General features: G+C 62.0%; 49 protein-coding genes (2 of these 49 cut by a window edge). 30 read left to right on the plus strand and 19 right to left on the minus strand.

Annotated features, from left to right (window positions below):
• Window positions 1-323: the 5' portion of an ATP-dependent Clp protease adapter ClpS gene (gene clpS, locus BLV20_RS21620; RefSeq protein ID WP_009044582.1), read on the minus strand. It extends 40 nt beyond the left edge of the window; the window shows 323 of its 363 coding nt (coding positions 1-323); the start codon lies at window positions 321-323; the stop codon falls past the left edge of the window.
• A gap of 226 nt (window positions 324-549) precedes the next feature.
• Here clpS and cspD point away from each other — a divergent pair, with 226 nt between their 5' ends.
• On the plus strand, window positions 550-807 hold the full coding sequence (cspD, locus tag BLV20_RS21625; protein WP_092304627.1) for a cold shock domain-containing protein CspD: 258 nt from the start codon (window positions 550-552) through the stop codon (window positions 805-807).
• Between the two features lie 89 nt (window positions 808-896).
• Here the strand turns inward: cspD and icd are convergent, their stop codons facing one another.
• Entirely contained in the window at window positions 897-2,153 is a 1,257-nt protein-coding gene (gene icd, locus BLV20_RS21630) for an NADP-dependent isocitrate dehydrogenase (RefSeq protein ID WP_092304502.1), read from the minus strand.
• A gap of 504 nt (window positions 2,154-2,657) precedes the next feature.
• Here icd and BLV20_RS21640 point away from each other — a divergent pair.
• The 24 genes from BLV20_RS21640 to BLV20_RS21755 all read left to right on the plus strand — a co-directional run bounded on the left by BLV20_RS21640 (window position 2,658) and on the right by BLV20_RS21755 (window position 29,714).
• Window positions 2,658-4,883 (plus strand): NADP-dependent isocitrate dehydrogenase, encoded by a 2,226-nt coding sequence (locus BLV20_RS21640; protein WP_092304503.1) that lies wholly within the window; start codon window positions 2,658-2,660, stop codon window positions 4,881-4,883.
• A 207-nt stretch (window positions 4,884-5,090) separates the two neighbouring features.
• Entirely contained in the window at window positions 5,091-5,537 is a 447-nt protein-coding gene (locus BLV20_RS21645; protein ID WP_092304504.1) for an NUDIX hydrolase, read from the plus strand.
• 71 nt (window positions 5,538-5,608) lie between these two features.
• Window positions 5,609-6,733, plus strand: a complete 1,125-nt coding sequence (gene mnmA, locus BLV20_RS21650; protein WP_092304505.1) for a tRNA 2-thiouridine(34) synthase MnmA — start codon at window positions 5,609-5,611, stop codon at window positions 6,731-6,733.
• Window positions 6,730-7,353 (plus strand): high frequency lysogenization protein HflD, encoded by a 624-nt coding sequence (hflD, locus tag BLV20_RS21655; protein ID WP_092304506.1) that lies wholly within the window; start codon window positions 6,730-6,732, stop codon window positions 7,351-7,353. The genes mnmA and hflD overlap by 4 nt, the downstream gene beginning before the upstream one ends.
• Window positions 7,354-7,479: 126 nt before the next feature.
• A complete protein-coding gene (purB, locus tag BLV20_RS21660; protein ID WP_092304507.1) occupies window positions 7,480-8,850 on the plus strand; it encodes an adenylosuccinate lyase in 1,371 nt (456 codons plus the stop codon).
• 82 nt (window positions 8,851-8,932) lie between these two features.
• Window positions 8,933-10,099 carry a ribosomal protein uL16 3-hydroxylase gene (locus BLV20_RS21665; protein ID WP_092304508.1) on the plus strand — a complete coding sequence of 389 codons (1,167 nt, stop codon included), beginning with the start codon at window positions 8,933-8,935 and terminating at the stop codon, window positions 10,097-10,099.
• Window positions 10,092-10,517, plus strand: coding sequence for a GNAT family N-acetyltransferase (locus tag BLV20_RS21670; protein WP_092304509.1), 426 nt, complete (start codon window positions 10,092-10,094; stop codon window positions 10,515-10,517). Before BLV20_RS21665 ends, BLV20_RS21670 begins: the two co-directional genes overlap by 8 nt.
• Before the next feature lie 192 nt (window positions 10,518-10,709).
• Complete coding sequence (locus BLV20_RS21675; RefSeq protein WP_092304510.1) at window positions 10,710-11,465, plus strand: secretin N-terminal domain-containing protein; 756 nt, start codon at window positions 10,710-10,712, stop codon at window positions 11,463-11,465.
• 500 nt (window positions 11,466-11,965) lie between these two features.
• Window positions 11,966-13,291: an isocitrate lyase gene (gene aceA, locus BLV20_RS21680; RefSeq protein ID WP_025804703.1), complete on the plus strand. Its 1,326-nt coding sequence runs from the start codon at window positions 11,966-11,968 to the stop codon at window positions 13,289-13,291.
• A gap of 594 nt (window positions 13,292-13,885) precedes the next feature.
• Complete coding sequence (locus BLV20_RS21685) at window positions 13,886-14,299, plus strand: NADH-quinone oxidoreductase subunit A (RefSeq protein ID WP_007929187.1); 414 nt, start codon at window positions 13,886-13,888, stop codon at window positions 14,297-14,299.
• 10 nt (window positions 14,300-14,309) lie between these two features.
• Window positions 14,310-14,984 carry a NuoB/complex I 20 kDa subunit family protein gene (locus BLV20_RS21690; RefSeq protein ID WP_053279907.1) on the plus strand — a complete coding sequence of 225 codons (675 nt, stop codon included), beginning with the start codon at window positions 14,310-14,312 and terminating at the stop codon, window positions 14,982-14,984.
• A gap of 73 nt (window positions 14,985-15,057) precedes the next feature.
• Window positions 15,058-16,839 carry an NADH-quinone oxidoreductase subunit C/D gene (nuoC, locus tag BLV20_RS21695; protein ID WP_092304511.1) on the plus strand — a complete coding sequence of 594 codons (1,782 nt, stop codon included), beginning with the start codon at window positions 15,058-15,060 and terminating at the stop codon, window positions 16,837-16,839.
• 2 nt (window positions 16,840-16,841) lie between these two features.
• Window positions 16,842-17,339, plus strand: coding sequence for an NADH-quinone oxidoreductase subunit NuoE (gene nuoE, locus BLV20_RS21700; protein WP_007929184.1), 498 nt, complete (start codon window positions 16,842-16,844; stop codon window positions 17,337-17,339).
• Window positions 17,336-18,694 (plus strand): NADH-quinone oxidoreductase subunit NuoF, encoded by a 1,359-nt coding sequence (nuoF, locus tag BLV20_RS21705; RefSeq protein WP_092304512.1) that lies wholly within the window; start codon window positions 17,336-17,338, stop codon window positions 18,692-18,694. Before nuoE ends, nuoF begins: the two co-directional genes overlap by 4 nt.
• A gap of 125 nt (window positions 18,695-18,819) precedes the next feature.
• Window positions 18,820-21,534, plus strand: a complete 2,715-nt coding sequence (nuoG, locus tag BLV20_RS21710) for an NADH-quinone oxidoreductase subunit NuoG (RefSeq protein ID WP_092304513.1) — start codon at window positions 18,820-18,822, stop codon at window positions 21,532-21,534.
• Window positions 21,531-22,538, plus strand: coding sequence for an NADH-quinone oxidoreductase subunit NuoH (nuoH, locus tag BLV20_RS21715; protein WP_007929607.1), 1,008 nt, complete (start codon window positions 21,531-21,533; stop codon window positions 22,536-22,538). The genes nuoG and nuoH overlap by 4 nt, the downstream gene beginning before the upstream one ends.
• An 11-nt stretch (window positions 22,539-22,549) precedes the next feature.
• Window positions 22,550-23,098 carry an NADH-quinone oxidoreductase subunit NuoI gene (gene nuoI, locus BLV20_RS21720; protein ID WP_003223795.1) on the plus strand — a complete coding sequence of 183 codons (549 nt, stop codon included), beginning with the start codon at window positions 22,550-22,552 and terminating at the stop codon, window positions 23,096-23,098.
• Between the two features lie 9 nt (window positions 23,099-23,107).
• Entirely contained in the window at window positions 23,108-23,608 is a 501-nt protein-coding gene (gene nuoJ, locus BLV20_RS21725; RefSeq protein WP_092304514.1) for an NADH-quinone oxidoreductase subunit J, read from the plus strand.
• Between the two features lie 13 nt (window positions 23,609-23,621).
• Window positions 23,622-23,930: an NADH-quinone oxidoreductase subunit NuoK gene (nuoK, locus tag BLV20_RS21730; protein ID WP_092304628.1), complete on the plus strand. Its 309-nt coding sequence runs from the start codon at window positions 23,622-23,624 to the stop codon at window positions 23,928-23,930.
• Window positions 23,927-25,780 carry an NADH-quinone oxidoreductase subunit L gene (gene nuoL, locus BLV20_RS21735; RefSeq protein WP_092304515.1) on the plus strand — a complete coding sequence of 618 codons (1,854 nt, stop codon included), beginning with the start codon at window positions 23,927-23,929 and terminating at the stop codon, window positions 25,778-25,780. Before nuoK ends, nuoL begins: the two co-directional genes overlap by 4 nt.
• A 39-nt stretch (window positions 25,781-25,819) precedes the next feature.
• Window positions 25,820-27,352 carry an NADH-quinone oxidoreductase subunit M gene (gene nuoM / locus BLV20_RS21740; RefSeq protein ID WP_092304516.1) on the plus strand — a complete coding sequence of 511 codons (1,533 nt, stop codon included), beginning with the start codon at window positions 25,820-25,822 and terminating at the stop codon, window positions 27,350-27,352.
• Window positions 27,353-27,359: 7 nt separating this feature from the next.
• Window positions 27,360-28,823 carry an NADH-quinone oxidoreductase subunit NuoN gene (gene nuoN, locus BLV20_RS21745; protein WP_092304517.1) on the plus strand — a complete coding sequence of 488 codons (1,464 nt, stop codon included), beginning with the start codon at window positions 27,360-27,362 and terminating at the stop codon, window positions 28,821-28,823.
• A 236-nt stretch (window positions 28,824-29,059) separates the two neighbouring features.
• Complete coding sequence (locus tag BLV20_RS21750) at window positions 29,060-29,410, plus strand: type II toxin-antitoxin system RelE/ParE family toxin (RefSeq protein WP_092304518.1); 351 nt, start codon at window positions 29,060-29,062, stop codon at window positions 29,408-29,410.
• Complete coding sequence (locus BLV20_RS21755) at window positions 29,400-29,714, plus strand: helix-turn-helix domain-containing protein (protein WP_092304519.1); 315 nt, start codon at window positions 29,400-29,402, stop codon at window positions 29,712-29,714. Before BLV20_RS21750 ends, BLV20_RS21755 begins: the two co-directional genes overlap by 11 nt.
• Window positions 29,715-29,894: 180 nt before the next feature.
• Here the strand turns inward: BLV20_RS21755 and BLV20_RS21760 are convergent, their stop codons facing one another.
• From BLV20_RS21760 to BLV20_RS21785, 6 genes are read right to left on the minus strand one after another with little or no spacing between them, the layout of a single operon-like run.
• Window positions 29,895-31,637, minus strand: coding sequence for an ABC transporter substrate-binding protein (locus tag BLV20_RS21760; RefSeq protein ID WP_092304520.1), 1,743 nt, complete (start codon window positions 31,635-31,637; stop codon window positions 29,895-29,897).
• A 50-nt stretch (window positions 31,638-31,687) separates the two neighbouring features.
• Window positions 31,688-31,960 (minus strand): DUF2160 domain-containing protein, encoded by a 273-nt coding sequence (locus BLV20_RS21765; protein WP_092304521.1) that lies wholly within the window; start codon window positions 31,958-31,960, stop codon window positions 31,688-31,690.
• Between the two features lie 10 nt (window positions 31,961-31,970).
• On the minus strand, window positions 31,971-32,771 hold the full coding sequence (locus BLV20_RS21770; RefSeq protein ID WP_092304522.1) for a carbohydrate ABC transporter permease: 801 nt from the start codon (window positions 32,769-32,771) through the stop codon (window positions 31,971-31,973).
• 11 nt (window positions 32,772-32,782) lie between these two features.
• The gene (locus tag BLV20_RS21775) at window positions 32,783-33,649 is read right to left on the minus strand and encodes a carbohydrate ABC transporter permease (RefSeq protein WP_038577816.1); all 867 of its coding nucleotides are present in this window, start codon (window positions 33,647-33,649) and stop codon (window positions 32,783-32,785) included.
• Window positions 33,646-34,761: an ABC transporter ATP-binding protein gene (locus BLV20_RS21780; RefSeq protein ID WP_092304523.1), complete on the minus strand. Its 1,116-nt coding sequence runs from the start codon at window positions 34,759-34,761 to the stop codon at window positions 33,646-33,648. Before BLV20_RS21780 ends, BLV20_RS21775 begins: the two co-directional genes overlap by 4 nt.
• Window positions 34,761-35,855 carry an ABC transporter ATP-binding protein gene (locus tag BLV20_RS21785; protein WP_092304524.1) on the minus strand — a complete coding sequence of 365 codons (1,095 nt, stop codon included), beginning with the start codon at window positions 35,853-35,855 and terminating at the stop codon, window positions 34,761-34,763. Before BLV20_RS21785 ends, BLV20_RS21780 begins: the two co-directional genes overlap by 1 nt.
• 437 nt (window positions 35,856-36,292) lie before the next feature.
• On the opposite strand from BLV20_RS21785, the gene BLV20_RS21790 reads away from it, so the two are divergent.
• Window positions 36,293-38,143 carry a sigma-54-dependent Fis family transcriptional regulator gene (locus BLV20_RS21790; protein WP_092304525.1) on the plus strand — a complete coding sequence of 617 codons (1,851 nt, stop codon included), beginning with the start codon at window positions 36,293-36,295 and terminating at the stop codon, window positions 38,141-38,143.
• Between the two features lie 98 nt (window positions 38,144-38,241).
• Here the strand turns inward: BLV20_RS21790 and cysS are convergent, their stop codons facing one another.
• The gene (gene cysS, locus BLV20_RS21795; RefSeq protein WP_092304526.1) at window positions 38,242-39,624 is read right to left on the minus strand and encodes a cysteine--tRNA ligase; all 1,383 of its coding nucleotides are present in this window, start codon (window positions 39,622-39,624) and stop codon (window positions 38,242-38,244) included.
• An 18-nt stretch (window positions 39,625-39,642) separates the two neighbouring features.
• Window positions 39,643-41,340: a glutamine--tRNA ligase/YqeY domain fusion protein gene (locus tag BLV20_RS21800; protein WP_092304527.1), complete on the minus strand. Its 1,698-nt coding sequence runs from the start codon at window positions 41,338-41,340 to the stop codon at window positions 39,643-39,645.
• A 276-nt stretch (window positions 41,341-41,616) separates the two neighbouring features.
• Between BLV20_RS21800 and BLV20_RS21805 the strand changes: the two genes are divergently transcribed.
• Entirely contained in the window at window positions 41,617-42,120 is a 504-nt protein-coding gene (locus BLV20_RS21805) for a peptidylprolyl isomerase (protein ID WP_092304528.1), read from the plus strand.
• Complete coding sequence (lpxH, locus tag BLV20_RS21810) at window positions 42,117-42,863, plus strand: UDP-2,3-diacylglucosamine diphosphatase (RefSeq protein WP_092304529.1); 747 nt, start codon at window positions 42,117-42,119, stop codon at window positions 42,861-42,863. The genes BLV20_RS21805 and lpxH overlap by 4 nt, the downstream gene beginning before the upstream one ends.
• Before the next feature lie 161 nt (window positions 42,864-43,024).
• On the opposite strand, the gene BLV20_RS21815 is transcribed toward lpxH, so the two are convergent.
• The 7 genes from BLV20_RS21815 to BLV20_RS21845 form a co-directional block, all read right to left on the minus strand.
• Entirely contained in the window at window positions 43,025-44,554 is a 1,530-nt protein-coding gene (locus tag BLV20_RS21815; protein WP_092304530.1) for a DHA2 family efflux MFS transporter permease subunit, read from the minus strand.
• A 65-nt stretch (window positions 44,555-44,619) separates the two neighbouring features.
• Window positions 44,620-45,822 carry an HlyD/EmrA/EmrK family protein gene (locus tag BLV20_RS21820; protein WP_092304531.1) on the minus strand — a complete coding sequence of 401 codons (1,203 nt, stop codon included), beginning with the start codon at window positions 45,820-45,822 and terminating at the stop codon, window positions 44,620-44,622.
• Window positions 45,823-45,837: 15 nt separating this feature from the next.
• Window positions 45,838-47,307: an efflux transporter outer membrane subunit gene (locus tag BLV20_RS21825; protein ID WP_092304532.1), complete on the minus strand. Its 1,470-nt coding sequence runs from the start codon at window positions 47,305-47,307 to the stop codon at window positions 45,838-45,840.
• Window positions 47,308-47,781, minus strand: coding sequence for a MarR family winged helix-turn-helix transcriptional regulator (locus BLV20_RS21830; RefSeq protein WP_092304533.1), 474 nt, complete (start codon window positions 47,779-47,781; stop codon window positions 47,308-47,310). It lies immediately after the preceding gene.
• Between the two features lie 213 nt (window positions 47,782-47,994).
• Complete coding sequence (locus BLV20_RS21835; RefSeq protein WP_092304534.1) at window positions 47,995-51,669, minus strand: translocation/assembly module TamB domain-containing protein; 3,675 nt, start codon at window positions 51,667-51,669, stop codon at window positions 47,995-47,997.
• The gene (locus tag BLV20_RS21840; RefSeq protein WP_092304535.1) at window positions 51,666-53,393 is read right to left on the minus strand and encodes an autotransporter assembly complex protein TamA; all 1,728 of its coding nucleotides are present in this window, start codon (window positions 53,391-53,393) and stop codon (window positions 51,666-51,668) included. Before BLV20_RS21840 ends, BLV20_RS21835 begins: the two co-directional genes overlap by 4 nt.
• Before the next feature lie 63 nt (window positions 53,394-53,456).
• Window positions 53,457-54,107: a GNAT family N-acetyltransferase gene (locus BLV20_RS21845; RefSeq protein WP_092304536.1), complete on the minus strand. Its 651-nt coding sequence runs from the start codon at window positions 54,105-54,107 to the stop codon at window positions 53,457-53,459.
• A 202-nt stretch (window positions 54,108-54,309) separates the two neighbouring features.
• Between BLV20_RS21845 and xthA the strand changes: the two genes are divergently transcribed.
• Window positions 54,310-55,122 carry an exodeoxyribonuclease III gene (gene xthA, locus BLV20_RS21850; RefSeq protein WP_092304537.1) on the plus strand — a complete coding sequence of 271 codons (813 nt, stop codon included), beginning with the start codon at window positions 54,310-54,312 and terminating at the stop codon, window positions 55,120-55,122.
• Between the two features lie 56 nt (window positions 55,123-55,178).
• Here xthA and BLV20_RS21855 read toward each other — a convergent pair whose 3' ends face one another.
• Window positions 55,179-55,505, minus strand: coding sequence for a YegP family protein (locus BLV20_RS21855; RefSeq protein ID WP_092304538.1), 327 nt, complete (start codon window positions 55,503-55,505; stop codon window positions 55,179-55,181).
• Between the two features lie 250 nt (window positions 55,506-55,755).
• Between BLV20_RS21855 and BLV20_RS21860 the strand changes: the two genes are divergently transcribed.
• Entirely contained in the window at window positions 55,756-57,138 is a 1,383-nt protein-coding gene (locus tag BLV20_RS21860) for a substrate-binding domain-containing protein (protein WP_092304539.1), read from the plus strand.
• Window positions 57,139-57,206: 68 nt separating this feature from the next.
• Here BLV20_RS21860 and BLV20_RS21865 read toward each other — a convergent pair whose 3' ends face one another.
• Window positions 57,207-57,671, minus strand: the 3' end of a protein-coding gene (locus BLV20_RS21865) for an acyl-CoA dehydrogenase (RefSeq protein ID WP_092304540.1). The gene runs 765 nt beyond the window's last position; 465 of the gene's 1,230 nt are visible here — the last part of the coding sequence; its start codon lies beyond the right edge, outside the window; the stop codon is at window positions 57,207-57,209.

Genomic DNA, 57,671 nt, shown 5'->3' on the forward strand with positions numbered 1-57,671 from the left:
CTTTCCCTGGCGTACTGGTTGACCTGCATGGCCTTGGTCTCGGCGATGTCGCGGGTAAACAATCCACATACTGCCCGTCCTTCTGTGTGAACGGCCAGCATTACCTTGGTCGCCAGCTCGCGATTCAGGTTAAAAAACACCTCGAGCACTTCGACGACGAAATCCATCGGTGTGTAGTCATCATTGAACAAAACCACCTTGTACATCGGCGGAGCCTGCAACGTCGGCTTAGCTTCCTGTACAGCCAAGCCAGCGGAATCGTCGTCTTGGAAATCCGGGCGATCCTGATTGAATGTTAGTCGAATCTGGCTGATTGCATGCATGGAAAGAAAGGTTCGTTAGTTGAGCAAATACAGTGGTGGGGGCGCTCCGGGAGGAATTCAACTCCGACCGCCGGGTCACCTTGACTATCGGCAAAACGGTGTTACAACCAATAGAGCCCACATTGGGTAATAAAGGTCCGTACAGTCAATCCTATATTTTCGGATTCCGGTACGGATGAACTGGATGATACTCCAGTGATGGAGTCAGTTGCAGAGGGATATGAGCATGGCAAGCGGCAAGGTCAAGTGGTTCAACAACGCCAAGGGTTATGGCTTCATTAATGAGGAAGGCAAAAGCGACGACCTGTTTGCCCACTACTCGGCCATCGAGATGGAAGGCTACAAAACCTTGAAAGCAGGTCAGGCCGTGAGCTTCGAGATCATTCAAGGCCCCAAGGGCCTGCATGCCGTAAAGATCAACTCCATCAAGACTCAGAACGCCCCAGTTGCAGAATCCTCCTACCAGGAAACGGCCCTGAACTGAAAGTCTTCAGCATCCAGTCATAAAGAACAGTCATAAAAAACGGCCGGCTCAATCACTTGAGCCGGCCGTTTCATTGGATGCGTATCAGTTTACATATGAGAGATCAGCGCATCGCCGAACGCCGAAGACGACAACAGCGTGGCACCTTCCATCAGGCGCTCGAAGTCGTAGGTCACGGTCTTGGCACCAATGGCGCCGTTGGTGCCCTTGATGATCAGGTCGGCCGCTTCGGTCCAGCCCATGTGACGCAGCATCATTTCCGCGGAGAGGATCAGCGAGCCCGGGTTCACCTGGTCCTTGCCTGCGTACTTCGGCGCGGTACCGTGGGTAGCCTCGAACATGGCAACGGTGTCGGACAGGTTGGCGCCCGGCGCGATACCAATGCCGCCTACTTCGGCAGCCAGGGCGTCGGACAGGTAGTCACCGTTCAGGTTGAGGGTCGCGATGACGTCATATTCTGCAGGACGTAGCAGGATCTGCTGGAGCATCGCATCGGCGATGGCGTCCTTGACGATCACGTTCTTGCCGGTTTTCGGGTTCTTGAACTGCATCCATGGGCCGCCATCAAGCAGCGTCGCGCCAAATTCTTCCGCCGCCACTTCATAGGCCCATTCCTTGAAGGCACCTTCGGTGAACTTCATGATGTTGCCTTTATGCACGATGGTCAGCGAATCGCGATCGTTGTCGACCACATATTGCAGCGCCTTGCGCGCCAGACGCTTGGTGCCCTGCAGGGAAACCGGCTTGACACCGATACCGCAGTTTTCATCGAAACGGATCTTGGTGACGCCCATTTCTTCTTTGAGGAACTTGATGACCTTGGTGGCTTCGGCGGTTCCGGCCTTCCATTCGATACCGGCGTAAATGTCTTCCGAGTTTTCACGGAAAATGGTCATGTCGACATCGCCAGGCTTTTTCACCGGGCTCGGCACGCCTTCGAACCAGCGCACCGGGCGCAGGCACACATAGAGGTCAAGCTGCTGACGCAGCGCCACGTTCAGGGAACGGATACCGCCACCTACCGGAGTGGTCAGCGGGCCCTTGATGGAAACCACGTAATCCTTGACTGCGTCCAGAGTCTCCTGAGGGAGCCAGGTGTCCTGGTCGTACACTTGAGTTGCTTTCTCGCCGGCATAGACTTCCATCCAGGAGATTTTGCGCTCGCCGCCGTAGGCCTTCTTAACAGCAGCATCGACAACCTTGATCATGACCGGGCTGATATCAACGCCAATACCATCGCCTTCGATGAAAGGGATGATCGGGTTGTTAGGAACATTGAGAGAATGGTCTGCGTTGACGGTGATTTTGTCGCCGACTGCTGGAACCTGAATCTTCTTGTATCCCATGCTGAACTCCGTTGTGTGGATTGAACATCTGGCTGCGTTCGAGCGTACCCCAGTTGAATCTGGACGGGAACCTCATGTTCCACTCATATGCCGTGAAGGCTGCGCAGTTCGCGGCCTACAAGCCTGAAAGCAAAGGGAAAAGCGCCAAACTCGAGCACTTTGAGCGACTCTACGCCGCGGCCTCGCCTGCGACCTTTAGACCAATGGACGAGATCGGTTGCATATGAACCGTCGGCGTTTTGCCAGCTACCTATGTATAATGCCGCCGCTGACCACAGAGTCACGACGGCCAAGCGCTCTGCTACTGGAAAAAAGAAGCCGAGACTTTCCGCCCAAAGCCGGGTTGTTACCGCAGCCCACCCGCTTGACGCTCGACTGATGCACCCAACATCACCGCGAAGAAACCTCGACATTCGGTTCACGGATGGCTTTGAACGAACGCGCTTACCCGGCGCTCCTCGAGTTTCTGCGCACGCTTTAGCAAAGAAGAGAGTTAATCCGAATATGCCCACCCGCTCGAAGATCATCTATACCTTCACCGACGAAGCCCCCGCCCTCGCCACCTACTCGCTGCTACCTATCGTCGAAGCCTTCACCGCTTCCGCTGATATTGCCGTGGAAACCCGCGACATCTCTCTCGCAGGGCGTATTCTTGCCAGCTTCCCGGAGCTGCTGGGCGACAAAGCCGTACCGGACCACCTGGCCGAGCTGGGCGACCTGGCCGTAACCCCTGAAGCCAACATCATCAAACTGCCGAACATCAGTGCTTCGGCGCCACAGCTTCAGGCCGCGATCAAAGAGCTGCAAGCCAAGGGCTACGCCCTGCCGGACTATCCGGAAACCGTGACCAGCGACGCCGACAAAGACGCCAAGGCGCGCTACGACAAGGTCAAGGGCAGCGCCGTGAACCCGGTCCTGCGTGAAGGCAACTCCGACCGCCGCGCTCCGCTGTCGGTCAAGAACTACGCGCGCAAGCACCCGCACAAAATGGGCGCCTGGGCCAAAGACTCCAAGTCCCACGTTGCTCACATGAGCCAGGGCGATTTCTACGGCAGCGAAAAAGCCGCCCTGATCGACGCCCAGGACAGCGTGAAAATCGAGCTGATCGCTCAAGACGGTAGCGCTACCGTCCTGAAGGAAAAAACCGCCGTACAAGCCGGCGAGATCCTCGATTGCGCAGTCATGAGCAAGAAGGCGCTGCGTGCCTTTGTCGCCGCCCAGATCGAAGACGCCAAGAAGCAAGGCGTACTGCTGTCGGTGCACCTGAAAGCCACCATGATGAAGGTTTCCGACCCGATCATGTTCGGCCAGATCGTTGCCGAGTTCTATCAGGACGCCCTGAGCAAGCACGCCGACGTGCTGAGCCAGATCGGCTTCAACCTGAACAACGGCATCGGCGACCTGTACGCCCGCATCAAGGCCCTGCCGGCCGAGCAGCAAGCGCAGATCGAAGCCGACATCCAGGCCGTCTACGCCGTGCGCCCTGCACTGGCCATGGTCAACTCCGACAAAGGCATCACCAACCTGCACGTGCCGAGCGACGTGATCGTCGACGCCTCGATGCCAGCCATGATCCGTGACTCCGGCAAGATGTGGGGCACCGACGGCCAGCTGCACGACACCAAGGCACTGATCCCGGACCGCTGCTACGCCACCATCTACCAGGCAGTGATCGAAGACTGCAAGGCCAACGGCGCCTTCGACCCAACCACCATGGGCAGCGTGCCGAACGTTGGCCTGATGGCGAAGAAAGCCGAAGAGTACGGCTCCCACGACAAGACCTTCCAGATCAAGGCTGACGGCGTCGTACGCGTCACCGACAGCAAGGGCAACCTGCTGCTGGAGCAGGCCGTCGAAGCCGGCGACATCTTCCGCATGTGCCAGACCAAGGACGCGCCAATCCAGGACTGGGTCAAGCTGGCCGTCAACCGCGCTCGCGCCAGCAGCACGCCAGCGATTTTCTGGCTGGACCCAATGCGCGCCCACGACGGCGTGATGATCGAGAAGGTCCAGGCATACCTGAAGGATCACGACACCGCCGGCCTGGACATCCGCGTGATGTCGCCAGTCGATGCCATGAAGTTCACCCTAGCCCGCACCCGCGAAGGCAAGGACACCATCTCCGTCACCGGCAACGTGCTGCGCGATTACCTGACCGACCTGTTCCCGATCATGGAGCTGGGCACCAGCGCCAAGATGCTGTCGATCGTACCGCTGATGAACGGCGGCGGCCTGTTCGAAACCGGCGCCGGCGGTTCGGCTCCGAAGCACGTACAGCAACTGCTGGAAGAGAACTTCCTGCGCTGGGACTCCCTGGGCGAGTTCCTGGCCCTGGCCGCTTCCCTGGAGCACCTGGGCAATACCTACAACAACCCGAAAGCGCTGGTATTGGCCAAGACCCTCGACCAGGCAACCGGTCAGTTCCTGGACAACAACAAGTCGCCGTCGCGCAAAGTCGGCAACATCGACAACCGCGGCAGCCACTTCTACCTGGCGCTGTACTGGGCCCAGGCCCTGGCCGCCCAGACTGAAGATGCCGCCCTGCAAGCGCAGTTCAGCACCCTGGCCAAGACCCTGACCGAGAACGAGGCGACCATCGTTGCCGAACTCAACGGCGTGCAGGGCAAGCCAGTGGATATCGGCGGCTACTACAGCGCCAACCCTGAGCTGGTGAGCAAGGCCATGCGCCCAAGCGCCACGCTCAACGCGGCTATCGCTGCGCTGGTTTAAGCAACACAGCTGTTACACAAACCCCGGCCTGGTGCCGGGGTTTGTGCTTTTGGACAACACCTTCCCTGCAGGAGCGAAGCTTGCTCGCGATGAAAGCAGCGCGTTTCGCCTGACGCACCGCAGCGCCCCTATCGCGAGCAAGCTTCGCTCCTGCAGGACAGCGTTCGCCTTATGATGACCACCCACTCAAGACGGAGCTTTATATATATGGAATGGCAACCCCACATCACCGTCGCCACCATCGTTGAGGATCAGGGACGCTTTCTGTTCGTCGAGGAACTCCAGGGCGACCAGGCAGTGTTCAACCAGCCAGCCGGGCACCTGGACCCGCACGAAAGCCTGCTCCAGGCCGCCGTTCGCGAAACCCTGGAAGAAACCGGCTGGGACATCGAGCTGACTGGCGTGGTCGGCATCTACCTGTACACCGCCCCCAGCAATGGCGTGACCTACCAGCGCGTCTGCTTTGCCGGCAAGCCGCTCAGGCATCACCCCGACTATCAACTGGACGATGGCATCATCGGCCCGCGCTGGCTGAGCCGCGACGAGCTGCTGGCCTTGCGCCCGCAATGGCGCAGCGAGCTGATTATCCGCTGCGTCGACGACTATCTGGCGGGACAACTGCACAGCCTCGAGCTGATCCGTCCGTCGCTTTAACCGCAGTTTTAGCCTTGCAGGCCTCAGCCTGTTAGAATCGCGTCCTTTTTCAAGACACCCGTTGAATTCCTATGCGTGATCCAGCCCCTTCTGACACCCAAAAGAAGCGCGTCATCGTCGGCATGTCCGGCGGCGTGGACTCTTCCGTTTCCGCCCTCCTGCTGATGGAGCAGGGTTACCAGGTGGAAGGCCTGTTCATGAAGAACTGGGAGGAAGACGACGGAACCGAGTACTGCACCGCCATGGACGACCTCGCGGACGCCCAGGCCGTATGCGACAAGATCGGCATCAAGCTGCACACCGCCAACTTCGCCGCCGAGTACTGGGACAACGTGTTCGAGCATTTCCTGGCCGAGTACAAGGCCGGCCGCACGCCGAACCCGGACATCCTGTGCAACCGTGAAATCAAGTTCAAGGCGTTCCTCGACTACGCCATGATGCTCGGCGCCGACCTGATCGCCACCGGCCATTACGTGCGTCGCCGCGACATCGACGGCCGCACCGAGCTGCTCAAGGGCCTGGACCCGAACAAGGACCAGAGCTACTTCCTGCACGCCGTCGGCGGCGAGCAGATCGCCAAGACCCTGTTCCCGGTCGGCGAACTGGAAAAGCCCGAAGTTCGCGCGATTGCCGAGAAGCACGACCTGGCTACCGCCAAGAAGAAGGATTCCACCGGTATCTGCTTTATTGGCGAACGGCGTTTCAGCGACTTCCTCAAGCAATACCTGCCGGCCCAGCCCGGCGAGATCAAGACCACCGAAGGTGAAGTGATCGGCCGCCATCACGGCCTGATGTACCACACCATCGGCCAGCGCCAGGGCCTGGGCATCGGCGGCCTCAAGGACGCCGGCGATGAGCCGTGGTACGTGTTGATCAAGGACCTGGAGCACAACGAGCTGATCGTTGGCCAGGGCAACGATCACCCATGGCTGTTCTCCCGCGCCCTGCTCGCCTCCGACATCTATTGGGTCAACCCGATCGACCTGAGCCAGCCGCGTCGCCTCACCGCGAAAGTGCGCTATCGCCAGAGCGACCAGCCTTGCACCCTGGAAAAGACCGCCAGCGGCTACCGCGCCATCTTCGATGACCCGCAACGCGCGGTCACCCCCGGCCAATCCGTAGTCTTCTATGACGGCGAAATCTGTCTGGGCGGCGGCGTGATCGAAGTCGCAGAGCCCTGGAGCAGCAAGGCATGAGCCCGACCCAGGAACAACTCACGGCATTGGGCGGCGTGTTTCTTGCCGCGGTCCTGGTGGACAGGATCGCCAAGACCGGCCAGGTCACCGAAGCGGCCTTGAGCTGCATGCTCGGCAGCCTGCTGATCCGCGACCCGAAAGACACCCTGGAAGTCTACGGCGGCGACGACATCAACCTGCGCGAAGGTTATCGCGCCCTGATCGGCGCCCTGGAACGCGACCCCAGCACCCTGCAACGCGAGCCGCTGCGCTATGCCCTGTCGATGCTCGGGCTCGAGCGCCAGCTGGCCAAGCGCGACGACTTGCTGGAGATCATCGGCAAGCGCTTGCCGCAGATTCAGTCCCAGGTCGAACATTTCGGGCCGGCCCACGAAAACGTGATTGCCGCCTGTGGCTCGCTGTACCAGGACACCTTGAGCACCCTGCGCCAGCGGATCCAGGTGCATGGCGACATGCGCAACCTGCAGCAACCGAGCAACGCCTCGAAGATCCGCGCCCTGCTGCTGGCCGGCATTCGCTCGGCGCGACTGTGGCGCCAGCTGGGCGGCCATCGCTGGCAGCTGGTGATCAGCCGCCGTAAATTGCTCAAAGAACTTTACCCGCTGATGCGCAGCAGCTGAACTGCGCCCGCAAGACCTTTTTTAGTCAGTAACGCGTAAGACGCTGGTCAGTTGGCAACGGACCGGCGGATATTTTCATGTATGATACGCGCCCCATTTCGTTGCCCGACTGTCCGAGAACACCCCATGCAGCTCTCTTCGCTCACTGCGGTTTCCCCTGTTGACGGCCGCTACGCCGGCAAAACCCAGGCCCTGCGCCCCATTTTCAGCGAATACGGCCTGATCCGTGCTCGCGTCCTGGTCGAAGTGCGCTGGCTCCAGCGCCTGGCCGCCCATTCCGCCATCAGCGAAGTGCCGGCGTTCTCCGCCGAAGCCAACGCTGTGCTGAACACCCTGGCGGAAAACTTCTCTCTGGAGCACGCCGAGCGTGTCAAAGAGATCGAACGCACCACCAACCACGACGTCAAGGCCATCGAGTACCTGCTCAAGGAACAAGCCGCCAAGCTGCCTGAGCTGGCCAACGTCAGCGAATTCATCCACTTCGCCTGCACCAGCGAGGACATCAACAACCTATCCCACGCCCTGATGCTGCGCGAAGGTCGCGATGAAGTGATGCTGCCGCTGATGCGCCAGACCGCCGGAGCCATCCGCGAACTCGCCCTGCGCTTCGCCGACGTGCCCATGCTGTCGCGCACCCACGGCCAGCCGGCGTCGCCGACCACCCTGGGCAAGGAACTGGCGAACGTGGTGTACCGCCTGGAGCGCCAGATCGCTCAGGTCGCCGCCGTGCCACTGCTGGGCAAGATCAACGGCGCCGTGGGCAACTACAACGCCCACCTGTCCGCCTACCCGGAAATCGACTGGGAAGCCAACGCCCGCGCTTTCATCGAAGACGAGCTGGGCCTGAGCTTCAACCCGTACACCACGCAGATCGAACCGCACGACTACATCGCTGAGCTGTTCGACGCCATCGCGCGCTTCAACACCATCCTGATCGACTTCGATCGCGATATCTGGGGCTACATCTCCCTGGGCTACTTCAAGCAGCGCACCATTGCCGGCGAAATCGGTTCCTCGACCATGCCGCACAAGGTCAACCCGATCGACTTCGAAAACTCCGAAGGCAACCTGGGCATCGCCAACGCACTGTTCCAGCACCTGGCGAGCAAACTGCCGATCTCCCGCTGGCAGCGCGACCTGACCGACTCCACCGTGCTGCGTAACCTGGGCGTCGGTTTTGCCCACAGCGTGATCGCGTACGAAGCCAGCCTCAAAGGCATCAGCAAGCTGGAGCTCAACGCCCAGAAGATCGCCGAAGACCTGGACGCCTGCTGGGAAGTCCTGGCCGAGCCGATCCAGACCGTGATGCGCCGCTACAACATCGAGAACCCGTACGAAAAACTCAAGGAACTGACCCGCGGCAAGGGCATCAGCCCTGAAGCGCTGCAGACCTTCATCGACGCGCTGGAAATGCCAGAAGCCGCCAAGGCCGAGCTGAAAAAGCTCACCCCGGCCAGCTACATCGGCAATGCCGTGGCCCAAGCCAAACGCATCTGATCGATGGCAAGACCTTTGACGCCCGGCAGCGCCGGGCGTTTTTATTCCCGTATGAAAAGTTCATTTTTTCAATAGGTTACACATGAATCCTGATATTCCTCTTCAACTTCTGGGCGGCATCAGCGCACGGGAATTCCTGCGTGACTACTGGCAGAAAAAGCCCCTGCTGATCCGTCAGGCCCTGCCCGACTTCGAAAGCCCGATCGATGCCGACGAACTGGCCGGCCTGGCGTTGGAAGAAGAAGTCGAATCGCGCCTGGTCATCGAGCACGGCGAGCGTCCCTGGGAACTGCGCCGCGGCCCGTTCGCCGAAGACGAATTCAGCAAGCTGCCGGAACGCGACTGGACCTTGCTGGTCCAGGCCGTCGACCAGTTCGTGCCGGAAGTCGCCGAACTGCTGGAGCATTTCCGCTTCCTGCCGAGCTGGCGCATCGATGATGTGATGATCAGCTTTGCCGCTCCTGGCGGTAACGTCGGCCCGCACTTCGATAACTATGACGTGTTCCTGCTGCAAGGCCACGGCAAGCGCAACTGGAAGATCGGCCAGATGTGCGACGCCGAAAGCCCGCTGCTGCAGCACGCGGACCTGCGCATCCTCGCCGAGTTCGAAGAAACCGAAAGCTGGGTCCTGGAGCCCGGCGACATGCTTTACCTGCCACCGCGCCTGGCCCACTACGGCGTCGCGGTGAACGACTGCATGACCTACTCCGTGGGCTTCCGCGCCCCGAGCGCCGCCGAAGTACTGACCCACTTCACCGACTTCCTCAGCCAGTACCTGCCGGATGAAGAGCGCTATACCGACGCCGACGTGCAACCTGTCAGCGATCCGCACCAGATCCAGCACGACGCCCTCGATCGCCTCAAGGGTCTGCTGGCCGAGCACATGAGCGACGAGCGCATGCTGCTGACCTGGTTCGGCCAGTTCATGACCGAGCCGCGCTACCCGGAACTGGTGGTCGGCCCCGAGCTGGAAGAAGAAGACTTGCTCAGCAGCCTCGAACAGGGCGCCATATTGATCCGCAACCCGAGCGCACGCCTGGCCTGGTCCGAAGTCGACGACGACCTGCTGCTGTTCGCCAGCGGTCAGAGCCGCTACTTGCCGGGCAAGCTGCGTGAACTGTTGAAGATGATCTGCGCCGCCGACGCGCTGCACATCGACAACCTCGGTGCATGGCTGACAGACGAAGATGGACGTGGCCTGCTGTGCGAACTGGTCAAGCAAGGAAGCCTGGGATTTGCCGATGAATAAGATTCACGTACGTGTCGCAGACTGGCAAAGGGATAACGCCGAGATCCGGCGCATTCGTGAAGCGGTGTTCATCGTCGAGCAATCCGTGCCCCCTGAGCTGGAGTGGGACGCCGACGACGAAAGCGCAGTGCATTTCCTCGCGCTCGAAGGCGACTTTCCGATCGGCACCGCACGCCTGTTGCCCGACGGACAGATTGGCCGGGTATCGGTCCTCAAGGACTGGCGCGGCCTGAAGGTCGGCGACGCGCTGATGCAGGCAGTGATCGGCGAAGCCGAGGAACGCGGCCTCAAGCAACTGATGCTCAGCGCCCAGGTTCAAGCCACCGCTTTCTACGAGCGCCTGGGCTTCAGCATTGTCAGCGAGGAATTCCTGGAGGCAGGTATCCCGCATGTCGATATGGTTCGCGGCAACGCCTGAGCAGTCGCGCAGGAGCGAGCCCGCTCGATAATCGCGCAAGACCTCACAAAACGCCCCGTCCGCCTCGGATCCAGCAAGCTAAGCTGGCTCCTGGGAGGCCGGGGCGTTTTGCTATCGGCGATTCAACTTGCCCCACCGCAAGCCGACAAACTGTCAAACTCAAGGCTTTTACCCCCAGCGGAGATAACGGACATGTCCCTACGCACCCTGCTCACGACGTTGCTGCTGACGGCGAGCTTTTCAGTCACGGCGGCTACCGAGATCGTGCCCCTGAACAACCGCACCAGCGCCGACCTGCTGCCGGTGGCACAGAACTTCCTCGGCAAGGAGGGCCAGGTCAGCGCCTACGGCAACCAACTGATCGTCAATGCCGAGCCGGAAAAGATCGAGGAACTGCGCGCCTTTATCGCGCAACTGGATACCGCCGCCAAACGCCTGCTGATCACGGTCGACACCAACGAAAACAACACCCAGAACAACCAGGGTTATTCGGTCAATGGCACGCCGCAAACCCGCATCATCAGCCGCAGCACTGTCAGCCGCGATGGCGGTATACAGCAGATTCAGGCCAGCGAAGGCATACCGGCGTTGATCCAGGTCGGCCAGAGCGTACCGCTGACCACCACCCAGACCGATCCATACGGCCGCCTGCAGAACCAGACCCAATATCGCAACGTCACCCAGGGCTTCTACGTCACGGCCAGCGTCACCGGCGAAACCGTTCACCTGAGCATCAGCACCAATCGTGACCGCATGAGCCAGGAACGTCCCGATGTAGTGAACGTGCAAAGCACCGACACAACTGTCAGCGGCCGCCTTGGAGAATGGATCACCCTCGCTGGCGTCAACCGTCAGAATCAGGCCGATAAACAGGCGCTAACCCGCAGCTACTCGACTCAGGGCCGGGATGACATGACGCTGCGGGTGAAAGTCGACACCCTGGACTAAAGCACCGAAAACTGACTGATTAGTCGTATTAGACCAAAGATGTAGTGGTAGAAAAAAAGCACTACAAAACGTTTGACGAGGCAAAAAACCGAAGGCATGATGGCCTCGCTCCCGCTAATCAGGGGCCCTGGCAAGGGCCTTCGGATCGCCGCTCTAACCTACCCCCTGAGCCGATTCGTGTCTGTACCGCCCACAAGGTGTGTTTGACGAGATTGCGACTGGAACGAGGTTGTCCCGAGGGACGGAAGCTAATTAGGTAGATCGGCAACACACTGATGGTTCGTATGGAGGCCCACGACGCCCGAATGCGCCCGACAGCTGGCCCTCACCTGCTCACTTTCTCCCCTTGAGCCCATCGTTCACCCGTCGCCATCTGCGCCAGACCCGACTTTGACCGCCTAGACTTCTGGTCAGCGAGCAGCCAATTACGCACTTCAATCCTGCGTATCTGGTGGAGCAAGAATTTTCCACCCAAGACCTATGCGACGAGGTTTATCTCCATGGCACTCACACGCGAACAGCAAATTGCAGCCCTTGAAAAAGACTGGGCTGAAAACCCGCGCTGGAAAGGCGTGACTCGCACTTATTCCGCTGCCGACGTTGTACGTCTGCGTGGCTCGGTTCAACCCGAGCACACCCTGGCACGCATGGGCGCCGAGAAGCTCTGGAACCTGGTGACCCAGGGCGCCAAACCGTCCTTCCGCCCCGAGAAAGATTTCGTCAACTGCATGGGCGCCCTGACCGGCGGCCAGGCGGTACAGCAAGTCAAAGCCGGCATCCAGGCGATCTACCTGTCGGGCTGGCAGGTTGCTGCCGACAACAACTCCGCCGAATCGATGTACCCGGACCAGTCGCTGTACCCAGTGGACTCCGTTCCGACCGTGGTCAAGCGCATCAACAACTCGTTCCGTCGTGCCGACCAGATCCAGTGGAAAGCCGGCAAGAACCCGGGCGACGAAGGCTACATCGACTACTTCGCACCGATCGTGGCTGACGCCGAAGCCGGTTTCGGCGGCGTGCTGAACGCCTACGAGCTGATGAAGAGCATGATCGAAGCGGGCGCCGCCGGCGTGCACTTCGAAGACCAGCTGGCTTCCGTGAAGAAGTGCGGCCACATGGGCGGCAAGGTACTGGTTCCGACCCAGGAAGCCGTGCAGAAGCTGACCGCTGCCCGCCTGGCGGCCGACGTTGCCGGCGTACCGACCATCATCCTGGCCCGTACCGACGCCAACGCCGCCGACCTGCTGACTTCCGACTGCGACCCGTACGACCAGCCGTTCGTGACCGGCACCCGCACCCAGGAAGGCTTCTATAAAGTGCGCGCCGGCCTCGACCAGGCCATCGCTCGCGGCCTGGCCTACGCGCCGTACGCCGATCTGATCTGGTGCGAAACCGCCAAGCCGGATCTGGACGAAGCCCGTCGCTTCGCCGAGGCGATCAAGAAGGAATACCCGGACCAGATCCTGTCGTACAACTGCTCGCCTTCCTTCAACTGGAAGAAGAACCTGGACGACGCGACCATCGCCAAGTTCCAGCGCGAACTGTCCGCCATGGGCTACAAGCACCAGTTCATCACCCTGGCTGGCATCCACAACATGTGGCACAGCATGTTCAACCTGGCGCACGACTACGCCCGCAACGACATGACCGCCTACGTGAAGCTGCAGGAACAAGAGTTCGCTGATGCCGCCAAGGGCTACACCTTCGTGGCTCACCAGCAAGAAGTGGGCACCGGCTACTTCGACGACATGACCACCGTGATCCAGGGCGGCTCGTCGTCGGTAACCGCACTGACCGGCTCCACCGAAGAAGAACAGTTCCACTGATTCGTCTTCATGCCGAAAAACGGCCATTGCAGACCCGGTAAAAGCTAACTGCAATGCCGCACATCTGACGCCCCGACTGGTTCGGGGCGTTTTTTTGCCTGTGTCCCTTGCAAATATCACCGGCAAACCAGCTGCGACAGCAGCGAACCTGCGCGGGAAGACCTCCCAAAGGATCCTGCCAATCAGGCAAATCATTGATCCAGAGCGGTATATGCGAGAAAAAAAGCGGGTAAAAGGGCTCGCGCGCAACTTGCAGTAACGCGCTTATTAAAAACAACTTAGCGGCTGTTCCTGCGAATCATTGTTTAAAACCAGCGCCAAACAATATTGATTATCATTTAGCGAAAATCCTGTTCGTTACAACAAGAACAAAACATAATTAACAAAACACCCGCTAATGCCCACAGGGCGTGGCTTACGGGGCTTGCAAGGGGAGCCATGTCCTTATTCCACTAAATAATTTCGCTCTAGAAAATTTACTTGCCCGGTGTTTAGCCATAAAATCACGCCGATTGACTGCACTGCGACATATCGTCACTGCTTTATTTCTTTATCAAGCTCAGAGACCTTTGCTCTCTGTTAAGGATTACCAGCATGCCCGAAGCGACAGGACTCATGGCCCACAACTGGGGCTTTGCCATTTTCCTTCTGGGTGTAGGCGGCCTCTGCGCCTTCATGCTCGGTGTTTCCAGCCTTCTCGGGTCAAAAGCCTGGGGTCGCAGCAAAAATGAACCGTTCGAGTCCGGCATGCTACCTACCGGTGGCGCCCGCTTGCGGCTTTCAGCCAAATTCTATCTGGTCGCGATGCTCTTCGTGATCTTCGATATCGAAGCCCTCTTTCTCTTTGCCTGGTCTGTGTCCGTCCGCGAAAGCGGCTGGACCGGATTCGTCGAAGCTCTCGTTTTCATAGCAATTCTGTTGGCAGGTCTTGTCTACCTTTGGCGGGTGGGGGCTCTTGATTGGGCTCCGGAAGGTCGTCGTAAGCGGCAAGCGAAGCTAAAACAATGAGGCTTTGGCGATGCAATACAATCTCACCAGGATCGACCCCGATGCTCCTAACGAGCAATATCCGATCGGCGAACGGGAAACCGTTTCCGATCCGTTAGAAGATCAAGTCCACAAAAACATCTTCATGGGCAAGCTGGAAGACGTGCTGAACGGCGCGGTCAACTGGGGGCGTAAGAACTCCCTGTGGCCGTACAACTTCGGCCTGTCCTGCTGCTACGTGGAAATGACCACCGCCTTCACGGCGCCCCACGACATCGCGCGCTTTGGCGCCGAAGTTATCCGGGCATCACCGCGCCAGGCGGATTTCATGGTTATTGCCGGAACCTGCTTCATCAAGATGGCGCCGATCATTCAGCGTCTCTACGAGCAAATGCTCGAGCCGAAGTGGGTCATCTCCATGGGTTCGTGCGCCAACTCCGGTGGCATGTACGACATCTATTCCGTCGTTCAAGGGGTGGACAAGTTCCTGCCCGTGGACGTCTACGTGCCTGGCTGCCCGCCCCGCCCTGAAGCTTTTCTGCAAGGCCTGATGCTCTTGCAAGAGTCGATTGGCCAGGAGCGTCGCCCACTTTCCTGGGTCGTCGGCGACCAAGGCGTGTATCGCGCCGAAATGCCGTCGCAAAAGGAACAGCGCCGTGAACAGCGTATTCAGGTAACCAACCTGCGCAGCCCCGACGAAGTCTGATTCCAGAACGTTTCCCTAAAAAGAACGAAAAACTGGCTTCATTCTTTACGTTGACCGAAAGCGATAAAAAACCATGACTACAGGCAGTGCTCTGTACATCCCGCCTTATAAGGCAGACGACCAGGATGTGGTCGTCGAACTCAATAACCGTTTTGGCCCTGAGGCGTTCACCGCCCAGGACACCCGCACCGGCATGCCGGTGCTGTGGGTTACCCGTGCCAAACTCGTCGAAGTCCTGACCTTCCTGCGCAACCTGCCCAAGCCGTACGTCATGCTCTATGACCTGCATGGCGTGGACGAGCGTCTGCGCACCAAGCGCCAAGGGCTGCCAGGCGCCGACTTCAGCGTGTTCTACCACCTGCTGTCGATCGAACGTAATAGTGACGTAATGATCAAGGTCGCCTTGTCCGAGAGCGACCTCAGCTTGCCGACCGTGACCGGTATCTGGCCAAACGCCAACTGGTACGAACGTGAAGTCTGGGACATGTTCGGCATCGACTTCGCCGGCCACCCTCACCTGTCGCGCATCATGATGCCGCCGACCTGGGAAGGTCACCCGCTGCGCAAGGACTTCCCGGCGCGCGCTACCGAATTCGACCCGTTCAGCCTGAACCTGGCCAAGCAGCAGCTGGAAGAAGAAGCCGCGCGCTTCAAGCCGGAAGACTGGGGCATGAAGCGCTCCGGCGCCAACGAGGACTACATGTTCCTCAACCTGGGCCCGAACCACCCTTCGGCCCACGGTGCCTTCCGCATCATCTTGCAACTGGACGGCGAAGAGATCGTCGACTGCGTACCGGACATCGGCTACCACCACCGTGGTGCCGAGAAGATGGCCGAGCGCCAGTCCTGGCACAGCTTCATTCCGTACACCGACCGCATCGACTACCTCGGCGGCGTGATGAACAACCTGCCGTACGTGCTCTCGGTCGAGAAACTGGCCGGGATCAAGGTGCCGGAGAAGGTCGACGTCATCCGCATCATGCTGGCCGAGTTCTTCCGGATCACCAGCCACTTGCTGTTCCTGGGCACCTACATCCAGGACGTCGGCGCCATGACCCCGGTGTTCTTCACCTTCACCGACCGTCAGCGCGCCTACACCGTGATCGAAGCCATCACCGGTTTCCGCCTGCACCCGGCCTGGTACCGCATCGGCGGCGTCGCCCACGACCTGCCGCGCGGCTGGGAAAAACTGGTGAAAGACTTCGTCGACTGGCTGCCCAAGCGCCTCGACGAATACACCAAGGCCGCCCTGCAGAACAGCATCCTCAAGGGTCGTACCATCGGCGTTGCCGCCTACAACACCAAGGAAGCCCTGGAATGGGGCGTCACCGGTGCCGGCCTGCGCTCCACCGGTTGCGATTTCGACCTGCGTAAGGCCCGCCCCTACTCCGGCTACGAGAACTTCGAGTTCGAAGTCCCGCTGGCGGCCAACGGCGATGCCTACGACCGCTGCATGGTCCGCGTCGAAGAGATGCGCCAGAGCATCAAGATCATCGACCAGTGCCTGCGCAACATGCCGGAAGGCCCGTACAAGGCGGATCACCCGCTGACCACGCCGCCACCGAAAGAGCGCACGCTGCAGCACATCGAGACCCTGATCACGCACTTCCTGCAAGTTTCGTGGGGCCCGGTCATGCCGGCCAACGAGTCCTTCCAGATGATCGAAGCGACCAAGGGCATCAACAGTTATTACCTGACGAGCGATGGCGGCACCATGAGCTACCGCACCCGGATCCGCACCCCGAGCTTCGCCCACCTGCAGCAGATCCCTTCGGTGATCCGCGGCAGCATGGTCGCGGACTTGATCGCGTACCTGGGTAGTATCGACTTCGTTATGGCCGACGTGGACCGCTAAGCATGAACAGCACGCTTATCCAGACAGACCGTTTCGCCCTGAGCGAAACCGAGCGCTCGGCCATCGAGCACGAGCTGCATCACTACGAAGACCCGCGCGCGGCGTCTATCGAAGCCCTGAAGATCGTCCAGAAGGAACGTGGCTGGGTGCCTGATGGCGCGCTCTACGCCATCGGCGAGATCCTCGGCATCCCGGCCAGCGACGTAGAAGGCGTGGCGACGTTCTACAGCCAGATCTTCCGCCAGCCGGTCGGCCGTCACATCATCCGTGTCTGCGACAGCATGGTCTGCTACATCGGCGGCCACGAGTCCGTGGTCAGCCAGATCCAGAGCGAGCTGGGCATCGGCCTCGGCCAGACCACCGCCGACGGCCGCTTCACCCTGCTGCCGGTATGCTGCCTGGGCAACTGCGACAAGGCCCCGGCGCTGATGATCGACGACGACACTTTCGGCGACGTGCAGCCTGCTGGCGTGGCCAAACTGTTGGAGGGCTACGTATGACCCTGACATCCTTCGGCCCTGCCAACCGCATCCAGCGCAGCCCGGAAACTCATCCGCTGACCTGGCGCCTGCGCGACGACGGCGAGCCGGTATGGCTCGACGAGTACCAGGCCAAGAACGGCTACGCCGCTGCGCGCAAGGCTTTTGCTGACTTGTCCCAGGACGACATCGTCCAGACCGTCAAGGACGCCGGCCTCAAGGGCCGCGGCGGCGCAGGCTTCCCCACTGGCGTGAAGTGGGGCCTGATGCCCAAAGACGAATCCATGAACATCCGCTACTTGCTGTGCAACGCGGACGAAATGGAACCCAACACCTGGAAAGACCGCATGCTGATGGAGCAACTGCCCCATCTGCTGATCGAAGGCATGCTGATCAGCGCGCGCGCACTGAAAACCTACCGCGGCTATATCTTCCTGCGGGGCGAGTACACCACCGCCGCCAAGCACCTCAACCGCGCCGTGGAAGAAGCCAAGGCCGCGGGCCTGCTGGGCAAGAACATCCTGGGCTCGGGCTTCGATTTCGAGCTGTTCGTGCACACCGGCGCCGGGCGTTACATCTGCGGTGAAGAAACCGCGCTGATCAACTCCCTCGAAGGCCGCCGCGCCAACCCGCGCTCCAAGCCGCCCTTCCCTGCCGCCGTCGGCGTGTGGGGCAAGCCGACTTGCGTGAACAACGTCGAGACCCTGTGCAACGTGCCAGCGATCATCGGCGACGGCGTGGATTGGTACAAATCCCTGGCTCGCGAAGGCAGTGAAGACCATGGCACCAAGCTGATGGGCTTCTCCGGCAAAGTGAAGAACCCTGGCCTGTGGGAACTGCCGTTCGGCGTGACCGCGCGCGAGCTGTTCGAAGACTACGCCGGCGGCATGCGCGATGGCTTCAAGCTCAAGTGCTGGCAGCCAGGCGGCGCCGGTACCGGTTTCCTGCTGCCAGAACACCTGGATGCGCAGATGTACGCCGGCGGCATCGCCAAGGTCGGCACCCGCATGGGTACTGGCCTGGCGATGGCGGTCGACGACAGCATCAACATGGTGTCGCTGCTGCGCAATATGGAAGAGTTCTTTGCCCGCGAATCCTGCGGCTTCTGCACCCCTTGCCGCGACGGCCTGCCGTGGAGCGTCAAGCTGCTGCGCGCGCTCGAGAAAGGCGAAGGGCAAGCCGGCGATATCGAGACCCTGCTGGGTCTGGTCGGTTTCCTCGGCCCAGGCAAGACCTTCTGTGCTCACGCACCGGGCGCCGTGGAGCCATTGGGCAGTGCCATCAAGTATTTCCGTCCAGAGTTCGAGGCCGGCATCGCAGCCACCAGTGCTGCCGTCGTCCCGCCCCTGGCCCGGCCGATCGTAGTCGGCGCGTAAACGTATCGAACGAGGGTGGTCCGTGCCGCCCTCGTATCGCCTGAAGACGCCGCGACGCGCCAGGCGAGCACCAAGATTCCATTAGCCACGCCCGCTGACACCGGGCCAACGAAGAACTTTGAACCATGGCCACTATCCACGTAGACGGCAAAGCGCTCGAAGTCGATGGGGCGGACAACCTGTTACAGGCATGTCTGTCACTAGGCCTCGACATCCCTTATTTCTGCTGGCACCCCGCTCTCGGTAGCGTTGGTGCCTGTCGCCAGTGCGCGGTCAAGCAATACACCGACGAGAACGACACCCGCGGTCGCATCGTCATGTCCTGCATGACCCCCGCCACCGACAACACCTGGATCTCCATCGACGACGAAGAGTCCAAGGCCTTCCGCGCCAGCGTCGTCGAATGGCTGATGACCAACCACCCGCACGACTGCCCGGTCTGCGAGGAAGGCGGTCACTGCCACCTGCAAGACATGACGGTGATGACCGGCCACAACGAGCGCCGTTATCGCTTCACCAAGCGCACCCACCAGAACCAGGAACTCGGCCCGTTCATCGCCCACGAGATGAACCGCTGCATCGCCTGCTACCGTTGCGTGCGTTTCTACAAGGACTATGCCGGCGGTACCGACCTCGGCGTGTTCGGCGCCCACGACAACGTGTATTTCGGTCGCGTTGAAGACGGCACCCTGGAAAGCGAGTTCTCCGGCAACCTCACCGAGGTCTGCCCGACCGGCGTGTTCACCGACAAGACTCACTCCGAGCGCTACAACCGCAAGTGGGACATGCAGTTCTCGCCGAGCATCTGCCATGGCTGCTCCAGCGGTTGCAACATCTCCCCGGGCGAGCGCTACGGCGAACTGCGGCGCATCGAGAACCGCTACAACGGTTCGGTGAACCAGTACTTCCTGTGCGACCGTGGCCGTTTCGGCTACGGCTACGTCAACCGCGAAGACCGTCCACGCCAGCCGCTGCTGAACGACGGCACCAAGCTGACCCTGGACCAGGCGCTCGACAAGGCCGCCGACCTGCTGCGCGGGCGCAATATCGTCGGTATCGGCTCGCCTCGCGCCAGCCTGGAAAGCAACTACGCCCTGCGTGAGCTGGTGGGCGCCGAGCACTTCTACAGCGGTATCGAAGCCGCCGAGCTGGAGCGCATCCGCCTGGTCCTGCAAGTGCTGAGAAACAGCCCGCTGCCAGTACCGACCATGCGCGACATCGAAGACCACGATGCCGTGTTCGTTCTCGGTGAAGACCTGACCCAGACTGCCGCCCGCATGGCCCTGGCCCTGCGCCAGTCGGTCAAGGGCAAGGCCGAAGAAATGGCCGATGCCATGCGCGTCCAGCCATGGCTCGACGCCGCGGTGAAAAACATCGGCCAGCACGCGCTGAACCCGCTGTTCATTGCAAGCCTGGCTGAAACCAAGCTCGACGACGTCGCCGAAGAGTGCGTGCACGCCGCTCCCGACGACCTGGCGCGCATCGGCTTCGCCGTGGCCCACGCCCTGGACGCCAGCGCTCCTGCCGTCGAAGGCCTGGACCCCGAAGCACAAGAGCTGGCCAAGCGCATCGCCGATGCCCTGCTCGCCGCCAAGCGTCCGCTGATCATCGCCGGTACTTCGCTGGGCTCCAAAGCCTTGATCGAAGCCGCTGCGAACATCGCCAAGGCCCTGAAGCTGCGCGAGAAGAACGCTTCCATCAGCCTGATCGTGCCTGAAGCCAACAGCCTCGGCCTGGCCATGCTCGGTGGCGAATCGGTGGACGCGGCGCTGCAAGCGGTCATCGATGGTCGCGCCGACGCCCTTGTGGTGCTGGAAAACGATCTGTACACCCGCACCGACGCTGCCAAGGTCGATGCCGCGCTGAACGCCGCGAAAGTGGTGATCGTCGCCGACCACCAGAAGACCGCCACCAGCGATCGCGCGCACCTGGTCCTGCCAGCGGCGAGCTTCGCCGAAGGCGACGGCACCCTGGTCAGCCAGGAAGGCCGTGCCCAGCGCTTCTTCCAGGTGTTCGACCCGACTTACATGGATGCCAGCATCCTGGTTCACGAAGGCTGGCGCTGGTTGCATGCCCTGCGCGCTACCCTGCTGAACAAGCCGGTGGACTGGACCCAGCTGGACCACGTGACCGCCGCTTGCGCCCAGAGCAACCCGCAACTGGCGCAGATCGTCGATGCCGCGCCTTCGGCGTCGTTCCGCATCAAGGGCCTGAAGCTGGCTCGCGAACCGCTGCGTTACAGCGGCCGTACCGCCATGCGCGCCGACATCAGCGTGCACGAGCCACGGACTCCGCAAGACCAGGACACCGCGTTCGCCTTCTCCATGGAAGGTTACTCGGGCTCCGCCGAGCCTCGCTCCCAGGTGCCATTCGCCTGGTCGCCGGGCTGGAACTCGCCGCAAGCCTGGAACAAGTTCCAGGACGAAGTCGGTGGTCACCTGCGTGCCGGCGATCCGGGCACCCGCCTGATCGAAAGCCAGGGCGACAGCCTCAGCTGGTTCGCCAGCGTGCCGCGCGCCTTCTCCCCTGCCCAGGGCACCTGGCAGGCGGTGCCGTTCTACCACCTGTTCGGCAGCGAAGAGAACTCTTCGAAAGCCGCACCGGTCCAGGAACGCATCCCGGCCGCTTATGTTGCCCTGGCCAAGTCGGAAGCCGATCGCCTGGGCGTCAACGATGGCGCGCTGCTCGCCGTGAAGGTGGCGGGCCAGACCCTGCGTCTGCCGCTGCGCATCAACGAAGAACTGGGCGCTGGCCTGGTGGCCTTGCCGGCCGGCCTGGCGGGTATTCCACCGGCGATCTTTGGCAAATCCGTTGACGGTCTGCAGGAGGCAGCGCAATGACCTGGTTCACCCCTGAAGTGATCGACGTGATCCTGGCAGTCGTCAAAGCCCTGGTCATCATGCTGGCCGTGGTGGTCGCCGGTGCCCTGCTCAGCTTTGTCGAGCGTCGCCTGCTGGGCTGGTGGCAGGACCGCTACGGTCCGAACCGCGTCGGCCCGTTCGGCATGTTCCAGATCGCTGCCGACATGCTGAAGATGTTCTTCAAGGAAGACTGGACCCCGCCGTTTGCCGACAAGGTGATCTTCACCCTGGCACCGGTCGTGGCCATGAGCGCCTTGCTGATCGCTTTCGCGATCATCCCGATCACCCCGACCTGGGGCGTGGCGGACCTGAACATCGGCCTGCTGTTCTTCTTCGCCATGGCCGGCCTGTCGGTGTACGCGGTGCTGTTCGCCGGCTGGTCGAGCAACAACAAGTTCGCCCTGCTCGGCAGCCTGCGTGCCTCGGCCCAGACCGTGTCCTATGAAGTATTCATGGGCCTGGCACTGATGGGCATCGTGGCCCAGGTCGGTTCGTTCAACATGCGCGACATCGTCGACTACCAGGCGCAGAACCTGTGGTTCATCATTCCGCAGTTCTTCGGCTTCTGTACCTTCTTCATCGCTGGCGTGGCCGTGACTCACCGTCACCCGTTCGACCAGCCGGAAGCGGAACAGGAACTGGCCGACGGTTACCACATTGAATACGCCGGCATGAAATGGGGCATGTTCTTCGTTGGCGAGTACATCGGCATCATCCTGATCTCGGCACTGCTGGTCACCCTGTTCTTCGGTGGCTGGCACGGTCCGTTCGGCATCCTGCCGCAACTGTCCTTCGTCTGGTTCGCCTTGAAGACCGCGTTCTTCATCATGCTGTTCATCCTGCTGCGCGCGTCCATCCCGCGTCCGCGTTATGACCAGGTGATGGACTTCAGCTGGAAATTCTGCCTGCCGCTGACCCTGATCAATTTGCTGGTGACCGCTGCGCTTGTGTTGTTGAACACGCCAGCGGGCGCGGTTCAGTGAGGATTTGACCCATGTTCAAATATATTGGCGACATCGTTAAGGGTACTGGTACCCAACTGCGCAGCCTGGTGATGGTCTTCGGCCATGGCTTTCGCAAGCGCGACACCCTGCAATACCCGGAAGAGCCGGTCTACCTGCCGCCACGCTACCGTGGCCGCATCGTGCTGACCCGCGACCCCGATGGCGAAGAGCGCTGTGTAGCCTGCAACCTGTGCGCCGTGGCGTGCCCGGTGGGCTGCATCTCGCTGCAGAAAGCTGAAACCGAAGACGGTCGCTGGTACCCGGACTTCTTCCGCATCAACTTCTCGCGTTGCATCTTCTGCGGCCTCTGCGAGGAAGCCTGCCCGACCACCGCGATCCAGCTGACCCCGGATTTCGAGATGGCCGAGTTCAAACGTCAGGATCTGGTTTACGAGAAAGAAGATCTGCTGATCTCCGGCCCCGGAAAGAACCCTGATTACAACTTCTATCGTGTTGCAGGTATGGCCATTGCCGGTAAGCCAAAAGGCTCCGCGCAAAACGAAGCCGAGCCGATCAACGTGAAGAGCTTGCTGCCTTAAGGAAGAAAGATGGAATTCGCTTTCTATTTCGCGTCAGGTGTCGCCGTTGTTTCCACGCTGCGCGTGGTCACCAACACCAACCCTGTACACGCCCTGCTCTACCTGATCATTTCGCTGATCGCCGTGGCGATGACGTTCTTCAGCCTCGGCGCGCCGTTCGCCGGTGTGCTGGAAGTGATCGCCTACGCCGGCGCCATCATGGTGCTGTTCGTGTTCGTGGTGATGATGCTGAACCTGGGGCCTGCCTCGGTTCAGCAGGAACGCATCTGGCTCAAGCCGGGAATCTGGCTGGGGCCGGTGGCGCTCGCCGCCCTGCTGCTGGTGGAACTGCTGTACGTGCTGTTCAGCCACCAGAGCGGTACCGGTATCGGCCACACCACCGTGGACGCCAAGGCCGTGGGCATCAGCCTGTTCGGTCCTTATCTGCTGGTGGTCGAACTCGCCTCGATGCTGCTGCTCGCCGCAGCGGTCACGGCGTTCCACCTGGGCCGCAACGAGGCGAAGGAGTAAGACCATGCCTACTATCGGAACTATCCCTCTAGAGCATGGCCTGGCCGTAGCCGGCATCCTGTTCTGCCTCGGCCTGGTCGGCCTGATGGTGCGCCGCAACATTCTCTTCGTGCTGATGAGCCTGGAGGTAATGATGAACGCCTCCGCCTTGGCCTTCATCGTCGCCGGTAGTCGCTGGGCGCAGCCGGATGGACAGGTCATGTTCATCCTGGTGATCAGCCTGGCAGCCGCCGAGGCCAGTATTGGCCTGGCGATTCTGTTGCAGCTGTATCGCCGCTTCCACACTCTCGATATCGACGCTGCCAGCGAGATGCGCGGATGAACCTTCTCTATCTGACTTTCCTGTTCCCCCTAATCGGTTTCCTGCTGCTGTCGTTCTCCCGTGGACGCATCTCGGAAAACCTTGCCGCCCTGATCGGCGTCGGCTCCGTCGGCCTGTCGGCGATTGTCGCGGCCTATGTGATCTGGCAATTCAACGTCGCCCCGCCCGAAGGCGGCCACTACACCCAGGTGCTGTGGCAGTGGATGACCGTAGGCGACTTCAAGCCGACCTTCGCGCTGTACCTGGACGGCTTGTCCGTGACCATGCTCGGCGTGGTGGTGGGCGTGGGTTTCCTGATCCACCTGTTCGCGTCCTGGTACATGCGCGGTGAAGAGGGTTATTCGCGCTTCTTCGCCTACACCAACCTGTTCATCGCCAGCATGCTGTTCCTGGTGCTCGGCGACGACCTGTTGTTCCTGTACTTCGGTTGGGAAGGCGTGGGCCTGTGTTCGTACCTGCTGATCGGTTTCTACTACAGCAACCGCACCAACGGTAACGCGGCGCTCAAGGCCTTTATCGTCACCCGCATCGGCGACGTGTTCATGGCCATCGGCCTGTTCATCCTGTACCAGCAGCTGGGCACCCTGAATATCCAGCAACTGCTGGTCGCGGCGCCTGCGAAGTTCCAGGCCGGCGACTTCTGGATCGTCCTGGCAACCCTGATGCTGCTGGGTGGCGCGGTCGGTAAATCCGCCCAACTGCCGCTGCAGACCTGGCTGGCGGACGCAATGGCCGGTCCTACCCCGGTTTCGGCACTGATCCACGCCGCAACCATGGTGACCGCCGGCGTCTACCTGATCGCCCGTACCCACGGCCTGTTCGCCCTGGCGCCGGACATCCTGCACCTGGTGGGTGTCGTCGGTGGCGTGACCCTGGTCCTGGCCGGCTTCGCCGCGCTGGTGCAGACCGACATCAAGCGGATCCTCGCCTACTCGACCATGAGCCAGATCGGCTACATGTTCCTAGCCCTGGGCGTAGGTGCCTGGGACGGCGCGATCTTCCACCTGATGACCCACGCCTTTTTCAAGGCGCTGTTGTTCCTTGCTTCCGGTGCGGTGATCGTTGCCTGCCACCATGAGCAGAACATCTTCAAGATGGGCGGCCTGTGGAAGAAACTGCCGTTGGCCTACGCCAGCTTCATCGTGGGTGGCGCGGCCCTGGCGGCTCTGCCGCTGGTCACCGCCGGTTTCTACTCCAAGGACGAGATCCTCTGGGAAGCCTTTGCCAGCGGTAACCACGGCCTGCTGTACGCCGGTCTGGTTGGTGCGTTCATGACCTCGCTGTACACCTTCCGCCTGATCTTCATCACCTTCCACGGTGAAGCCAAGACCGAAGCCCACGCCGGCCATGGCATCAGCCACTGGCTGCCGCTGTCGGTGCTGATCATTCTGTCGACCGCGGTCGGCGCCATGATCACCCCGCCGCTGCACGGCGTGCTGCCACAAAGCGTCGGCCATGCCGGCGGCGAAGCCAAGCACAGCCTGGAACTGGCGTCTGGCGCCATCGCCATCGCCGGTATCCTGCTGGCCGCGCTGCTGTTCCTCGGCAAGCGTCGCTTCGTCACCGCCATCGCCAACAGCGGCATCGGCCGCCTCCTCTCGGCCTGGTGGTTCGCTGCCTGGGGCTTCGACTGGATCTACGACAAACTGTTCGTCAAGCCATATCTGGCGATCAGCCATGTACTGCGCAAAGACCCGCTCGACCAGACCATCGGTCTGATCCCGCGCCTGGCCAAAGGGGGTCACAACTCCCTGAGCCGTACGGAAACCGGTCAACTGCGTTGGTACGCCGCCTCGATGGCTGCTGGTGCCGTGCTGGTTATCGGCGCCGTCGTGCTGGTAGCGGTCTGATATGAACCTTGCGAACTTGCGAAAGGAATTGAGCCCGTCATGATTCTGCCTTGGCTAATCCTGATCCCCTTCATCGGCGGCCTGCTGTGCTGGATGGGTGAGCGCTTCGGCGCCACCCTCCCCCGCTGGATTGCGCTGCTGACCATGTCCCTGGAACTCGCTCTCGGCCTCTGGCTGTGGGCCCATGGCGACTATTCATTCGCTCCGGCACCGGGTGCCGATCCGACCTGGACCCTGGAGTTCAAGCACGTCTGGATCGAGCGCTTCGGCATCAACGTGCACCTGGCCCTCGATGGCCTGTCGCTGTTGATGATCCTGCTGACCGGCCTTCTGGGCGTGCTGTCGGTCCTCTGCTCCTGGAAAGAGATTCAGCGTCACGTGGGCTTCTTCCACCTGAACCTGATGTGGATCCTGGGCGGCGTCGTCGGCGTGTTCCTCGCCCTCGACCTGTTCATGTTCTTCTTCTTCTGGGAAATGATGCTGGTGCCGATGTATTTCCTCATCGCGCTCTGGGGTCATAGTTCTTCGGACGGCAAGAAAACCCGGATCTACGCCGCGACCAAGTTCTTCATCTTCACTCAGGCTTCCGGCCTGATCATGCTGGTGGCGATCCTCGGTCTGGTGCTGGTCAACTTCAACGACACCGGCGTGATTACCTTCAACTACGCCGACCTGTTGAAGACCAAGATGTCGACCACCACCGAATACGTGCTGATGCTCGGCTTCTTCATCGCCTTCGCGGTGAAACTGCCGGTGGTACCGTTCCACTCCTGGCTGCCGGATGCCCACGCCCAGGCGCCGACCGCCGGTTCCGTCGACCTCGCCGGTATCTTGCTGAAGACCGCGGCCTACGGCCTGCTGCGTTTCGCCCTGCCGCTGTTCCCGAATGCCTCGGCCGAGTTCGCGCCGATCGCCATGACCCTGGGTCTGATCGGGATCTTCTACGGCGCCTTCCTGGCCTTCGCCCAGACCGACATCAAGCGTCTGATCGCGTTCTCCAGCGTTTCGCACATGGGCTTCGTGCTGATCGGCATCTACTCCGGCAGCCAGCAGGCCCTGCAAGGCGCGGTGATCCAGATGCTGGCCCATGGCCTGTCGGCGGCGGCACTGTTTATCCTCAGCGGCCAGCTGTACGAGCGCACCCACACCCGCGACATGCGTGAAATGGGCGGCCTGTGGTCGAAGATCGCCTACCTGCCGGCCATCAGCCTGTTCTTCGCCGCGGCGTCGCTGGGCCTGCCGGGTACCGGCAACTTCGTCGGCGAGTTCCTGATCCTGATCGGCACCTTCGCCAGCGCGCCTTGGATCACTGCCATCGCGACGTCCGGCCTGGTGTTCGGTTCGGTCTACTCGCTGATCATGATCCACCGTGCCTACTTCGGCCCGGCAAAGTCGGACGCGGTCCTGCATGGCATGGATGCTCGCGAACTGATCATGGTGCTCGGCCTGGCAGCGCTGCTGGTGTACCTCGGCGTCTATCCGCAACCGTTCCTCGATACCTCTGCCGCTACGATGAGTGGCGTGCAGCAATGGCTCGGTACCGCCTTCACTCAACTCGCTTCGGCCCGGTAAGAGCGCTATGGACTTTACGATTCAACACTTTATTGCGCTTGCGCCGCTGTTGATCACCAGCCTCACCATCATTGTGGTGATGCTGGCAATCGCCTGGCGTCGCAACCATTCGCAAACCTTCCTGCTGTCGGTCGCCGGTCTGAACCTGGCGTTGCTGTCGATCCTCCCGGCCCTGAAAGTCACCCCGCTGGCGGTGACTCCCCTGCTGCAGATCGACCAGTTCGCCTGCCTGTACATGGCACTGATCCTGGTGGCCACCCTGGCCTGCGTCACCCTCGCCCATGCCTACCTGGGCGACGGCGGCACCGGCTACCCGGGCAACCGCGAAGAACTCTACCTGCTGATCCTGATGGCCGCCGCCGGTGGCCTGGTACTGGTCAGCGCGCAGCACCTGGCCGGCCTGTTCATCGGCCTGGAGCTGCTCTCGGTTCCGGTCTACGGCCTGGTGGCTTATGCCTTCTTCAACAAGCGTTCGCTGGAAGCCGGCATCAAGTACATGGTGCTGTCGGCCGCCGGTTCCGCGTTCCTGCTGTTCGGCATGGCCCTGCTCTACGCCGAAGCCGGCAGCCTGAGCTTCAACGGCATCGGCCAGGCCCTGGCCGCGACCGGCCTGCCTAGCCCGCTGGCCCAGCTGGGCCTGGGCATGATGCTGATCGGCCTGGCGTTCAAGCTGTCGCTGGTACCTTTCCACCTGTGGACCCCGGACGTCTACGAAGGCGCCCCGGCGCCGGTGGCGGCCTTCCTGGCCACCGCGAGCAAAGTGGCGGTGTTCGCAGTGATGGTGCGTCTGTTCCAGATCTCGCCGGTTGCCAGCAGCGGTGTGTTGAACACCGTGCTGACCGTGATCGCCATTGCCTCGATCCTGTTCGGTAACCTGCTGGCGCTGACCCAGAGCAACCTCAAGCGTCTGCTGGGTTACTCGTCCATCGCTCACTTCGGTTACTTGCTGATCGCCCTGGTGGCCAGCAAAGGCCTGGCGATGGAGGCCATCGGCGTCTACCTGGTCACCTACGTGATCACCAGTCTCGGCGCCTTCGGCGTGATCACCCTGATGTCGTCGCCCTACAAGGGTCGCGACGCGGATGCCCTGTACGAATACCGTGGCCTGTTCTGGCGCCGTCCGTACCTGACCGCCGTGCTGACCGTGATGATGCTGTCCCTGGCCGGCATCCCGCTGACCGCGGGCTTCATCGGCAAGTTCTACATCATCGCCACCGGTGTCGAAGCGCACCAATGGTGGCTGGTCGGCTCCCTGGTACTGGGCAGCGCCATCGGCGTGTTCTACTACCTGCGCGTCATGGTCACCCTGTACCTGATCGAGCCGAATCTGCGCCGCGTCGACGCCCAGCTGCACTGGGAACAGAAAGCCGGCGGCGTGATGCTGCTGGCCATCGCGGTCCTGGCGTTCTTCCTCGGCGTCTACCCACAGCCATTGCTGATCCTGGTCCAGCAATCCGGCCTGGCGGGCTGATCGCTCAAGCAGCACCCGCGGTAAAACAAGACGGCGCCTTCGGGCGCCGTTTTGTTTTGCAGAGAAAATCCCCTCCCCTTCCTTCTGAAAGGAATTGCCTTTCAGGCTTTACAGACACGTCCTACCTCTAATCCTGCTTGCGAAGTCTAAGGTCATTAAAGGCGACGAGCGTCATGCGCAAGACCTTGACCTCTTGATCTATCCAATCAAATATATACGCAGGTTACGTACAGAGCATGGACGCACTTTTTATCGAGCTACCCCCGTTCCAGCGCTATCGACAGGACTATCTGGACGACGAGCTTTTTCGTAGCCTGCAGCTTGAATTGCTCAAAGCCCCCGAAGCCGGAGATCTCATCGAGGGAACCGGTGGCTTGCGCAAGATCCGTTTTGTCGATGAGCGAAGGCACAAGGGCAAACGCGGCGGGATCCGGGTGATCTATTACTGGTGGTCCGGAGGCGCCCAGTTCTGGCTCTTCACCCTTTACGCAAAGAACGAGCAGAACGACCTGACACCCCAACAGAAAAAACTGCTCAAGCAACTGTTGAACAGAGAAGTCGAGGCAAGGACCCATCATGAAACGTGACATCTTTTCCGAACTGGTCGAAGGTTTCGACGCCCTGGCCAAAGAGCGCCAAGGCAAGGTCACGCTGCGCAGCCACAAGGTCAAGCTGAGTGCATTGCTACCGATCACCGCCGAAGAAGTGCTGGCAGTGCGCGAACAGCTGAACCTGTCCAGATCGGTATTTGCCATGTACCTGCGCACCAATACCCGGACCCTGGAGAACTGGGAGCAAGGACGGGCAAAACCCAACGCTCAGGCCACCACCCTGATCCGCCTGGTACAGCGTTTTCCCGATACGGTGGAGCGCCTGGCAGCACTGGCCTGAAGACCTGCGGCGGTTCGAGGGACATCATCGCGGGCAAGCCTCGCTCCTACCGGCAAGCGGCGTTACGTGATCCTTCGACATCAGGTCTTCCCACGACAGCGATTACCCTGACAGCACAACAACCACTCCCAAAACACAACGGCACCCGAAGGTGCCGTTGCGCATTGCAGCGCCCACAATTTACTTGCGCGCCGCCTCCCACGACTTGAGCAGTTCGTTGTAGCTCACGGTCTCGCCCTTGGGCTTTTCGTTGGCCAGTTTCGGTTTCGGCGCGCCTGGCTGGTCGAACCAATATTGCGCGTCGCGCTCGGGGTTCATTTTCGGCGCGCAGGTGGCCTGGGCCTTCGAGCGCTCGAGGCGGGTCATGATCGCGTCCTGGTCCTTGGCCAGGCCATCGAGCGCCTGTTGCGGGGTTTTCTCGCCGCTGGCCGCTTCGGCGATATGGCTCCACCACAACTGCGCCAGGCGTGGATAATCCGGCACGTTGGTGCCGGTCGGGGTCCACTGCACGCGGGCCGGGCTGCGATAGAACTCCACCAGGCCACCGAGCTTCGGTGCCAGGTCGGTCATCGCCTGGGAGTTGATGTCCGACTCGCGGATCGGCGTCAGGCCAACGATGGTTTTCTTCAGCGACACGGTTTTCGAGGTCACGAACTGGGCATAGAGCCAGGCCGCGAGTTTCTGTTTCTCCGGGGTGGACTTGAGAAAGGTCCAGGAGCCCGCGTCCTGATACCCCAGCTTCATACCCTCCTCCCAATACGGCCCCTTGGGCGAAGGCGCCATGCGCCATTTCGGCGTACCGTCGGCGTTCATCACCGGCAGGCCCGGCTTGGTCATGTCGGCGGTGAAGGCGGTGTACCAGAAGATCTGCTGCGCGATGTTGCCCTGGGACGGCACCGGCCCGGATTCGGAGAAGGTCATGCCCGCCGCTTCCGGTGGCGCGTACTTTTTCATCCAGTCGACGTATTTGGTGGTGGCGAACACCGCCGCCGGGCCATTGGTGTCGCCGCCGCGGGTCACGCTGGAGCCCACCGGATGGCAGTTCTCGACGCGGATCCCCCACTCGTCCACCGGCAAGCCGTTGGGCAAGCCCTTGTCGCCGCCGCCGGCCATGGAGAACCAGGCATCGGTGAAGCGCCAGCCCAGGGACGGGTCCTTCTTGCCGTAGTCCATATGCCCGTAGACCCGCTTGCCGTCGATCTCCTTGACGTCTTCGCTGAAGAACTTGGCGATGTCCTCATAGGCCGACCAGTTCACCGGCACGCCCAGCTCGTAGCCGTACTTTTCCTTGAACTTGGCCTTCAACTCCGGCCGCTCGAACCAGTCGGCACGGAACCAGTACAGGTTGGCGAACTGCTGGTCGGGCAACTGGTAGATCTTGCCGTCCGGCGCGGTGGTGAAGGAGATGCCGATGAAATCCTTGATGTCCAGGGTCGGCGAAGTGAAGTCCTTGCCTTCGTTGGCCATCAGGTCGGTGATGGATTCGGTCTTGCCATAACGCAAGTGCGTGCCGATCAGGTCCGAATCGTTGACCCAGCCGTCATAGATATTCTTGTCCGACTGCATCTGGGTCTGCAGCTTCTCCACCACGTCGCCTTCCTGCAGCAGGTCGTGGGTCAGTTTGATCCCGGTGATTTCACTGAAGGCCTTGGCCAGCACCTTGGACTCGTATTCATGGGTGGCGATGGTTTCCGAGACGACGTTGATCTTCATTCCGCGAAACGGCTCGGACGCCTTGATGAACCACTTCAGTTCTTCCAGCTGTTGTTCCGCGGTCAGGGTGGATGGCTTGAACTCGCTGCCGATCCATTTTTTCGCGGCGTCCTCATAGGCGTCGGCCCAGGCCGTCGCGCTCAAGCCGCTCAGGGCCAGCATGGCCGCCAATGAAATGCTATGTCGCAGCTTATTGTTTTTGTCGAACATAGAGACCTCCCGGTTGAATTTCGAAGCAGGACCACCGCGCACGCGCCCGGCTAGCCCCAACGCATCACAGCCAACAGCCACACCAGGGACAGCACGAACGCCACCCAGATGCTCCAGTCGGTGACGCCGATTACCAGCAGATGCAGGTAGGCGCTGCCGAGAAGACCAATAAACAGACGATCGCCACGGGTGGTGGCAATCGGCAACAAGCCACGCCGCGCGACGCTCGGCGAGCGCAGCTCCCAGCCGGTCATGCCCGCGAGAATCAGGGCAATGACGCCGAAGAATGCCGCCGTCGGGGCGGTCCAGTTCATCCATTCCATCAACGGATCCTCATACCCGGCCCAGGGCAAAGCCCTTGGCCACATGGTTGCGAACAAACCAGATCACCAGCATGCCCGGCAAAATGGTCAGCACCCCCGCCGCCGCCAGCACTCCCCAGTCGATACCCGAAGCGGACACCGTGCGGGTCATCACCGCCGCGATCGGCTTGGCATTCACCGAGGTCAGGGTCCGCGCCAACAGCAACTCGACCCAGGAGAACATGAAGCAGAAGAACGCCGTCACGCCGATCCCCGAGCCAATCAGCGGGACGAAAATCTTCACGAAGAACTTGGGAAAGCTGTAGCCGTCGATGTAAGCGGTTTCATCGATTTCCTTCGGCACCCCGGACATGAAGCCCTCGAGAATCCACACCGCCAGCGGCACGTTGAACAGGCAATGGGCCAGGGCCACGGCAATGTGCGTATCGAACAGGCCGATGGACGAATACAGCTGGAAGAACGGCAACAGGAACACCGCCGGTGGCGCCATGCGGTTGGTCAGCAACCAGAAGAACAGGTGCTTGTCGCCGAGGAAGCGGTAGCGCGAAAAGGCGTAGGCCGCCGGCAGCGCCACGCTCAGGGAAATCACCGTGTTCAGGCTGACGTAGTACAGCGAGTTGAGGTAGCCGGTGTACCAGCTGGGGTCGGTGAAGATCACCTGGTAGTTGTGCCAGGTGAACTCCTGGGGCCACAGGGTCAGGCCGCCGAGGATCTCGTTGTTGCTCTTGAACGACATGTTGAGCAACCAGTAGATCGGCACCAGCAGGAACAGGATGTAGATCAGCAGCGGTATCAGCTTGCGCTTGGTCATGGCGGCCGTCCTCAGCGATTGGCGTCGGAGTGGGTCATGGCGGTGTAGAACAGCCAGGACACCAGCAGGATGATCAGGAAGTACACCAGGGAGAACGCCGCGGCCGGGCCCAGGTCGAACTGGCCGATCGCCATTTGGGTCAGGGTCTGGCTAAGGAAGGTCGTGGCGTTGCCCGGCCCGCCACCGGTGAGCACGAACGGCTCGGTGTAGATCATGAAGCTGTCCATGAAGCGCAACATCACGGCAATCAGCAGCACGCTTTTCATCTTCGGCAACTGGATATGGCGGAACACCGCCCAGTTCGAAGCCCGGTCGATGCGCGCCGCCTGGTAATACACGTCCGGAATCGCCCGCAGCCCCGAATAGCAGAGCAGCGCCACCAGTGAGGTCCAGTGCCACACGTCCATCACCAGCACCGTGACCCAGGCATCCATGGTGTTGGCCGCGTAGTTGTAGTTGATGCCCAGGGCATTGAGCGACGAGCCCATCAGGCCGATGTCGGCGCGACCGAAGATCTGCCAGATGGTGCCCACTACGTTCCACGGGATCAGCAGCGGAATGGCGAGGATGATCAGCACCACCGACGACCAGCGCCCCTTGCTTGGCATGGTCAGAGCAATGGCGATGCCCAGGGGTATCTCGATCAGCAGCACGCAGGCCGAGTAGATGAACTGGCGCAGCAGCGAGTCGTGCAGGCGCGGATCGAGCAACACCTGGCGGTACCAGTCGGCGCCGACGAAATAGCGGCTGGACTGGTCGAAGATGTCCTGCACCGAGTAGTTGACCACGGTCATCATCGGGATCACCGCACTGAAGGCCACCAGCAGGAACACTGGCAATACCAGCCACCAGGCCTTGTTGTTCTGCACTTTGTTCATGGCTGAACCTCGTTCGAGGCCTGGGCCTCCAGCAGGTATTCGTCGGCGTAGACCATCAGCCACTGCGCGGGAAAGCTGATGCAGGCCCTGCCCTGCGGCACCGGCTTATCTTCGGCCAGTCGCACTTTCAAGGCGGCGCCGTCGAGGTCCAGGGTCATGATCTTGTAGGTGCCCAAGTCCTCGACATGCACCACATCGGCTTGCAGCGCCTCTTCGTAGGGCTCGTCCCAGACATGGATGAACTCTGGGCGGATGCCGACTTTCAGGCTCCGGTAATCGGTTTCGGCAATCCGCTGCTGCAACGCCTCGGGCAAGGCCAGATGGGTCCCGGCGAAGCCGACACCGCCGTCCTCTGCCCGGACTTCGATCAGGTTCATTCCCGGGCTGCCAATGAAGTAGCCGACAAAGGTGTGGCTCGGCCGTTCGAACAGCTCCCGCGGGGTGCCGAACTGGACGATCTGGCCGCCGTACATCACCGCGATCTTGTCGGCGAAGGTCGAGGCTTCGAGCTGGTCGTGGGTGACGTAGACCATGGTGATGTTGAACTGCTCATGGATCTGCTTGAGCTTGCGCCGCAGCTTCCACTTCAGGTGCGGGTCGATCACCGTCAACGGCTCGTCGAACAGGATCGCCGAAACGTCGTCGCGCACCAGGCCGCGGCCCATGGAGACCTTCTGTTTTTCGTCGGCGCTGAGGTTGCGCGCCTTTTTGTTCAGCAGCGCCTGTAGGTCGAGGACCTCGGCAATCTCCTGCACCTTGCTGTGCACCTTGGCCTCGGCCAGGCCCTGGTTGCGCAGCGGGAAGGCCAGGTTGTCGAACACCGTCATGGTGTCGTAGACCACCGGAAACTGGAAAACCTGGGCGATGTTGCGCTTCTCCGGGGTCAACTCGTTGACCACCCGGGTATCGAACAGCACCTGCCCCTGGGAAGGGCTGAGCAACCCGGAAATGATATTGAGCAAAGTCGACTTGCCGCAGCCGGACGGCCCGAGCAAGGCATAGGCGCCGCCCTGCTCCCAGATGTGGTTCATCTCGCGGATCGCATAGTCCTCGGGGCCGGCCGGGGTACTGGTGTAACTGTGGGCGAGGTTGTGCAAACGGATCTCGGCCATCAGGCAACCCTCGCGACGCGCCGTCCCGGCGCCTGGACCAGACGGCCCTGGGCATCGAAGACGAACAATTTATGGGTAGGGATGTAAATGCGGATCGGTGCATCGACGTCGTATTCGTGCACCCCGGGCAAGTGCAACACCAGCAGGAAGTGTTCGTTGCGCACATGGAGGAAGGTTTCCGAGCCGCTGATTTCCGCCACCTCGACGGTCACCGCCAGCTCCAGGTCGTCGTCATTGCTCGGCACCAGCGAGATGTGGCTGGGCCGCACGCCGAAGCGGAACTCGCCCTCGCCGACTGGGCGCAAATCCACGTTCAACGGAAAATGCACGAAATTGGCGAAGCTCACTTCATTGCCCGCGATGCGCCCTGGCATCAGGTTGATCGGCGGCTCGGAAAACAGCTCTGCGGCCAGCACCGTCTGCGGCTGGTGATAGACCTCGGCGGTCTTGCCGCTCTGCACCAGGCGCCCCTCGTGGAGGATGGTGGTGGTGCCGCCCAGGGCCAGCGCCTCGTTGGGCTCGGTGGTGGCATAGATAGCGATGGTGTGGCGCGCCTGGAACAGCTCGCGCATCTCCTGGCGCAGCTCTTCGCGCAGCTTGTAGTCGAGGTTGACCAGCGGCTCGTCGAACAGGATCAGCTCGGCATCCTTGACCAGCGCCCGGGCCATGGCCGTTCGCTGCTGCTGGCCGCCGGACAGCTCCAACGGGTGGCGCTGCAGGAACTTCTCGATGCGCAGCATCTTCGCCGTCTCCAGCACCTTGCTCTCGATCAGGTTTGCCGCGACGCCAGCCTGGCGCAACGGCGAGGCGATGTTCTCGAACACGGTCATGGTCGGGTAGTTGATGAACTGCTGATAGACCATCGACACATTGCGCAGCCGTACCGGGCGCCCGGTGACGTCCACGCCGCTCATCAGGATGCGCCCGCTGGCGGGCTTGTCGAGCCCGGCGATCAGGCGCATCAGGCTGGTCTTGCCGGACAGCGTGCGCCCCAGCAAGACATTGAAGGAACCGGGTTCAAAGCGCAGCGAAATGTCATCGATCCAGGCCTGGCCCTCGACGACACGACTGACGTGCTCCAGCGTTAATGACATGGCTCGGCCTTTTTTATTATTGGAGTCAAGCGACCGGAGCAGCAGAGCGACTTTCGTGCCAGAACCGTGCCCCCGAACCAAGCCACTGATAAGCCTGATATTTATTAAAAGACAGGCTATTGGAAGGTTCACAGCTGAACAGAAATGAACAACCCGCACTGAACAACTGAACAGTCTGGCGGTTGACAATGAACAAGAGTGAACAACACTGGATGGACGCTTTTGCCCGTAAACGCTACCTGTAGCCGCTGGCGCAGGCTGCGATCGAGGCCGCAGGACTGGCAAAGTGAACGACGCGGTCAACCAGACAAATCGCGATGCCTGGTTTGCGAGCGCTACGTCGGAATGCCGCCCAGCTCGATCGCAGGCGGCGCCAGCGGCTATACCCGGGCACAGGCCAATAACAACAATAAAAGCGTTTTCAGAGACCTACCGCCATGAGCGCACCTGCCTCACCGCTGTCTCACGAGACCATCATCAAGGACTCCTGGAGTCGCTGCCGGGCTTTTGGCCTCAACCACCAAAGCGCGCCGGCCTTCGACCAACTGCCCGCCGAGCGCATCGCCCAGTTGCTGGAAAGCCAGCATGCCCTGGTGCAGACCACCCATCAGGAAGTCCTGCCCTACTACGAAAACATCCTCAGCAATTCCAATTGCCTGATCATGCTCGCCGACAACCAGGGCCAGGTGCTGACCTCCTGGGGTACCCAGCGCTTTATCGAACCCAGCCTGGCCCGGGGGTTCAGCGCCGGCGCCAGCTGGCTGGAACACTGCAGCGGGACCAACGCCATCGGCACCGCCCTGGCCTGCGAGCAGGCGGTGCATATCGAGCACGACGAACACTTTCTCAAGGCCAACCGCTTCATGACCGGCTCGGCCGCGCCGATCTTCGATGCCGAGCGCCGGGTGATCGCGGTGCTGGACGTGTCCAGCGACAGCTACCTGCCGCCGTCCCACACCCTGGGCATGGTCAAGATGATGAGCCAGACCGTGGAGAACCGGCTGATCCTCAACCTGTTCGAGGGCCGGCATTTCCAGCTGACCTTCAACACCGGCCTGAATAACCTCGACAGCCAGTGGGCCGGCCTGCTGATCTTCGATGAAAGCGGCCAGGTGCTCTCGGCCAATCGTCGCGCCGACAACTTGCTGGGCATCAGCCTGTCGCGGGTCGGCATTGAAAACCTGTTCAAGGTCTCGCTGCTGGAATTGCTCAACCAGCCCGAAGGTCTGCCCTTCGCCCTGCAGGCCGCCGGCCGCAACCGCTTCCATTGCCTGCTCAAGCGCCCAAGGCAGGTGCCGATCCAGGCCCGGGTGTTCGCCGAAGCACCTACCCGCCCCGCTCCCGCCAGCCCCGAGGCCATCAGCCTGAACACCCTGCACTTCGGCGACAGCCGGGTGGAAAAAGCCGTGCGCCAGGCCGAACGGCTGCTGGAAAAGGACATCCCGCTGCTGATCCACGGCGAAACCGGCGTCGGCAAGGAAGTGTTCGTCAAGGCATTGCATCAGGCCAGCTCGCGCAGCAAACAGGCATTCATCGCCGTCAACTGCGCGGCGATTCCCGCCGAACTGGTGGAATCCGAGCTGTTCGGCTACGAAAAAGGCGCCTTCACCGGCGCTAACCAGAAAGGCAGCATTGGCCTGATCCGCAAGGCCGACAAAGGCACGCTGTTCCTCGATGAAATCGGCGACATGCCCCTGCCGACTCAAGCCCGGCTGTTGCGGGTGCTGCAAGAGCGCTGCGTACAGCCGGTGGGCAGCAGCGAACTGTTTCCAGTGGACATACGCATCATTTCGGCGACCAACCGCTCCCTGCGCGAACAGGTACAACTCGGGCGTTTCCGCGAGGATCTGTATTACCGTATCGGCGGCCTGACCCTGGAATTGCCGCCCCTGCGCGAGCGCAGCGACAAGCAGGCGCTGTTCAAGCGCATCTGGGAACAGCACCGCGAGGCCGGTCAATGGGCCGGCCTCAGCCGCGAAGTCCAGGCATTGTTCGAACGCCATCGCTGGCCGGGCAACCTGCGCCAGGTCAGCAGCGTGATGCAGGTGGCGCTGGCCATGGCCGAAGACCAGCCGATCCGCGCCGAGCACCTGCCGGACGACTTTTTTGTCGACCTGGATATGGAGCCGGCCGCCGAAAATGCAGCGCCCGACGATATCAACCTGGAAGACAGCGCCGACCTGAACCGCCAGCTCAAGGCGGTGGGCGGCAACATCTCCCTATTGGCCCGGCGCCTGGGGGTGAGTCGCAATACCCTGTACAAGCGCTTGCGACAGCTCGAGAGTTGAGCGCCACATCGCGGTAACGCTGTCCGGGCAACCCCATCAAATGGCAGGCAAACAAAAACCCGCGCAAGGCGGGTTTCTGTTTGTCGCCAGTACAACGATCAGTCAGCCAGGCGCCAGGTAGTCCCGCCCTTGCCGTCTTCCAGGACCACGCCCATGGCGGTGATCTGGTCGCGGATGCGGTCGGACTCGGCCCAGTCCTTGTTGGCACGGGCCGCCAGGCGAGCCTGGATCAACGCTTCGACCTGCGCCGCGTCGACCCGGCCTTCGGCACCGGCCTGCAGGAAGTCGTCGGCTTCCAGCTGCAGCACGCCCAGCACGTCCGCCAGCTCCCGCAGGCGCGCCGCCAGACCGGCCGCCGCATCAAGGTCGCTCTCACGCAGGCGGTTGATCTCGCGCACCATCTCGAACAGCACCGCGCAGGCTTCCGGCGTGCCGAAGTCGTCGTTCATCACCTCGGTGAAACGCTCGACGAAGGCTTCGCCACCGGCGGCCGGTACAGTCGGCAGGCCTTTGAGGGCGTGGTAGAAACGCTCCAGGGCACCCTTGGCGTCCTTGAGGTTGTCTTCCGAGTAGTTGATCGCGCTGCGGTAGTGGCTCGACACCAGCAGGTAACGCACCACTTCCGGATGGTACTTGTCGAGCACGTCGCGGATGGTGAAGAAGTTGTTCAAGGACTTGGACATCTTCTCGCCATTGATGCGGATCATGCCGCAATGCATCCAGGCATTGGCGTAGGTCTTGCCGGTGGCCGCTTCGCTCTGGGCGATTTCGTTTTCATGGTGCGGGAACTCGAGGTCGCTGCCGCCGCCATGAATGTCGAAGGTCTCGCCCAAGCAGCAGGTCGACATCACCGAGCATTCGATGTGCCAGCCCGGACGCCCCGCGCCCCATGGCGACTCCCAGCTCGGCTCGCCCGGCTTGGCGGCTTTCCACAGCACGAAGTCCAGTGGGTCCTGCTTCGACTCGTCGACTTCGATCCGCGCGCCGATGCGCAGGTCTTCGATCTTCTTGCGCGACAGCTTGCCGTAGCCCATGAACTTGGCGACGCGGTAGTACACGTCGCCATTGCCCGGCGCGTAGGCGTAACCCTTGTCGATCAGGGTCTGGATCATCGCGTGCATGCCCGGAATATGATCCGTGGCGCGCGGTTCCATGTCCGGCTTCTTGATGTTCAGGCGCGCTTCGTCTTCGTGCATCGCCGCGATCATGCGCTCGGTCAAGGCTTCGAACGACTCGCCGTTCTCGTTGGCCCGATTGATGATCTTGTCATCGATATCGGTGATGTTGCGCACATAGGTCAGGTCATAACCGCTGAAGCGCAGCCAGCGGGTCACCAGGTCGAAGGCGACCATGCTGCGGCCGTGGCCCAGGTGGCAATAGTCGTACACGGTCATCCCGCACACGTACATGCGCACCTTGTTGCCATCGAGCGGCTTGAAGACTTCTTTGCTCTTGGTGAGCGTGTTGTAGATCGTTAGCACAAGGAGTTCCTTAACTGATCACTGACCCCAGGAGTCGCGCAGGGTCACGGTACGGTTGAATACCGGTGCGCCCGGTTTCGAGTCCTTGATATCCGCGACGAAGTAGCCTTCGCGCTCGAACTGGAAACGGTCTTCCGGCTGTGCGTTGCCCAGCGAGGGTTCGGCACGACAACCAGTGAGGACCTGCAGGGAGTCAGGGTTGATGTTGTCCAGGAAACTTGCGCTGTCTTCGGCCTTCTCCGGGTTCGGCGAACGGAACAGGCGATCGTACAGGCGCACTTCGCATTCGACGCTGGTGGCGGCCGGCACCCAGTGGATCACGCCCTTGACCTTGCGCCCTTCCGGGTTCTTGCCCAGGGTGTCCGGGTCGTACGAGCAGCGCAGCTCGACGATGTTGCCGTCGGCGTCCTTGATCGCCTCGTCGGCGCGGATCACGTAGCTGCCGCGCAGGCGCACTTCGCCAGCCGGCTCCAGGCGTTTGTAGCCCTTTGGCGGCTCTTCCATGAAGTCGTCGCGGTCGATGTAGATTTCACGGGCGAACGGCAGGACCCGCACCCCCATGTCTTCTTTCGGGTGGCGCGGCAGCTCGAGGTTCTCGACCTGGCCTTGCGGGTAGTTGGTGATCACGACTTTCAGCGGGCGCAGCACGCACATGGCGCGCGGCGCGCTCTGGTCGAGGTCGTCGCGGATACTGAATTCCAGCATGCCGAAGTCCACCACGCCGTCGGAACGGTTGGTGCCGATCATTTCGCAGAAGTTGCGGATCGATTTCGGCGTATAGCCACGGCGACGGAAGCCCGACAGCGTGGACATGCGTGGATCGTCCCAACCGTTGACGTGCTTCTCGTCCACCAGTTGCTTGAGCTTGCGCTTGCTGGTGATGGTGTAGTTCAGGTTCAGGCGGCTGAATTCATACTGGCGCGGCTGTGCCGGCACCGGCAGGTTTTCCAGGAACCATTCGTACAGCGGGCGATGGCTTTCGAACTCCAGGGTGCAGATCGAATGCGTGATGCCTTCGATGGCGTCCGACTGGCCGTGGGTGAAGTCGTAGTTCGGGTAGATGCACCACTTGTCGCCGGTCTGGTGGTGATGCGCATGGCGGATGCGATACATGATCGGGTCGCGCAGGTTCATGTTCGGCGAGGCCATGTCGATCTTGGCCCGCAGCACGCGTGCGCCGTCCGGGAACTCGCCGGCCTTCATGCGGGCGAACAGGTCCAGGTTCTCTTCCACCGAACGGTCGCGGAACGGGCTGTTCCTGCCCGGCTCGGTCAGGCTGCCACGGTATTCCTTGGCCTGCTCGGGGGTCAGGTCGTCGACATAGGCCTTGCCGGCCTTGATCAGTTCCACCGCCCAGTCGTGCAGCTGGTCGAAATACTGCGAGGCATAGCGCACTTCACCGGACCATTCGAAGCCCAGCCACTTGACGTCGCTTTCGATGGCGTCGATGTATTCCTGGTCTTCCTTGGCCGGGTTGGTGTCGTCGAAACGCAGGTGGGTGACGCCGCCAAATTCCTGGGCCAGCCCGAAGTTCACGCAGATCGACTTGGCGTGACCGATGTGCAGGTAGCCGTTGGGTTCCGGCGGGAAGCGGGTCACGATCTGCGTGTGCTTACCCGAGTCCAGGTCCGCCTGGATGATCGGGCGCAGGAAGTTGACCGGCACGGCCGGTCCGGTCTTGGAATTCGAGGTAGGGTCGACAGTGGGCTTGCTCATAGGATCCTTGAACGTACAAGTGCGCGGCCGGTGCGGCCTGATAAATCAAAACGGATATCATAGCCGATGCGGTCAAGCCCCTGACAGAGCGGGCTTTAAATCTGCCGCGATTAATCCGTCGCAAATGAAAAAACAGCCTCGAATTTCACGCCTGGCACGCTAAACTGCGCACCTTGGCGGATTTTTTGCCAGAGCGGTTCCGACCTGCCGGCCATGCGCCAGCCCCGGAACCCGGGAATTCCTTGAAAACGCTCCTCCTTATAAAGAGTACCGATCATGACCCAAGTCAAACTGACCACCAACCACGGCGACATCGTGCTGGAACTGAACGCCGAGAAAGCCCCGGTTACCGTGGCCAACTTCGTTGAATACGTTAAAGCCGGTCATTACGAAAACACCGTATTCCACCGCGTCATCGGTAACTTCATGATCCAGGGCGGCGGTTTCGAGCCAGGCATGAAAGAAAAGAAAGACAAGCGTCCAAGCATCCAGAACGAAGCCGGCAACGGTCTTTCCAACGACAAGTACACCGTCGCCATGGCCCGCACCATGGAGCCGCATTCGGCTTCCGCGCAGTTCTTCATCAACGTTGCTGACAACAGCTTCCTCAACCACAGCGGCAAGACCGTCCAGGGCTGGGGCTACGCAGTGTTCGGCAAAGTGGTCGCTGGCACCGAAGTGGTCGACAAGATCAAAGGCGTGGCCACCACCATGAAGGCTGGCCACCAGGACGTACCGGCAGAAGACGTGATCATCGAGAAAGCCGAGATCGTTGAGTGATACTGCTGATTTCAGATTTGCATCTGGAAGAGGAACGCCCGGACATTACCCGGGCGTTTCTGGATTTACTCGGCGGGCGTGCCCGCTCGGCGCAAGCGCTGTACATCCTGGGAGATTTCTTCGAGGTCTGGATCGGCGACGACGCCATGACCCCCTACCAGCTTTCCATTTGCCAGGCACTGCGCGAGCTCAGCGACAGCGGCACGCAGGTTTTCCTGATGCATGGCAATCGCGACTTCATGCTTGGCAAGGCCTTCTGCAAGGCCGCGGGCGCTACCCTGCTCAAGGACCCGAGCGTGGTCGACTTCTACGGCGAGCCGGTGCTGCTGATGCACGGCGACAGCCTGTGCACCCGTGACGAAGCCTATATGCGCATGCGCCGTTACCTGCGCAACCCGGTTTCCCTGTGGATTCTCAGGCACCTGCCGCTGCGTACCCGGCACAAGCTGGCGCGCAAGCTGCGCAACGAAAGCCGCGCGCAAACCCGCATGAAGGCCAACGACATTGTCGACGTGACCCCGGACGAAGTGCCGCGGATCATGCAGGAATTCAATGTGCGCACCCTGGTCCACGGCCATACCCACCGCCCGGCCATCCACAAGTTGCAGATTGGCGAGCAAGCGGCCAAGCGCATCGTGCTGGGGGATTGGGACCGTCAGGGCTGGGCCTTGCAGGTGGACGAACAGGGCCTGCAGCTGGCGGCTTTCGACTTCGTACCCTCGCAGGCATTGCCCCGCCTGTAGCCGCTGCCGCAGGCTGCGATAAGGCCCGAAGGGCCTTGCGAGGCCCTCCAGGCAAACGCTGGGCGTTCTATCGCGAACAAGCTCGCTCCTACAAAAAAGTACCTCCCCTTGTAGAAGCGAGTTTGCTCGCGATTGCTCTATCCGATATCAGTGCCCAGATATCAATGCCCCGCCGACGCCGGCCCGGCCTTGGCGGTGAACGGCGGCTTGGCCAGCCACACCAAAAGAATCAGCCCCATGAAACTCCAGCCCAGCAGCGTGAAGTAATCCACGGTGGACATCATGTACGCCTGGCCCGTCAGGACCTGGTCCAGCTGCGCATAAGCCTGGTTGCCGGCGCCGCCCAAGATGCCCAGGGCATCGCGGGTGGCCGGTTCGAAGCTGCTGATGTGTTCACTCATGTAGGCGTGGTGCTCGTTGGCCCGGCGAATCCAGATCCAGGTGGTCAGCGACGCGGCGAAGCTGCCACCCAGGGTCCGCAGGAAGGTGGCCAGGCCCGCGCCATCGGCGATTTGATGCGGCGGCAGGTCCGACATCAGGATGCTCAGGGTCGGCATAAAGAACAGCGCCACGCCGATGCCCATGAACAGCTGCACCAGGGCGATGTGCTGGAAGTCCACTTCGTTGGTGAAACCGGCGCGCATGAAGCAGCTCAGGCCGATGGCCAGGAACGCCAGCCCGGCCAGCAACCGCAGGTCGAACTTGTGCGCGTACTTGCCGACGAAGGGCGACATCAGCACCGGCAGGATGCCGATCGGCGCCACCGCCAGGCCGGCCCAGGTCGCGGTGTAGCCCATCTGTGTCTGCAACCACTGCGGCAGGATCAGGTTGATACCGAAGAAGCCGGCATACCCGCCCACCAGCACAATGGTGCCGATGCGGAAGTTGCGATGGGCGAACAGCCGCAGATTGACCACCGGATGGCGGTCGGTCATTTCCCAGATCACGAACACCGCCAGGGCAATCACCGAAACCAGCGTACCGATAATGATGAAGTTGGATTCGAACCAGTCCAGGTCGTTGCCCTTGTCGAGCACGACCTGCAAGGCACCGACACCGACGATCAGGCTCAGCAGGCCGATGTAGTCCATCGGCTGGCGACTGGTCACCACCGGCCGCGCCTTCAGTTGCTGCTTGACCACCCAGGCGGCGAACAGGCCGATCGGCACGTTGATGAAGAAGATCCACGGCCAGCTGTAACTGTCGGTGATCCACCCCCCGAGGATCGGCCCGGCAATCGGCGCCACCACCGTGACCATCGCCAGCAGCGCCAAGGCCATGCCCCTTTTCGCCGGTGGGTAGACTGCAATCAGCAGGGTCTGGGTCATCGGGTACAACGGCCCGGCCACCACCCCTTGCAGCACACGAAAGCCCACCAGTTCGGGCATGGAGGTGGAAATCCCGCAAAGGAACGAGGCCAGCACGAACAGCAAGGTAGCCCAGATAAACAGCTTCACCTCGCCAAAGCGCCGGCTCAGCCAGCCGGTCAGCGGCAAGGCGATGGCGTTGCTCACGGCAAACGACGTAATCACCCAGGTGCCCTGCTCCGAACTCACCCCGAGGTTGCCGGAAATGGTCGGTAAGGCCACGTTGGCGATGGTGGTGTCGAGCACCTGCATAAAGGTCGCCAGCGACAGGCCGATGGTGCTAAGCAGCAGGCTGGGCGGCGTGAAAGAGGCGTTATTGCTCATCGCAAATCCTATGAAGCGAGGCTGGTGCCGCGACCGCTAACGGCCGCAGCAGAGGGATCGGCGAATCAGCGCTGCGCGGTCTTGCCTTCGGCGGCGCTGTTGTCGTGGATCAGGCGGGCGATCAGGGCATCGGCCTCGCCCAATTGACGCTCGTAGACATTGGTGCTGAACGAAGCCTTTTGCGGCGGCTGCTGGGCCAGCACCGGGCCGCTCTGGTCATGCAGGTCGACGTTGACCACCGTCGACAGGCCGACCCGCAGCGGATGCCGGGCCAGCTCTTCGGCATTCACGTGGATGCGCACTGGCACCCGCTGCACGATCTTGATCCAGTTGCCGGTAGCGTTCTGCGCCGGCAACAGGGCGAAGGCGCTGCCGGTGCCGGCGCCCAGGCTGTCGACGGTGCCGCTGTACTTGACCTCGCTGCCGTAGATATCGGCCTCGATATCCACTGGCTGGCCAATGCGCATGTCACGCAGCTGGGTTTCCTTGAAGTTGGCGTCGATCCACAGCTGGTCCAGGGGGATCACCGCCATCAACGCGGTGCCCGGCTGCACCCGCTGGCCCAGTTGCACGGTGCGCTTGGCGACGTACCCGGTCACTGGAGCGATCAGGGTGCTGCGGGCATTGCTCAGGTAGGCCTGGCGCAGTTGCGCGGCCGCCGCCTGCACGTCCGGGTGGTTCGAAACCACGGTGTCGTCCACCAGCGCGTTGGTGGTGTTGAGCTGCTGCCGGGCGTTGGCCAGAGCGTTCTGGGCCGAGGTCAGGTCATCGCGGGCGTGGGACAGCTCTTCCTGGGAAATCGCCCCGCTGCTGGCCAGGGTCCGGCGGCGGTTGAAGTTGTCCTGGGCTTTCTGCACTTCAGCCTTCTGCGCCGCCACCTGGGCGCGCATGCCATCGACATTGCTGTACAACCCACGCACCTGGCGCACGGTACGGGCCAGGTTGGCTTCGGCGCTTTGCAGGCCGACCTCGGCATCGTTGGGGTCGAAGTTGATCAACACCTGGCCTTCCTGGACCAGGTCGCCATCGTCGGCGCCGATGCTGACCACCGTGCCGGTGACCAGCGGAGTGATTTCCACCACGTTGCCGTTTACATAGGCGTCGTCGGTGCTTTCATTCCAGCGTCCGTAGAGTTCGTGCCAGGCAAAGACCCCCAGCCCGCCCAGGACCACCAGCGCCGCCAGGCCCAGCAGCATGACCTTGCGTTTGCGCGGGTTGGCGGTATCCGCGGTGTTGTCGGGAGCGTTGTCGGTTTCGGCAGTGGCCATGATAAGTACCTTGAATTATTGAGGGCGCGAGGCCGGGGTCGGGGTGGCCGCGGCCAAGTTGTCGGTCTGGAAACCACCGCCCAGGGCCTGCATCAGTTGGATCGACAGGTCGATCTGCTCGGCATTCAGGGTCGCCAGCTGGCGCTGGGCCTGCAGCAGTTGCTGCTCGATGCTGAGCACGTCCAGGTAATTGCCGATACCCGAGCCGTAGCGCTGGACCACGGTGTCGTAGGATTCCTGGGCAATGTCGGTGGCGTGCTGCTGGGCAGCGATCTGCCGACCGATGTCACGCAACTGGGAAAGGGTGTCGCTGACATCTCCCAAGGCATTCACCAGGCTTTTGTTGTACTGCGCCACGGCCAGGTCGTAGTCGGCATCCCGGGTATCCAGGTCGGCGCGCAGGCGCCCACCGTCGAAGATCGGCAGCGACACGGTCGGGGCGATATTGAAGAAGCGGCTGGCCGAGCCGAACATTGCATCCCCCAGCAGCGATTGCGTGCCGGCGGCGGCGCTCAGGTTGAGGTTGGGATAAAAACGAGTCTTGCTGGCATCGATGCTTTTGCTCGCCGCCTCGACCCGCCAGCGCGCGGCCACCAGGTCCGGACGGCGCCCCAGCAGCTCGGCCGGCAACACCGACGGCAGCGCCACCGCGCTGGCCTGCAGGACTTTCGGCCGGGCGATTTCGTTACCCCGGTCCGGGCCTTTGCCGAGCAATACCGCCAAGGCAATCTTGGCGCTCTGCAGTTTCTTCTCGGTGTCGATCAGCGAGGCTTCGGCGCTGGCCTCCAGGCTTTCGGTCTGCTGGAACTGGTATTGGCTGTCGATGCCCGAACCCAGCCGCTTCTGGCCCAGGTCGAGCATCTGCCGGGTGCGCTTGAGGTCTTCAACGGCCAGGTCATGGACGATATGCGCCTGGCCCAGGTCGCTGTAGGCCCGGGCCACGTCGGCGGCCAGGGTCAATTGCGCGGCCTGGCGATCGACCTCGGCGGCGCGGGCCTGGCCCAGGGCGGCTTCCCAGGCATCACGCTGGCCGCCCCAGAGGTCGAAGGTGTAACTGAAGCTGCCAGTCAGGCTACGCAGAGTGCTGTAGTTGTCGCCCTGCCCGCTCGGGTCTTGCGAGCGAGCCAGGCGCGAGCGGCTGGCACTGCCGCTGGCGTCCAGGGTCGGCATGCGTGCCGCGTCCGCGGCATAGGCGGTGGCGCTGGCCTGGTGGGCACGGGCGCTGGCGATCTGCATGTCGGGGCTGTCGTGCAGGGCTTCGCGGATCAGGCCATCGAGCTGCGGATCGCCCAGGCTCTTCCACCAGTCGCTCCTGGGCCAGGCCGCCGGCGACAGGGTCACGCCATTCAAGGATTGTCCGGCCTGGAGGGATTGGGCATCGAGGCTCACCCCTTCGGTTTTCAGGCCGCTGTAGTTGGCACAACCGGCCAGGCTCATGGCCAGCAGCACCAGGCTCAAACGGGTACGCAAGGTTTTACCGCTCATTTACTTGTCACCTACCCGCAGCACGGTGATCGGGTCGCCGGCCGCCAGCAAAATTTTCTTGAGAATCCGTTCCAGGGTTTTCAACTCTTCGGAAGTAATGGCGCCCGCCAGCTCGTTCATGGCGTCGGCGCCAATCTCCGGCAGGCAGCTGGCGAGTTTCTGGCCCTCGTCGGTGAGCACCAGGCGCACCTGGCGGCGGTCATGCTCCGAGCGTTGGCGGGCGAGGAAATCCTTCTGCTCCAGGCGATCGAGCATGCGGGTCATGGAACCGCTGTCCAGCGACAGGTGGCGGCACAGCTCGGCCGGGGTGTCGACGCCGAACTGGGCCATGATGATCAGCACCTTGAACTGCGCGGCGGTGATGCCGTGGGGCTCCATGTGCGTGTCGATGATGCGGTCCTTGAGCAGGGCCGCGCGGCCCAGCAAGAGCCCGAGGTGGCAATTGTGGAAATCGTCTGGGGAGAAATGCTTCATCTGACTGCCTGCTGGCTGCCTGGGCAGCGAAAGTGTGTCGAGATATTACTGCCTAGGCAGCCAATATCCAAACAATAATTAGCATGCTTACTATCAAGCTAATTAATGGAAGTCGCGAAGAAGAAAGAAACGAGGGAAGAAAATGGGCGGCTGATGGGCCATGGCGCCGACGCAGTCACCTCGCCAAAGGGGACCGGACGGCGCCGCCGGCTGTCAGAAGTCGCGCTTGTAGAAGATATCCAGCGAGCTGGCGACGCCGCTGGCCGCTTCCAGGTAGACCTTTTTGCTCAGCTTGTAGCGCAAGGCGATGGTGTTGGCCGGCTCGAAGACCCCCACCCCGTAACGCAGGCTGAGGCGCTCGGAAATATTGCCGCTGGCCACCACGCTGGTGGTGTTGCCGCTGCCCTGGGTGTCGAGCTGGAAGTCGTCGATCCCCAGGTTCTTGGCCAGCCCGCCGGTGATGTTCGAACTGCCCATCAGGCCCAGGCCCAAGGCGGCTTGTGCCAGCATGTTGTTGTCTTCGCCGGTGGTGCTCAGCGGACGCCCGAGCACCAGGTAGGACAATGCCTGCTCCTGGCTCATGGCCGGCTCCGAGAAGATCTGCGTGGTCGGCTGTTCGGCGCTGCCGCTTAAGCGGATACCGGCAATCACGTCATCGGTCTGGCGGATCGCCTCGATGTCCAGGTACGGCTGGTCGATTGGCCCGGCGAACAGCAGGCGCGCGCGGCGCACGGTCAGGCGCTGGCCGTAGGCGCGGTAGCGGCCGTCGTTGAGCCACAGCTCGCCGCGGGTATCCATGTTGTCGCCGATGTGCACATGGCCCTGCAGATTGGCGGTCAGGCCGAAACCGGAGAAGCTGAGCTTGTCCTCGCCCACCACCACGTCGATGTCCATCGCCATGGCCATCGGCGCTTTGCCCTCTTCGGTCTGGTGCCCGATGATCACCGTGTCGTCCGACACCTTGACCGTCGACGGCGGCAATTCGCGGATGGTGATTTCACCCCGCGGCACCTGGACCTTGCCAGCAATCGCCAGCCTGTCGTCCTTCATCGAAATCTTCAGGTCCGGCGCCACTTCCAGTTTCGCGTAGGGCTCGACGGTGACCGGCAACTGCGAACCCTTGAGGTTCAGGTCCACCACCAGCGCCTGGCCCCAGGCGATATTGCCGTTGAGACTGCCCTGCCCGGCCTTGCCGCTCTTCCAGCCGCCGTTCAACTGCACGCTTTCACCGGCGATCAGCGCCTGCAACTGCAAGTCCTGGAGGCTGGTGGGCAATTCGGGGCCGGAGACTTCGCCACCGCTGAGCGCCAGGCTGCCATTGACCTGCGGCGCCAGCAGGCCACCGGAAATGCGCCCGCTGCCGTTCAAGGTCCCGGCCAGTTTCTCGACCATCGGCACAAACGGCCGCGCCACCGCCAGGTCCAGGCCGCTGAGGCGGAATTCACCGGACAGCGGTTTGTTTTTCGGCAACGGATTGATCTGCGCCTGCAACATCAGTTCGCCCAGCTTGCCGCCGCTGAACGCCAGCTGCGTGTCGATACGCTTGGGGTTGAGGGTGGTGTCGAGTTTCAGCGTCTGGTACGGGAAATCCAGCCACTGCTGTTTTTCCTTGACCCGCAAGGTCCCGCCGCTGGCGTCCAGCAGGATCCGCCCTTGCGGGCCGCCAGCCGGGACGTCCAGCTTGATATCGGCGTTGAGCCGGCCCTTCCAGGCAAAATCCTTGGGCAGCCACTGCGCCAGGCTGTCGATCGGGAATTGCTTGAGGTGGTAGCGCAACTTGGGCTCGGGCATCAGCCGCTGATCCTCACCGCACAGGCTGGCGTCGCCGCTGGCCCAGCAGTGGGCACCGAAATTGAGCTTGCCGTCGACCAGGTATTCGAGCTTGGCCGGGGCTTGCAGCTTCCAATCCTGGCCGCCGGTCTGGATATCGCCGCTGGCCAGGCGCCCGCGCCAGTTGCCCTGGTCCAGCTTGCCGTCCAGGCCCAGGGCCAGCTTGAGCTGCGGGCCTTGCAAGTCCAGTTGCAGTTTCTGGTTCTTGATATCGCCCTGGCCGGTGGCCGTCAGCGTGCCCAGCGAGGTTTCACCGAGCTGGATGCCGGCCCCCTTGAGATCGATCCGCGCCCGTTGCGCGCTGTCGAGGTTGGCGTCGAGCTTGAGGCTCTGCAGGCGATTGTCGGCGAACACCAACTGCTGGCCTTGCAAGTCGAGCTTGCCCTGCGGCGCCTTGAGGGTGCCGGCCACATCGACGCGACCATTGAGCTGGCCACGCAGTTCGGGCCACAACTGACCGAGGCGTGGCAGCTTGATATCGAGCTGCCCGGCCAGGCGTTGCTGCAGACTACCGGAGCCGTTGATGCGGTTGTCGCCCAGGCGGATGTCCAGGGCGCTCAGGTTCCACTGCTCGCCCGCACCATCGGCCTTGGCTTGCAGCACCGCGGGCTGGCCGCGCAATTTGCCCTTGAGGTCGAGGTCGGCGTTGAGCTTGAGCTGCTCGTTCTTCATCTCGCCCTGGCTGCGCAGCGGCCCGGCCAAAGTGCCCGGCAGCTCGGCGACCCAGTACGCCGGGTTGATCGCCGACAGGTCCAGGGCGGTATCCCAGGCGATGCCGTCGGCGAACTGCAGGTTCAGGTGGCCTTCGGCCTTGCCCTGGCCGGCGGCCAGCTTGAACTGGGGCAGGAAGATTTTCGTCAGGTCGCCACTGAACGGGCTACTGAGGCTGAATGCTCCCGCCGGGCCATCGAGGTCGCCCTTGAAGTTGCCCAGGTAGTTGCCATCGCGGTAGGCGATCTCGGCATTGAAACGACGCACCGCCACCGCCGGCTCTTCGATCAGCGGATACAGGCGATGCCAGGGGAAATCCAGCCAGTCGAGCCTGGCTTCGGCGTTCAGGCCTTGGCTCCAGTCCAGCTGGCCCGTCAGCTTGAGATTTTGCTTGTCGTTGGCGGTCAGGTCCAGCGCAGCGATCTGCGCGCCCTTGGCGTCGACCTTACCTTGCAGCGCCAATGCCACCGGCCCCTGCTCGGCTGGCAGGGTGGCCTTGCCCAGCAATTGGTAACCCGCCTTGAGATCGCCTTTGCCGGTCAGTTCCAGCTGGTTGAGCATCAAGGTATCGGGCAGCTCGGCGCTGGGCTTGAAGCCATCAGCGGTGATCCGCACCTGCGCCGGCAGGTTCTCCAGCAACGGTTGCAGTTCGCCGCTCAACCGGCCTTGCAGATACCCGCTGCTGTCAGCATGAAGCTTGAGGGTTTTCAACAGCTCGCCGTCGACCTTCAGCGCCAGCGCCCAGGGTTCGCCGCCCGGTGCCGGCAGGGTCAGGGTGCCAGCGGCGTTCAATGGCCAATCGCCGCTGGGCGACAACAACCCCGAAAGATTCAGGCTGAGGTCGTCGCGTTGCAGGCTTACCGAGTCGATTTGCAAACCCTTGGCCGTCCACTGCGCCGCCAGTTGCAGGCCCTTGAGCTCCTCGGTGCCATTGAACCGCAGGCTGCCGACCCGTACCTGGCCCAGCTCGATGGCCAGCGGCAGTTGCAGGTCTGGCAGGCTGATCGGGCCGCTGCTCGGTTCTTCCGCGCCCGGCGGAAATTGCAGGCTGACCTGCTCCACATCCAGTTGCTCGATGCACAAAGTCATGCGCATCAGGCACGCCGGCGACCAGGCGAACTTCGGCGCCTGGAGTTCGACCCGGCTGCTGTCCTGCTGCCATAACAGGTGCTCGGCACTCCATTGCCCGCCCAGGCGTCCGGCGAAGTTCTCCACCGTCAAGCCCGGCACCAGGCCCAGGGCCCAGCGACTGCCGACCTGGGTGCCGAGTATCGAAGCCAGCGCCAGTACCAGCACCGCCACCAATGCAAGCAGCGTCAGCGCCGCGATCTTCAAAGCACGCTTCACAGCTCTGGCCCCATGGAAAAGTGCAACCGAATGCCGCCTTCGTCGTCTAGCGCGTGGGCCAGGTCGAGGCGGATCGGCCCCACCGGGGACACCCAGCGCACGCCGACACCGACCCCGGTCTTGAGGTTCGGCAGCTCGAGCTTGTCAAAGGAATTGCCCTGGTCGACAAAGGTCGCCAGGCGCCATTTCTCGGCGATGGCGTATTGATACTCGACGCTGCCGGCCACCATGTAGCGCCCGCCGATCCGGTCGCCGTCGGAGTTCTCCGGCGACAGGCTCTGGTAGTCGTAACCGCGCACGCTCTGATCGCCACCAGCGAAAAAGCGCAGCGACGGCGGGATCTTCTTGTAGCCGTTGGTGGCGCTGCCGCCGAACTGCACACGCCCGAGAAAACGGTGGTTGTCCCACGCCGTGGTCAGGCCCTTGAGCAGCACCGTGCCGTAGAGCAGGTTGGTGTCCGAGCCCAGCCCCTCCTTGGCCACCTTGGTGTCGAATTGCAGGCGATAGCCATTGTGCGGATCGATGCGGTTGTCGCTGCGCAGGTAGGAATAACTGACGCCGGGCATCAACAGGGTGCTCAGGCCCGAGTCGTCGCCAAGGCGGTATTCCTCGCGCTGCCACTTCAGCGAGACGACCCGCTGCCAGCCGCTGGGCAGTTTGCTGTGCCACTCCGGGCCCAGGGTAAGCAACTTGCTCAGGGTGTCGGTATTGGAGATTTCTTCGTTCTGGTAGCCGCCGGCAAAACGCAGCTTGTCGGTCAGCGGCGGGTCCAGCGGTATGTCGTAGAACAGGCCGACGTTCTGTCGCGGCGCGGAGACTTCCGCCTCCCAGCCATAGCTGTGGCCTTCGGCGTTGACCCAGTGCCGGGTCCAGTTGGCCTTGGCTCGCGGCCCGACGTCGGTGGAGAAACCCAGGCCAAGGCCCATGGTGCGCGGCTTGCGGGTTTCCAGCTGGACCGCAACGGGAATCACCTCGGCGGCGGCCGCGGTTGGCGCCGCGTCGACCCGCACGCCCTCGAAGTAACCGCTCGATTGCAGCGCCTGGTTGAGTTCGGCGATCAGTTCGGAATCGTAGGGCGTACCGGCCTTGAACGGCACCATGCGTTGCAGCAGGTCCTCGTCGAACGGCGTGTCGCCGGCAAAGCTGACCTTGCCCAGGGCATAACGCGGGCCGCTTTCGTACACCAGTTCGATATCCGCGACCCCGGCCTGGGGGTCCACGGCCAGCTTCTGGCGGGTGAAACGCCCGCTGAAGAAACCATAGCGCGAGGCCTGGTTCTGGATCAGGCGCTTGGCGTCTTCGTAATGGCCGTGATTAAGGACCGCGCCGCTCTTGAGCTGGTCGCTCTTGGGTACACGAAAGCCCTTGAGGGAGGCCGCGGGGCCGTCGACCCGAATGGTGACGTTGCGCAGGTGGACCGGCTCACCGGGATCGATGTTCAGCACCAAGCGCGGCTTTTCACCGCCTTTGACTTCGCTGCTGATCTGCGGCTGGTAGTAGCCCAGGGCCTGGGCAGCCTTGCGCGCCTGCTCCTCGGCACCACGGCTGAAACGCAGCAAGGCTTCCTCGTCACGATCGCCAACGCCGCCAATGTAGCCTTCCACATTGGCCTTGAGTTCATCGTTGGAGGGTTTGACCCTGACGTCCAATTCGCTTTGCGCCAGTACCGCGCAGCTTGTGAACAGCAGCAACAAGCCACTGGTAAATCGTGCTGAAAACTTCATAGGCGCGAATGCTATCACGAGCAAGAAGCCCGATAGAGCGGACAAATGTGAGTAAAGTTCTATTCAGCCGGCCGCGTTTTGCAGAACCTGCGGGTTGGCGTGAAAGAAAACATGCTCGCATATCGGGCCCACGGCGATCTCGCCAATTTCTTCATAACCCTGGCGTTTATAGAACTCCAGGTAACGCGGGTTGCCGGTGTCCAGCACCACGCCCTGGGAGTGTTCGTCCACCGCGCACCAGTTGTGCACCGCCTGGAGCAACTGCTCGCCAAAATGCTTGCCCTGGAATTGCGGGTGAATCCCCAGCAACGGCAACACATGCACCGCATCATTGGGCAGGCAGCCCAGCACCGCCGCGTGATAGTCCAGGTAGCGCCGGGTACAGCGCAGCCCCGTGCTCAGCACCATGCGCAGGCGCCAGGCCCAACTTTCGGTAATGCCCAGGCGACGTTGGGGTGGCGCAATCAGGGCGATACCGATCAGCCGATCGTTGACCAGCAGGCCGATGGCCGGCAGGTCCTGGATAAAGTGCTGCTTGACCAGTTCACGCACCGTGGCGCGCACTCGCTGTTCGTAGCCCGGGCGTTCGGATTCGAACAGATAAGCGAAGGTCGGCTCATGGCGGTAAGCCTGATACAGCAGGGAACGGGCTTCGCGGGCATAGCCGCTGTCGAGCATATGAATGTCGGCGATGGCGGTCGAGGTTTCTGGCATGGCGATTGGTTCCCCCTGGGCCCGGCTTGAAGTGGCCGCGCTGCTTGGCGGTGTTGTTCCGCACGGTTGTCATGGCTATGAACCTTTTATGCCCGTGCTCGTTCCACCGCCCATGGACCTTAGCAGCGCATCCGCCCCGCTGCCACGCTGGCCGCCGCGCGACTTGTCGGCTAGCATCGCAGTTTTGCCAGGACTGCCGACCATGAAGATCGTCTCGTTCAACATCAACGGGCTACGCGCCCGCCCCCATCAGCTGGCGGCGCTGATCGAAAAACACCAACCGGACGTCATCGGCCTGCAGGAAACCAAGGTTTCGGATGACCAGTTTCCCCTGGCCGAAGTCCAGGCGCTGGGTTATCACGTGCATTACCACGGGCAGAAAGGCCATTACGGCGTAGCCCTGCTTTCGCGCCAGATGCCACAGGCCTTGTACAAAGGCTTCGACGGCGACGACGAAGATGCCCAGCGGCGTTTTATCTGGGGCACTTTCGCCGACGCCAACGGCACCCTGGTGACCATCATGAACGGCTACTTCCCCCAGGGCGAAAGCCGCGACCACCCGACCAAGTTCCCGGCCAAGCAGCGTTTCTACAGCGACCTGCAGAACTTGCTGGAAACCCGCTTCAGCAACGAGCAGCCGCTGGTGGTGATGGGCGACGTGAACATTTCCCCGGAAGACTGCGACATCGGCATCGGCCCGGACAACATGAAACGCTGGTTGAAAACCGGCAAGTGCAGCTTCCTGCCGGAAGAGCGCGAATGGATGGCCCGCCTGAAAAACTGGGGCCTGGTGGACAGTTTCCGCCACCTCAACCCCGAGGTCGCCGATCGTTTCAGCTGGTTCGACTACCGCAGCCGCGGTTTCGAGGACGAGCCCAAGCGCGGCCTGCGCATCGACCTGATCATGGCCTCCCAGGGCCTGCTGCCGCGGATCAAGGATGCGGGGGTCGACTACGACCTGCGCGGCATGGAGAAACCTTCTGACCACGCACCGATCTGGCTTGAACTGAGCTGATTGCCAGGCACAAAAAAGCCCATCCTCGGATGGGCTTTTTTTATTCCTTCAGCGATTCAAACCAGCTCGACGCGAGGGCTGGTGCCGGCCTGCATGATCGCCTCGATGGCGGACTCACGGGTCGGCTCGGAATCATACAAATGGCTGACCAGGATCACCTCCTTGCCGGCCTTGAGATTGAAGTAGGACTTGCCGCCAGGGGACATCCTCTTTTCATAACTACCCGGCGACGCGCAGTGGTTGCGAAACAGCGCGATGGCTGCCTCCGCACTGTCACGACACGGGTAACGGCCGCTTTGAAGCATGGCCTGCGCGTCTCTGGACTTCAGCAGGAACCTGAAACCTCCGCCGCCATTTTGCTTCAGCTCGAACCAGCCACTCATTTCATACTCCTTTGACACAAGCAAATTGCAGCCTGGGCTGCGTCAACGCCTGGTAAAGACGGAAGCCGGCATCCGCCAATTCCCCTCCAGACAAAGTTTTCAACTGTACTGAGCCCGTCACGCCAGGTCTTTAGGAGCATTCTGAAAGACCGAAGGATCGCTCTGGCTAGCCGCCTCAACTGTCACATCCCCGTCACCTCTCCGACTTAATCTCGCCGCACTCGCTCCTGCCATAGAAGGCCATCGCCGCATGTCACGTGTTTCAACCGTCAGTGAACGGGATCTCTGGTGCCGTACCTTCTGCCTGCTGCTGGTCGGCTTCGTGTGCTACGCCTTGCCCTGGTCGGTGTTCGCCGCCCTGCCCGTGGCCGGCGACAACCAGCCGGTGCTGCGCATCCAGGGTTCCAACACCATCGGCGCCGCGCTGGGCCCGGCCCTGGTCAAGGGGCTGATGCAGGAGCAAGGCCTGCTCGACATACGGATCGAGGCAGCGGGCAAAGACAACGAGCGCCGGGTGAGCGGCCAGGATGCCCAGGGCCGGCGCGTGGTCGTGGAGATTGCCGCCCATGGCTCAAGTACCGGCTTTGCCGCATTGAAGAACGCCAGCGCCGACCTTGCCGCCGCGTCACGGCCGATCAAGGACAGCGAACTGGTGGAGCTGGAAAGCCTCGGCGACCTGAAAGCCCCCGACGCCGAACAGGTGATCGCCATCGACGGCCTGGCCATCATCCTTCACCCGCGAAACCCGCTGGCGCGGCTGGACACCGAGCAACTGGCGCGGGTTTTCAGTGGTGAGACAAAAACCTGGGAAGAGCTGGGCAGCGTCGGTGGCGCCATTCACCTGTACGCCCGCGATGACCGGTCCGGTACCTACGACACCTTCAAGGAACTGGTCCTGGCTCGCCGCGGCAAGAACCTCAGCGCCACGGCGAAACGCTTCGAGTCCAGCGAGCAGCTCTCCGATGCGGTCAGCCACGATCCACAAGGCATCGGCTTTATTGGCCTGCCCTATGTGCGCCAAGCCAGGGCCGTGGCGATCGTCGACGGTGGTTCGCAACCGATGTTGCCGCTCGACAGTTTGATCGCCACCGAGGATTACCCGCTGTCGCGACGCCTGTATTTCTACCTGCCGCCCACCGAACACAATCCCTGGGCCAGCGCCCTGGTGCGTTTTGCCCAGAGCGCCAGGGGCCAGGCCATAGTCGCGACCCACGGTTTTATCGCCCAGGCCGTATTGGCCATGAGCGTCGCCCCCGCCCCACAGATGCCCGAGGGTTACCAGGCCATCGCCCGCCAGGCGCAGCGCCTGACGGTGAATTTTCGCTTCGAGGAAGGCAGCGCCACTCTCGACAGCAAGGCACGCCAGGATCTGGCGCGGGTCCTGGATTTTCTGAAGCGACACGACAAGCTGGACGACCGCGTGACCCTGGTCGGCTTCGGCGACGCCAAGAACGATCCGGCCCGCGCGGCCCTGCTGTCCAAGTTGAGAGCCATGACCGTGCGCCGGGAGCTGGTGAGAAACGGCGTGGTGCTGCGCGAGATCCGGGGTTTTGGCGCGCAGATGCCGGTTGCCGCCAATACCGCGGACGAGGGGCGGATCAAGAACCGGCGGGTGGAAGTCTGGGTGTATTAAGGAAGGGAAAATCGGCGATCGCGGGCAAGCCTCGCTCCTACAGGAGCGAGGTTTGCCCGCGATTGCGTTTAATGCCCGCTGCGCAGCATTTCCTTGGGCACGTACTTACCGATTTCGAACTTGCCAATGGCCGCGCGGTGCACTTCATCCGGGCCATCGGCCAGGCGCAGGGTGCGTTGCATGGCATACATGTAGGCCAGCGGAAAATCGTTGGACACCCCGGCCCCGCCGTGAATCTGGATGGCCCGGTCGATCACCTTCAAGGCGACGTTCGGTGCCACCACCTTGATCTGGGCGATTTCGCTCTTCGCCACCTTGTTGCCAACGGTGTCCATCATGTACGCCGCCTTCAGGGTCAACAGGCGCGCCATGTCGATCTCCATCCGTGAATCGGCGATCTTGTCGACATTGCCGCCCAGGCGCGCCAAGGGCTTGCCGAATGCGGTACGGCTCACCGAGCGTTTGCACATCAGTTCCAGGGCGCGCTCAGCCATGCCGATCGAACGCATGCAGTGGTGGATCCGGCCCGGGCC

It is taken from the genome of Pseudomonas sp. NFIX28, from assembly GCF_900107395.1.
Classification (GTDB): Bacteria; Pseudomonadota; Gammaproteobacteria; order Pseudomonadales; family Pseudomonadaceae; genus Aquipseudomonas.

Excerpts from the sequence above, each read along its gene's own strand:
- cspD (WP_092304627.1), top strand. The coding sequence starts at position 550 with ATGGCAAGCGGCAAGGTCAAGTGGTTCAACAACGCCAAGGGTTATGGC.
- icd (WP_092304502.1), bottom strand. The coding sequence starts at position 2,153 with ATGGGATACAAGAAGATTCAGGTTCCAGCAGTCGGCGACAAAATCACC.
- BLV20_RS21640 (WP_092304503.1), top strand. The coding sequence starts at position 2,658 with ATGCCCACCCGCTCGAAGATCATCTATACCTTCACCGACGAAGCCCCC.
- BLV20_RS21645 (WP_092304504.1), top strand. The coding sequence starts at position 5,091 with ATGGAATGGCAACCCCACATCACCGTCGCCACCATCGTTGAGGATCAG.
- mnmA (WP_092304505.1), top strand. The coding sequence starts at position 5,609 with ATGCGTGATCCAGCCCCTTCTGACACCCAAAAGAAGCGCGTCATCGTC.
- hflD (WP_092304506.1), top strand. The coding sequence starts at position 6,730 with ATGAGCCCGACCCAGGAACAACTCACGGCATTGGGCGGCGTGTTTCTT.
- purB (WP_092304507.1), top strand. The coding sequence starts at position 7,480 with ATGCAGCTCTCTTCGCTCACTGCGGTTTCCCCTGTTGACGGCCGCTAC.
- BLV20_RS21665 (WP_092304508.1), top strand. The coding sequence starts at position 8,933 with ATGAATCCTGATATTCCTCTTCAACTTCTGGGCGGCATCAGCGCACGG.
- BLV20_RS21670 (WP_092304509.1), top strand. The coding sequence starts at position 10,092 with ATGAATAAGATTCACGTACGTGTCGCAGACTGGCAAAGGGATAACGCC.
- BLV20_RS21675 (WP_092304510.1), top strand. The coding sequence starts at position 10,710 with ATGTCCCTACGCACCCTGCTCACGACGTTGCTGCTGACGGCGAGCTTT.
- aceA (WP_025804703.1), top strand. The coding sequence starts at position 11,966 with ATGGCACTCACACGCGAACAGCAAATTGCAGCCCTTGAAAAAGACTGG.
- BLV20_RS21685 (WP_007929187.1), top strand. The coding sequence starts at position 13,886 with ATGCCCGAAGCGACAGGACTCATGGCCCACAACTGGGGCTTTGCCATT.
- BLV20_RS21690 (WP_053279907.1), top strand. The coding sequence starts at position 14,310 with ATGCAATACAATCTCACCAGGATCGACCCCGATGCTCCTAACGAGCAA.
- nuoC (WP_092304511.1), top strand. The coding sequence starts at position 15,058 with ATGACTACAGGCAGTGCTCTGTACATCCCGCCTTATAAGGCAGACGAC.
- nuoE (WP_007929184.1), top strand. The coding sequence starts at position 16,842 with ATGAACAGCACGCTTATCCAGACAGACCGTTTCGCCCTGAGCGAAACC.
- nuoF (WP_092304512.1), top strand. The coding sequence starts at position 17,336 with ATGACCCTGACATCCTTCGGCCCTGCCAACCGCATCCAGCGCAGCCCG.
- nuoG (WP_092304513.1), top strand. The coding sequence starts at position 18,820 with ATGGCCACTATCCACGTAGACGGCAAAGCGCTCGAAGTCGATGGGGCG.
- nuoH (WP_007929607.1), top strand. The coding sequence starts at position 21,531 with ATGACCTGGTTCACCCCTGAAGTGATCGACGTGATCCTGGCAGTCGTC.
- nuoI (WP_003223795.1), top strand. The coding sequence starts at position 22,550 with ATGTTCAAATATATTGGCGACATCGTTAAGGGTACTGGTACCCAACTG.
- nuoJ (WP_092304514.1), top strand. The coding sequence starts at position 23,108 with ATGGAATTCGCTTTCTATTTCGCGTCAGGTGTCGCCGTTGTTTCCACG.
- nuoL (WP_092304515.1), top strand. The coding sequence starts at position 23,927 with ATGAACCTTCTCTATCTGACTTTCCTGTTCCCCCTAATCGGTTTCCTG.
- nuoM (WP_092304516.1), top strand. The coding sequence starts at position 25,820 with ATGATTCTGCCTTGGCTAATCCTGATCCCCTTCATCGGCGGCCTGCTG.
- nuoN (WP_092304517.1), top strand. The coding sequence starts at position 27,360 with ATGGACTTTACGATTCAACACTTTATTGCGCTTGCGCCGCTGTTGATC.
- BLV20_RS21750 (WP_092304518.1), top strand. The coding sequence starts at position 29,060 with ATGGACGCACTTTTTATCGAGCTACCCCCGTTCCAGCGCTATCGACAG.
- BLV20_RS21755 (WP_092304519.1), top strand. The coding sequence starts at position 29,400 with ATGAAACGTGACATCTTTTCCGAACTGGTCGAAGGTTTCGACGCCCTG.
- BLV20_RS21760 (WP_092304520.1), bottom strand. The coding sequence starts at position 31,637 with ATGTTCGACAAAAACAATAAGCTGCGACATAGCATTTCATTGGCGGCC.
- BLV20_RS21765 (WP_092304521.1), bottom strand. The coding sequence starts at position 31,960 with ATGGAATGGATGAACTGGACCGCCCCGACGGCGGCATTCTTCGGCGTC.
- BLV20_RS21770 (WP_092304522.1), bottom strand. The coding sequence starts at position 32,771 with ATGACCAAGCGCAAGCTGATACCGCTGCTGATCTACATCCTGTTCCTG.
- BLV20_RS21775 (WP_038577816.1), bottom strand. The coding sequence starts at position 33,649 with ATGAACAAAGTGCAGAACAACAAGGCCTGGTGGCTGGTATTGCCAGTG.
- BLV20_RS21780 (WP_092304523.1), bottom strand. The coding sequence starts at position 34,761 with ATGGCCGAGATCCGTTTGCACAACCTCGCCCACAGTTACACCAGTACC.
- BLV20_RS21785 (WP_092304524.1), bottom strand. The coding sequence starts at position 35,855 with ATGTCATTAACGCTGGAGCACGTCAGTCGTGTCGTCGAGGGCCAGGCC.
- BLV20_RS21790 (WP_092304525.1), top strand. The coding sequence starts at position 36,293 with ATGAGCGCACCTGCCTCACCGCTGTCTCACGAGACCATCATCAAGGAC.
- BLV20_RS21800 (WP_092304527.1), bottom strand. The coding sequence starts at position 41,340 with ATGAGCAAGCCCACTGTCGACCCTACCTCGAATTCCAAGACCGGACCG.
- BLV20_RS21805 (WP_092304528.1), top strand. The coding sequence starts at position 41,617 with ATGACCCAAGTCAAACTGACCACCAACCACGGCGACATCGTGCTGGAA.
- BLV20_RS21815 (WP_092304530.1), bottom strand. The coding sequence starts at position 44,554 with ATGAGCAATAACGCCTCTTTCACGCCGCCCAGCCTGCTGCTTAGCACC.
- BLV20_RS21820 (WP_092304531.1), bottom strand. The coding sequence starts at position 45,822 with ATGGCCACTGCCGAAACCGACAACGCTCCCGACAACACCGCGGATACC.
- BLV20_RS21825 (WP_092304532.1), bottom strand. The coding sequence starts at position 47,307 with ATGAGCGGTAAAACCTTGCGTACCCGTTTGAGCCTGGTGCTGCTGGCC.
- BLV20_RS21830 (WP_092304533.1), bottom strand. The coding sequence starts at position 47,781 with ATGAAGCATTTCTCCCCAGACGATTTCCACAATTGCCACCTCGGGCTC.
- BLV20_RS21840 (WP_092304535.1), bottom strand. The coding sequence starts at position 53,393 with ATGAAGTTTTCAGCACGATTTACCAGTGGCTTGTTGCTGCTGTTCACA.
- BLV20_RS21845 (WP_092304536.1), bottom strand. The coding sequence starts at position 54,107 with ATGCCAGAAACCTCGACCGCCATCGCCGACATTCATATGCTCGACAGC.
- xthA (WP_092304537.1), top strand. The coding sequence starts at position 54,310 with ATGAAGATCGTCTCGTTCAACATCAACGGGCTACGCGCCCGCCCCCAT.
- BLV20_RS21855 (WP_092304538.1), bottom strand. The coding sequence starts at position 55,505 with ATGAGTGGCTGGTTCGAGCTGAAGCAAAATGGCGGCGGAGGTTTCAGG.
- BLV20_RS21860 (WP_092304539.1), top strand. The coding sequence starts at position 55,756 with ATGTCACGTGTTTCAACCGTCAGTGAACGGGATCTCTGGTGCCGTACC.